This is a genomic window from Azovibrio sp. (genome assembly GCF_049658005.1).
GTDB lineage: Bacteria > Pseudomonadota > Gammaproteobacteria > Burkholderiales > Rhodocyclaceae > Azovibrio.
This window is the reverse complement of the sequence record NZ_JBASOH010000038.1, coordinates 1-52372: the sequence shown is the minus strand read 5'-3', so window position 1 is coordinate 52372 and position 52372 is coordinate 1. Positions and strand designations below refer to the sequence as shown.

The 52372-nt window shown below is 62.4% G+C and carries 45 protein-coding genes and 2 tRNA genes; 38 read left to right on the top strand and 9 right to left on the bottom strand.

Features of this window, described 5'->3' with window-relative positions; translation table 11 throughout:
* Positions 1-200: 200 nt before the first annotated feature.
* Positions 201-276: transfer RNA gene (locus tag WBH99_RS04030), tRNA-Gly, on the top strand.
* Between the two features lie 336 nt (positions 277-612).
* On the opposite strand, the gene WBH99_RS04025 is transcribed toward WBH99_RS04030, so the two are convergent.
* Positions 613-697 (bottom strand) — tRNA-Leu (locus WBH99_RS04025).
* 113 nt (positions 698-810) lie between these two features.
* Here WBH99_RS04025 and WBH99_RS04020 point away from each other — a divergent pair.
* Positions 811-2421, top strand: a complete 1611-nt coding sequence (locus WBH99_RS04020; RefSeq protein ID WP_424218830.1) for a beta-1,6-glucan synthase — start codon at positions 811-813, stop codon at positions 2419-2421.
* On the opposite strand, the gene WBH99_RS04015 is transcribed toward WBH99_RS04020, so the two are convergent.
* The gene (locus WBH99_RS04015) at positions 2322-2702 is read right to left on the bottom strand and encodes a hypothetical protein (protein WP_424218829.1); all 381 of its coding nucleotides are present in this window, start codon (positions 2700-2702) and stop codon (positions 2322-2324) included. The two genes, WBH99_RS04020 and WBH99_RS04015, sit on opposite strands and share 100 nt — an antisense overlap.
* 240 nt (positions 2703-2942) lie before the next feature.
* Between WBH99_RS04015 and rpsA the strand changes: the two genes are divergently transcribed.
* From rpsA to WBH99_RS03945, 14 genes are all read left to right on the top strand, one after another.
* Entirely contained in the window at positions 2943-4634 is a 1692-nt protein-coding gene (gene rpsA / locus WBH99_RS04010; RefSeq protein WP_424218828.1) for a 30S ribosomal protein S1, read from the top strand.
* Between the two features lie 12 nt (positions 4635-4646).
* Positions 4647-4934, top strand: coding sequence for an integration host factor subunit beta (locus tag WBH99_RS04005; RefSeq protein WP_424218827.1), 288 nt, complete (start codon positions 4647-4649; stop codon positions 4932-4934).
* 142 nt (positions 4935-5076) lie between these two features.
* Entirely contained in the window at positions 5077-5358 is a 282-nt protein-coding gene (locus WBH99_RS04000; RefSeq protein WP_424218826.1) for a LapA family protein, read from the top strand.
* Positions 5358-6524 (top strand): lipopolysaccharide assembly protein LapB, encoded by a 1167-nt coding sequence (gene lapB, locus WBH99_RS03995; RefSeq protein ID WP_424218825.1) that lies wholly within the window; start codon positions 5358-5360, stop codon positions 6522-6524. Before WBH99_RS04000 ends, lapB begins: the two co-directional genes overlap by 1 nt.
* Positions 6525-6532: 8 nt before the next feature.
* A complete protein-coding gene (locus WBH99_RS03990; RefSeq protein WP_424218824.1) occupies positions 6533-7858 on the top strand; it encodes a UDP-glucose dehydrogenase family protein in 1326 nt (441 codons plus the stop codon).
* Complete coding sequence (gene rfaE1 / locus WBH99_RS03985) at positions 7858-8790, top strand: D-glycero-beta-D-manno-heptose-7-phosphate kinase (RefSeq protein ID WP_424218831.1); 933 nt, start codon at positions 7858-7860, stop codon at positions 8788-8790. The genes WBH99_RS03990 and rfaE1 overlap by 1 nt, the downstream gene beginning before the upstream one ends.
* Positions 8791-8802: 12 nt before the next feature.
* A complete protein-coding gene (rfaD, locus tag WBH99_RS03980; protein ID WP_424218823.1) occupies positions 8803-9795 on the top strand; it encodes an ADP-glyceromanno-heptose 6-epimerase in 993 nt (330 codons plus the stop codon).
* Complete coding sequence (gene cysM, locus WBH99_RS03975) at positions 9792-10700, top strand: cysteine synthase CysM (RefSeq protein WP_424218822.1); 909 nt, start codon at positions 9792-9794, stop codon at positions 10698-10700. The genes rfaD and cysM overlap by 4 nt, the downstream gene beginning before the upstream one ends.
* 23 nt (positions 10701-10723) lie before the next feature.
* Complete coding sequence (locus WBH99_RS03970) at positions 10724-12682, top strand: hypothetical protein (protein WP_424218821.1); 1959 nt, start codon at positions 10724-10726, stop codon at positions 12680-12682.
* Positions 12683-12690: 8 nt separating this feature from the next.
* The gene (locus tag WBH99_RS03965; RefSeq protein WP_424218820.1) at positions 12691-12900 is read left to right on the top strand and encodes a hypothetical protein; all 210 of its coding nucleotides are present in this window, start codon (positions 12691-12693) and stop codon (positions 12898-12900) included.
* Complete coding sequence (locus WBH99_RS03960) at positions 12897-13304, top strand: YdbL family protein (protein ID WP_424218819.1); 408 nt, start codon at positions 12897-12899, stop codon at positions 13302-13304. Before WBH99_RS03965 ends, WBH99_RS03960 begins: the two co-directional genes overlap by 4 nt.
* Positions 13301-14098 carry a 3'-5' exonuclease gene (locus WBH99_RS03955; protein WP_424218818.1) on the top strand — a complete coding sequence of 266 codons (798 nt, stop codon included), beginning with the start codon at positions 13301-13303 and terminating at the stop codon, positions 14096-14098. Before WBH99_RS03960 ends, WBH99_RS03955 begins: the two co-directional genes overlap by 4 nt.
* A 22-nt stretch (positions 14099-14120) precedes the next feature.
* The gene (locus tag WBH99_RS03950; RefSeq protein ID WP_424218817.1) at positions 14121-14540 is read left to right on the top strand and encodes an NfeD family protein; all 420 of its coding nucleotides are present in this window, start codon (positions 14121-14123) and stop codon (positions 14538-14540) included.
* A 12-nt stretch (positions 14541-14552) separates the two neighbouring features.
* Positions 14553-15497, top strand: coding sequence for an SPFH domain-containing protein (locus tag WBH99_RS03945; protein ID WP_424218816.1), 945 nt, complete (start codon positions 14553-14555; stop codon positions 15495-15497).
* A gap of 54 nt (positions 15498-15551) precedes the next feature.
* Here the strand turns inward: WBH99_RS03945 and fnr are convergent, their stop codons facing one another.
* Complete coding sequence (gene fnr, locus WBH99_RS03940) at positions 15552-16295, bottom strand: fumarate/nitrate reduction transcriptional regulator Fnr (protein WP_424218815.1); 744 nt, start codon at positions 16293-16295, stop codon at positions 15552-15554.
* A gap of 101 nt (positions 16296-16396) precedes the next feature.
* Here fnr and hemN point away from each other — a divergent pair, with 101 nt between their 5' ends.
* The 5 genes from hemN (at position 16397) to selD (ending at position 22260) form a co-directional block, all read left to right on the top strand.
* Positions 16397-17791, top strand: coding sequence for an oxygen-independent coproporphyrinogen III oxidase (gene hemN / locus WBH99_RS03935; RefSeq protein WP_424218814.1), 1395 nt, complete (start codon positions 16397-16399; stop codon positions 17789-17791).
* A 75-nt stretch (positions 17792-17866) separates the two neighbouring features.
* Positions 17867-18538 (top strand): sulfite exporter TauE/SafE family protein, encoded by a 672-nt coding sequence (locus WBH99_RS03930; RefSeq protein ID WP_424218813.1) that lies wholly within the window; start codon positions 17867-17869, stop codon positions 18536-18538.
* Positions 18539-18571: 33 nt separating this feature from the next.
* Positions 18572-21022 (top strand): heavy metal translocating P-type ATPase, encoded by a 2451-nt coding sequence (locus tag WBH99_RS03925; protein WP_424218812.1) that lies wholly within the window; start codon positions 18572-18574, stop codon positions 21020-21022.
* A gap of 94 nt (positions 21023-21116) precedes the next feature.
* The gene (locus tag WBH99_RS03920; RefSeq protein WP_424218811.1) at positions 21117-21323 is read left to right on the top strand and encodes a heavy-metal-associated domain-containing protein; all 207 of its coding nucleotides are present in this window, start codon (positions 21117-21119) and stop codon (positions 21321-21323) included.
* Complete coding sequence (gene selD, locus WBH99_RS03915) at positions 21310-22260, top strand: selenide, water dikinase SelD (RefSeq protein ID WP_424218810.1); 951 nt, start codon at positions 21310-21312, stop codon at positions 22258-22260. The genes WBH99_RS03920 and selD overlap by 14 nt, the downstream gene beginning before the upstream one ends.
* Before the next feature lie 133 nt (positions 22261-22393).
* On the opposite strand, the gene WBH99_RS03910 is transcribed toward selD, so the two are convergent.
* Together WBH99_RS03910 and WBH99_RS03905 are read right to left on the bottom strand one after the other, a co-directional pair.
* Complete coding sequence (locus tag WBH99_RS03910; protein WP_424218809.1) at positions 22394-23137, bottom strand: response regulator transcription factor; 744 nt, start codon at positions 23135-23137, stop codon at positions 22394-22396.
* Positions 23138-23144: 7 nt separating this feature from the next.
* The gene (locus tag WBH99_RS03905; RefSeq protein WP_424218808.1) at positions 23145-24770 is read right to left on the bottom strand and encodes an ATP-binding protein; all 1626 of its coding nucleotides are present in this window, start codon (positions 24768-24770) and stop codon (positions 23145-23147) included.
* Between the two features lie 263 nt (positions 24771-25033).
* On the opposite strand from WBH99_RS03905, the gene WBH99_RS03900 reads away from it, so the two are divergent.
* Together WBH99_RS03900 and WBH99_RS03895 are read left to right on the top strand one after the other, a co-directional pair.
* Complete coding sequence (locus WBH99_RS03900; RefSeq protein ID WP_424218807.1) at positions 25034-26179, top strand: DNA polymerase Y family protein; 1146 nt, start codon at positions 25034-25036, stop codon at positions 26177-26179.
* 246 nt (positions 26180-26425) lie between these two features.
* Complete coding sequence (locus WBH99_RS03895) at positions 26426-27577, top strand: methyltransferase (RefSeq protein ID WP_424218806.1); 1152 nt, start codon at positions 26426-26428, stop codon at positions 27575-27577.
* 67 nt (positions 27578-27644) lie between these two features.
* Here WBH99_RS03895 and WBH99_RS03890 read toward each other — a convergent pair whose 3' ends face one another.
* Positions 27645-28376, bottom strand: a complete 732-nt coding sequence (locus WBH99_RS03890; RefSeq protein WP_424218805.1) for a hypothetical protein — start codon at positions 28374-28376, stop codon at positions 27645-27647.
* Positions 28377-28385: 9 nt separating this feature from the next.
* Between WBH99_RS03890 and can the strand changes: the two genes are divergently transcribed.
* The 15 genes from can to WBH99_RS03815 all read left to right on the top strand — a co-directional run bounded on the left by can (position 28386) and on the right by WBH99_RS03815 (position 49926).
* Positions 28386-29729 (top strand): carbonate dehydratase, encoded by a 1344-nt coding sequence (gene can, locus WBH99_RS03885; RefSeq protein ID WP_424218804.1) that lies wholly within the window; start codon positions 28386-28388, stop codon positions 29727-29729.
* A 368-nt stretch (positions 29730-30097) separates the two neighbouring features.
* Positions 30098-30598 (top strand): BrxE family protein, encoded by a 501-nt coding sequence (locus WBH99_RS03880; protein ID WP_424218803.1) that lies wholly within the window; start codon positions 30098-30100, stop codon positions 30596-30598.
* 2 nt (positions 30599-30600) lie between these two features.
* On the top strand, positions 30601-31389 hold the full coding sequence (locus WBH99_RS03875) for a DUF1819 family protein (RefSeq protein WP_424218802.1): 789 nt from the start codon (positions 30601-30603) through the stop codon (positions 31387-31389).
* Positions 31370-31945, top strand: a complete 576-nt coding sequence (locus WBH99_RS03870) for a BREX protein BrxB domain-containing protein (protein WP_424218801.1) — start codon at positions 31370-31372, stop codon at positions 31943-31945. Before WBH99_RS03875 ends, WBH99_RS03870 begins: the two co-directional genes overlap by 20 nt.
* Before the next feature lie 28 nt (positions 31946-31973).
* Positions 31974-35615: a BREX system P-loop protein BrxC gene (gene brxC, locus WBH99_RS03865; protein ID WP_424218800.1), complete on the top strand. Its 3642-nt coding sequence runs from the start codon at positions 31974-31976 to the stop codon at positions 35613-35615.
* Between the two features lie 2 nt (positions 35616-35617).
* Positions 35618-38338 carry an ATP-binding domain-containing protein gene (locus tag WBH99_RS03860; RefSeq protein WP_424218799.1) on the top strand — a complete coding sequence of 907 codons (2721 nt, stop codon included), beginning with the start codon at positions 35618-35620 and terminating at the stop codon, positions 38336-38338.
* Between the two features lie 70 nt (positions 38339-38408).
* A complete protein-coding gene (locus WBH99_RS03855; RefSeq protein ID WP_424218798.1) occupies positions 38409-40358 on the top strand; it encodes an Eco57I restriction-modification methylase domain-containing protein in 1950 nt (649 codons plus the stop codon).
* Positions 40359-40363: 5 nt separating this feature from the next.
* Positions 40364-40630, top strand: coding sequence for a hypothetical protein (locus tag WBH99_RS03850; protein WP_424218797.1), 267 nt, complete (start codon positions 40364-40366; stop codon positions 40628-40630).
* On the top strand, positions 40617-41027 hold the full coding sequence (locus WBH99_RS03845; protein ID WP_424218796.1) for a PIN domain-containing protein: 411 nt from the start codon (positions 40617-40619) through the stop codon (positions 41025-41027). The genes WBH99_RS03850 and WBH99_RS03845 overlap by 14 nt, the downstream gene beginning before the upstream one ends.
* Entirely contained in the window at positions 41024-43009 is a 1986-nt protein-coding gene (locus WBH99_RS03840) for a hypothetical protein (RefSeq protein ID WP_424218795.1), read from the top strand. The genes WBH99_RS03845 and WBH99_RS03840 overlap by 4 nt, the downstream gene beginning before the upstream one ends.
* Complete coding sequence (locus tag WBH99_RS03835) at positions 43009-44256, top strand: AAA family ATPase (RefSeq protein WP_424218794.1); 1248 nt, start codon at positions 43009-43011, stop codon at positions 44254-44256. Before WBH99_RS03840 ends, WBH99_RS03835 begins: the two co-directional genes overlap by 1 nt.
* Positions 44256-44870 (top strand): DUF4276 family protein, encoded by a 615-nt coding sequence (locus tag WBH99_RS03830; protein ID WP_424218792.1) that lies wholly within the window; start codon positions 44256-44258, stop codon positions 44868-44870. The genes WBH99_RS03835 and WBH99_RS03830 overlap by 1 nt, the downstream gene beginning before the upstream one ends.
* Before the next feature lie 9 nt (positions 44871-44879).
* Positions 44880-47423 (top strand): PglZ domain-containing protein, encoded by a 2544-nt coding sequence (locus WBH99_RS03825; protein ID WP_424218791.1) that lies wholly within the window; start codon positions 44880-44882, stop codon positions 47421-47423.
* 4 nt (positions 47424-47427) lie between these two features.
* Entirely contained in the window at positions 47428-49518 is a 2091-nt protein-coding gene (gene brxL, locus WBH99_RS03820) for a BREX system Lon protease-like protein BrxL (protein ID WP_424218790.1), read from the top strand.
* Between the two features lie 270 nt (positions 49519-49788).
* A complete protein-coding gene (locus WBH99_RS03815) occupies positions 49789-49926 on the top strand; it encodes a hypothetical protein (RefSeq protein ID WP_424218789.1) in 138 nt (45 codons plus the stop codon).
* 132 nt (positions 49927-50058) lie between these two features.
* Here the strand turns inward: WBH99_RS03815 and WBH99_RS03810 are convergent, their stop codons facing one another.
* From WBH99_RS03810 to WBH99_RS03800, 3 genes are all read right to left on the bottom strand, one after another.
* Complete coding sequence (locus WBH99_RS03810; RefSeq protein ID WP_424218788.1) at positions 50059-51354, bottom strand: type II toxin-antitoxin system HipA family toxin; 1296 nt, start codon at positions 51352-51354, stop codon at positions 50059-50061.
* Positions 51344-51604, bottom strand: a complete 261-nt coding sequence (locus tag WBH99_RS03805) for a helix-turn-helix transcriptional regulator (RefSeq protein ID WP_424218787.1) — start codon at positions 51602-51604, stop codon at positions 51344-51346. The genes WBH99_RS03810 and WBH99_RS03805 overlap by 11 nt, the downstream gene beginning before the upstream one ends.
* 375 nt (positions 51605-51979) lie before the next feature.
* The coding region (locus tag WBH99_RS03800) for a hypothetical protein (RefSeq protein WP_424218786.1) at positions 51980-52372 on the bottom strand (393 nt) is incomplete at its 5' end.

The following is a 52372-nucleotide window of genomic DNA, read 5'->3' as shown; positions in this document are numbered from 1 at the left end:
TAGCTCAGTTGGTAGAGCGCAACCTTGCCAAGGTTGAGGTCGAGAGTTCGAGACTCTTCTGCCGCTCCAGGAATGGCAGCTCCAGGAATGGCAGTTCCAGGAATCAGGAATGGCAGCTTCATGAATACCCGCTCCAGGAATACCGCAGTGCCCGCAGTGCCCGCAGTGCCGCAGTGCCGGCCCGGCAATGCAAAAAAATTGCGGCAGTAGCTCAGTTGGTAGAGCGCAACCTTGCCAAGGTTGAGGTCGAGAGTTCGAGACTCTTCTGCCGCTCCAGAAAAAAAAGGGAAGGCCGGGAGGCTTTCCCTTTTTTCATATTCCATTCTGTTGCAGGCCTCCGCCATCCCCATTGGCAGGCCTCCGCCATCCCCATTGGCAGGAAAAACCTGAGCATCCCGGAGTCCCGGAACACCTACCTGCGCACCCATCTGCGCACCCATCCGCGCTTGCGGGGGAAAGCTCGAGGCCAGGGGGAATGCCGTGGGAAAAACGGGGAGTCAAGGCGACCCCACTTGTTCCGATACGGAAAAATCAGGGAAGCCGGGGCGACAAAAGCCACGTCGTAGCGCGGTTTCCGGATAAGAAGATAGGAGACAAGCAGGGAAAGTTCGGTGGTGCCCGGGACGGGACTTGAACCCGTAAGGCCTGCGCCGGCGGATTTTAAGTCCGCTATGTCTACCAGTTTCATCACCCGGGCGGGGAGGCCGCATTGTACCGTGGCCTTCCGGGAACCGGAAATCACGCCATCGGGCTGGCAGGGGTAGAATGCGCGCCGACAACCGCTGCCCCGGGCGGTACCCTTGTGAGCCCATGCCCAACCTTCGAGCCTCCTTGCCCCGGTTTCGCAAGCGCTTCCTGCTGCTGCATCTGCTGGCCTGCCTCGCTTTGGCGCTGCTGCTCCTGTTGCAGATCCGTCCTGTCATGTTGCCGGATCTGCAGTTGGCGGCAGGGGAAAAACTCGACTGCGTCTCCTATAGCCCTTTTCGCCGGCCTGGACAAACTCCGCTCGATCCGGCGGTATACATTCCCCGGCAGCAGATCGAGGCTGACTTGGCGAGCCTTGTGCCGCTGACACGCTGTGTGCGTATTTATGCGGTTAACCAGGGGCTGGAACAGGTGCCGGATGTGGCCAGGGCGCTTGGGTTGAAAGTTCTGCTGGGGGCCTGGGTGGGTTACCAGCCGGAATCCAACCGCCAGGAACTGGAAACCGCCATTGACCTGGCCAACCGTTACCCGGACGTGGTGCGTGGCTTGATCGTGGGTAATGAGGTCATGCTGCGCCGCGAACAATCGGAAGCCGCGCTGAAAGCCCTGCTGGATGAGGCTCGCCGCCGTGTCCAGGTGCCGGTCTCCTATGCCGATGTCTGGGAATTCTGGTTGCGTCATCCGGGCCTGGCCAAAAGTGTTGATTTCATCACCCTGCACATTCTGCCGTACTGGGAGGATGAGCCGGTGGCGGTAGAACAGGCCATTCCCCATGTTGCTGCAATTCATGACCGGATACGCGAGCATTTCGGGAAACCCGTTCTCATCGGCGAGACGGGCTGGCCAAGCCGGGGTCGGCAACGGAATGCGGCCCGTCCGGGGCGCGTGGCGCAGGCGCGCTATATTCGCAGTTTTGTCCATGAAGCCCATGTCCGGGGTTGGAACTACAACCTGATTGAAGCCATCGATCAACCCTGGAAGCGCCGGCTGGAAGGCACTGTCGGCGGCTACTGGGGCATCCTGGACGTTGATTTGCAAGCCAAATTCCCTTTTCAGGGGGCGGTCTCCGAGCGCCAGTCCCTGCAGGCGCCACTATTTTCCAGTCTTTGCGGCCTGCTGGGGGGTCTCGGGCTGGCGTGCCTGGGCGGGAGAAAGCGTCCCGTCAGCCGGCCAGCCGCCGCCATCGCTGGGGCCTGGTTGGGGGGCATGCTGTTCATGGCCTGGGAGCATGGGCGGGTCGCCTATCGTGATGCCTGGGAATGGGGGGTGTCGGGAGGCGTGGTCTGGCTGGGCATGATATGGGTGCTCGGGTACATGCTTCCCGGTTCCTGCGGCCGTTCCCGGATCTCCGTCCGGCAAACGGGAAGCTGGCGGAGCAAGGGGCTGCGGGGCGTACGCCTGGGGCTGCTGTTTGCCGCGGCGACGGTCGCTATCCTGCTGTTTGCGGATCCTCGTTATCGGGATTTCCCTTTTGCGCTTTACCTTTTACCCTTGCCCACCTTGCTGGCCATCGCGCGCTTCCAGGTCGAGGATGGGCTGGAAGAGGGCGTGCTGGCCGCCGTGCTGGTGGCTTGTGGTCTGGCTCGCTGGCTCCTGGAGCCCGGCAATCCTGAAGCTCAGGGCTGGGCCGCACTCTGTCTGCTGCTGGGCATGCCTGTCCTGGCCAATATCAGCAGGGAAAGCAGGGCTGCCGGGGCTGAAAGATCGAAGCAGTAGAGTACCAGCCCCATGAGTCCGCCGCACCAGGCCAGCCAGGCCAAAGGACGCAGCCGGGGCAGCAAGGCCAGACAGGCCGTCCCCAGGCTCAGATAACCGAGCCGGTTGTGGGTGAAAATTTCGATGACCCATTGCCGCAGGCTACAACGAATATCCTCCACCTGGGCGCAAGCCGTTCCCAACCCCTCCCGTTCCACCAGGCCATAGCGAAGCCCAAGGGCAAGTCCAAGGATGAGGACGCCGGCGCCGGCAAGTTTGACGAAAACGGGGGCGATGGTCATGAAGGCATCCGGGTAGCCAGGGGGTTGTCACATTATATTGGCCAGGCGGGCTGTCCGCTCTCCTTGCGGGGTCCCGCGGCCCCCTTCGACTGGCGCAATATTGGCGCAATAACCGTTTGATCAATAAACTTTTTTTCTGCTATCATCCCGAGCTTCCCGGGTTGTCCGGGGAAAACGGGGTGCTGGCGGGATCGTCTTTTCCTGCAGTGTTCATCAACTAACCGCTGCTTTGCAGCAAGAATGGCTTTATCCCTCATGGAATCTTTTGCTCAACTATTTGAAGAAAGCCTGGCTCGCCAGGAAATGCGTCAAGGCGAAGTCATCACCGCCGAGGTGGTGCGCGTCGACCAGAACTTTGTCGTGGTCAACGCCGGCCTGAAATCCGAGTCTTACATCCCCGTTGAAGAATTCCTCAACGATCAGGGCGAAGTGGAAGCCGCCGTCGGCGACTTCGTTCAGGTCGCCATCGAAATGCTGGAAGACGGCTATGGTGAGACCCGTCTGTCCCGCGATCGCGCCAAGCGCATCGCCTCCTGGAACTTCCTGGAGCAGGCCCTGAATGACAACTCCCTGGTCACCGGCACCATCACCGGCAAGGTCAAGGGCGGCCTGACCGTGATGACCAACGGCGTGCGCGCCTTTTTGCCCGGTTCCCTGGTGGACATGCGTCCGATCAAGGACACCACCCCCTACGAAGGCAAGACCCTCGAATTCAAGGTCATCAAGCTCGACCGCAAGCGCAACAACGTGGTGGTGTCCCGCCGTGCCGTGCTGGAGGCTTCCGCGGGTGAAGAGCGCGAAAAGCTGCTCGAAAATCTGAAGGAAGGCACCATCGTCAAGGGCATCGTCAAGAACATCACCGACTACGGCGCCTTCGTCGACCTGGGCGGTATCGACGGTCTGCTGCACATCACCGACCTGGCCTGGCGTCGTGTGCGTCACCCCAGCGAAGTGCTGGCCGTGGGCGACGAGCTGGAAGCCAAAGTGCTCAAGTTCGACGCCGAGAAGAATCGCGTTTCCCTGGGCCTCAAGCAACTGGGCGAGGATCCCTGGGTGGGCATTGCCCGCCGTTACCCCGCCGGCACCCGCCTGTTCGGCAAGGTCACCAACCTGACCGACTACGGCGCCTTCGTGGAGATCGAACAAGGCATCGAGGGTCTGGTCCACGTTTCCGAAATGGACTGGACCAACAAGAACGTCCATCCTTCCAAGGTCGTGCAGCTGGGTGACGAAGTCGAAGTCATGATCCTGGAAATCGACGAAGACCGCCGTCGTATCTCCCTGGGCATGAAGCAGTGTCAGGCCAATCCCTGGGAAGAGTTCTGCCAGAACTACAAAAAGGGCGACAAGGTTTCCGGCGCCATCAAGTCCATCACCGATTTCGGCATTTTCATCGGCCTGCCCGGCGGCATCGACGGCCTGGTGCATCTGTCCGACCTGTCCTGGAATGCCACCGGCGAAGAAGCGATCCGCAACTTCAAGAAGGGCGACGAAGTGGAAGCTCTGGTGCTGGCCATCGACGTGGAGAAGGAGCGCATCTCCCTGGGCATCAAGCAGATGGAAGGTGATCCCTACACCAACTACATCGCCACCCACGAGAAGAACACCATCGCCCGCGGCACCGTCAAGTCCGTGGATGCCAAGGGTGCCGTGATTGCACTCGACGGCGAAGTGGAAGGCTACCTGCGCGCTTCTGATTTCTCCCGTGACCGCATCGACGACCTGTCTCAGGTGCTGAAGGTGGGCGATACGGTGGAGGCCATGGTGACCAACGTGGATCGCAAGACCCGTTCCATCAATCTGTCCGTCAAGGCCAAGGATCAGGCTGAGCAGGCGGAAGCCATGCAGAAGTTCAGTGTCGATTCCGCCGCATCCGCTGGCACGACCAACCTGGGCGCCTTGCTGAAGGCCAAGCTGAACCAGCAGGGTTGAGATTTGTTCAGCATGACCAAATCCGAATTGATTGACCGGCTGACGGCTCGTTTCCCCCAGTTGGTGGCGAAGGATGCGGATTTTGCGGTCAAGATGATTCTTGATGCGATGTCCGCCGCCCTGGCGGCCGGGGATCGCATCGAAATCCGCGGATTCGGCAGCTTTGCTCTCAACTATCGCCCACCCAGAATGGGGCGTAATCCAAAATCTGGAGAGAAAGTTCAGGTTCCGGAGAAATGGGTGCCTCATTTCAAGGCGGGTAAGGAATTGCGCGAGCGGGTGGATAATCGGCCACGATAACCAGCCACGATAACCAGCCACGATAACCAAGCAACGATAACCCGCCACGCCAGACCGTGAGCTGTGGTAGATTTCGGGGCGGCAACGCAAGTTGCCGCCTTTTTTCCTGTGCCCGGGCTTTTTCCCAGTTCCCTCGTTCACCATGCGCATCCTGACCTGGCTCATTCGTCTGTCGCTGTTCATCTTCATGTTCGTCTTCGCGCTGAAGAACACAGCGGAGGTCCGTTTACAGTTTTTCTTTGGGCAGGTCTGGCAATTGCCCCTGGTACTGCTGCTGCTCGGTTTCTTTGCGGCGGGCATCTTGTTGGGGATACTTGCGGTGGTCGGGGCGCTGTTCAAGGAGCGCCGGGTTTCTGCCGCACTGCGCCGGGATCTGGAGCGGCTGTCTGCCACGGCGGCCCCCAAGCTTCCTTCGGAGACCTGATGGAACTGGAGTACTGGCAACTCCTGCTGTTGCCATTCTTTTTTGGTTTGGGCTGGATGGCTGCCCGGGTGGATATCCGCCAAGTGGTGCAGGAATCCCGGGTCTTGCCCCGCTCCTACTTTCAAGGTTTGAATTTTCTCCTCAATGAGCAGCCGGACAAGGCGATCGATGCTTTTCTGGAGGTTGCCAAGGGCGATTCCCAAACGGCGGAACTGCATTTTGCGCTGGGCGGGCTGTTCCGTCGCCGGGGTGAAACGGAGCGGGCCATCCGCATGCACCAGAGTCTCATGGAGCGGGATGACCTGGGGGAGGATGTGCGCCTGCAGGCCCTTTCCGAGTTGGGCCAGGATTATCTCAAGGCCGGTTTGCTCGACCGGGCCGAAGAGGTTTTCGTCAAGCTGCGGGACTCCACCCTGAAGGATGAGGCCCAGCACTATTTGCTGGAAATCTATCAGGTGGAAAAGGACTGGCAAAAGGCCATCGATGTGGCGGGAAGCCTGCCGGATCTTTACTCTGGCAAGGAAATCGCCCATTTTCATTGTGAGCTCGCCACCGGGGAATTGATGCGTTCCCGCTTCGAGGCGGTGGAGCAGCATCTGGGCGAAGCCCTCCAAAGACATCGCAAGTGTGTGCGGGCCAGCCTGCTGCAGGGGGATATGGCGCTACAGCAGAACCGCCCGGAGGCGGCCATCGAGGCTTGGCAGCGTATCGAACAGCAGGACCCGGCCTATCTCTCCCTGGTGGCTCAGCGCCTGCTGGAGGCCTACCGGCGTCTGGGCCAGGCCGAGCAAGGCCTGGCCTTGCTGCGCGCCTATCTGGAGCACTATCCCTCCCTGGATCTGCTCGATAGCGTGTATCAGCTTGAACTCGAAGGAGGGGGCAGCGCAGCCGCCTACAAGCTGGTGCGCACCGAGTTGCTGCGCAATCCTTCCTTGTTGGGACTGGAAAAGCTGATCGGGGCACGCTTGCCTCTGGTGGCCCCGGAAACCCGGGGTGATCTGGAGATGGCACGTTCCATCGTGCAGGGTTACACCCGTCGGCTGGCCCGCTATCGGTGCGATAATTGCGGCTTCCGCGCCCGCCAGTTCTACTGGCGTTGCCCCGCCTGTGGTGGCTGGGAAACCTACCCCCCGCGCCGGGCTGAAGAATTCGATTCATCACTTTAGGATAATCAATGAAAGTAACCGTGGTTGGGACCGGGTATGTGGGCCTGGTCAGCGGCACCTGCCTGGCGGAGGTGGGTAATGATGTGTTGTGTCTGGACGTGGATCCAGACAAGATCCGCATTCTGGAAGCGGGTGGGCTGCCCATTTTCGAACCGGGCCTGCAGGAAATGGTGCGCCGCAATGTGGCGGCTGGCCGCCTGCACTTCACCACGGACGTGGACAAGGCCGTGGATTTCGGCACCATCCAGTTCATCGCGGTCGGCACTCCCCCCGATGAGGACGGCTCCGCCGACCTGCAATATGTGCTGGCCGCCGCCCGCAACATCGGCAAGCACATGACCGACTACAAGGTGATCGTCGATAAATCCACCGTGCCCGTGGGCACCGCCGACAAGGTGAACGCCACCGTGGCCGCCGAACTGCAAAAGCGCGGAGTGGAGATTCCCTACGCCGTGGTCTCCAACCCGGAATTCCTCAAGGAAGGTGCCGCCGTCGAGGACTTCATGCGCCCCGACCGCATTGTCGTCGGTGTCGAGGATGACCGGGCCATCCACCTGATGCGCGCCCTCTATGCGCCTTTCCAGCGCAACCATGAGCGCCTGATCGTCATGGACGTGAAGAGCGCCGAACTGACCAAGTATGCCGCCAACGCCATGTTGGCCACCCGTATCAGCTTCATGAACGAGCTGGCCAATCTGGCGGAAAAGCTGGGGGCCGACATCGAGGCCGTGCGCCAGGGGATCGGGTCCGATCCCCGCATTGGCTATCACTTCCTCTATCCCGGTTGCGGCTACGGGGGCTCCTGCTTTCCCAAGGACGTCAAGGCATTGATCCAGACCGCCAAGGACGACGCCGGCATGACCCTGCAGGTGCTGACCGCCGTGGAAGCCGCCAACGAGTACCAGAAACATGTGCTCACCGCCAAGATCAAAGCCCGCTTCGGCGAAGAGCTGAAGGGCCGTCGCTTCGCCCTCTGGGGCCTGGCCTTCAAGCCCAACACCGACGACATGCGCGAGGCCCCGAGCCGGGAACTGATTGCCGACCTGTTTGCAGCCGGCGCCACGGTATGTGCCTATGACCCGGTCGCCATGCCCGAAACCCGGCGCATTTTCGGCGACGATCCCCGCATCACCTATGCCGGGAACCCCATGGATGCACTCGAAAACGTGGATGCCCTGGTGATCGTCACCGAGTGGAAGGAATTTCGCAGCCCCGATTTCGACGCCATCAAGGCCAAGCTCAAGACGCCCGTGCTCTTCGATGGCCGTAACCTCTATGATCCCGGGCTGGTGCGGGACAGCGGCCTGGAATACGAGCCCATCGGGCGGCCATGATGGAACTCGAACGGCTGGAACAGGCGCGCCTGCTGGTAGTTGGCGACGTGATGCTGGACCGTTACTGGTTTGGCGAGGTGAGCCGTATTTCTCCCGAGGCGCCGGTGCCGGTAGTCAAGGTGGAGCGCCAGGAAGAGCGGCTGGGCGGGGCAGCCAATGTCGCCCGTAATATTGTCTCCCTGGGCGCGCGCTGTTCCCTGTTGTCCGTGGTGGGTCCCGATGAGGCGGGGCGCTGCCTGCAGCGTTTGCTGGAGGAGGGGGGCATCGATTCGGGCCTGCAGGTGGACGAGGGCATCGACACCACGGTCAAGCTCAGGGTCATCGGCCGTCAGCAGCAATTGCTGCGCATCGACTTCGAAACCACGCCTTCGCACGAGGTGCTGCGCGCCAAACTGGAGGACTTCCAGCGTCGCCTGAGGGATTGCGATGTGGTGGTATTGTCCGATTATGGCAAGGGCGGGCTGACCCACATCGATGAAATGATCCGCCTGGCCCGGGCGGCCGGGAAACCGGTGCTGGTCGACCCCAAGGGCGATGATTTTTCCAAATACGCGGGAGCGACGCTGATGACCCCCAACCGGGGGGAGCTGCAGGCCGTGGTGGGGCGCTGGCGCTCCGAAGCCGAGCTCGAAAAGAAGGCCCGCGGTCTGCGCGACGAGCTAGGGCTGGAAGCCCTCCTGGTCACCCGCAGCGAGGAAGGCATGAGCCTCTTTGCCGACGGCGAGACCCTGCATGAATCCGCCGTGGCCCGGGAAGTGTTTGATGTTTCCGGTGCCGGTGACACGGTGATTGCCACCCTCGCCGTGATGCGGGCCGCCGGCGCACCTTGGGACGAGGCCATCCATGTCGCCAATGTGGCGGCGGGCATCGTCGTAGGCAAACTGGGCACCGCCGTGGTGACCCGCCAGGAACTGCAGACTGCTTTGAATTGAGGAAGGAAGACCATGTATACCATCGTCACCGGTGCGGCCGGATTTATCGGTTCCAACATCGTCAAGGCGTTGAACGAACGGGGTGTGACCCGCATCATTGCCGTCGACAACATGTCCAAGGCCAGCAAGTTTCAGAATCTGGTGGATTGCGAAATTGCCGACTACCTGGACAAGGAAGACTTCATCCAGCGCCTCCAGCACGGCCATTTCGATGGTGAGGTGGAGACTCTCTTTCATGAGGGCGCCTGCTCCGACACCATGGAGACCGACGGTCGCTACATGATGGAGAACAACTACCGTTACTCCATGATCCTGCTCGACTGGTGCCTGGAGCAGGAGGTGCCCTTCCTCTATGCGTCTTCCGCCGCCATCTACGGGGGCAGCAGCGTGTTCAAGGAGGAGCGCCCATACGAGCTGCCCCTCAACGTCTATGGCTATTCCAAGTTCCTGTTTGACCAGATCGTGCGCCAGCGCCTGCCTGAAACCTCCTCCCAGGTGGTGGGCTTGCGCTATTTCAACGTCTATGGCCCCCGGGAAAATCACAAGGGGCGCATGGCGTCCGTGGCCTGGCACCATTTCCACCAGTTCAAGAACGAAGGCAAGGTGAAGTTGTTCGAGGGCTCGCACGGCTATCCCGATGGCGGCCAGCAGCGGGATTTCGTCTATGTCGGCGATGTGGCCAAGGTCAATCTGTTCTTCCTGGACAACCCGGACAAGTCCGGCATCTTCAACCTGGGGACGGGCCGGGCCCAGAGTTTCAATGACGTGGCGCGAGCAGTGGTCAATAATTGCCGGATGCTGGAAGGTGAAGGGGTTCTGAGCCTGGAGGAAATCAAGGGCAGGGGCCTGCTCGAATACACGGCCTTCCCGGATGCCCTGAAGGGCAAGTACCAGGCCTTCACCCAGGCCGATCTGACGCGTCTCAGAGGCGCCGGTTATGTGGCTCCGTTTGCCACGGTGGAAGAGGGCGTGGCCCAGTACATAGCTTGGCTGTCGCGTTCATGAAGCCCGTGTTCAAGACCCTCGACGATTTCGTCGGCAACACGCCTCTGGTACAGCTGCAGCGTCTGCCGGGCTTGGAGAATGCCCGCCGCCACAACGTCATCCTCCTCAAGCTCGAGGGCAACAACCCGGCGGGTTCCGTGAAGGACCGGCCGGCCCTGTCCATGATCCGCCATGCCGAAGCCCGGGGAGACATCAAGCCCGGCGATACCCTGATCGAGGCGACTTCCGGCAATACCGGCATAGCGCTGGCCATGGTGGCGGCCCTGCGCGGCTACCGGATGATTCTGGTGATGCCGGAAAACCAGAGCGTCGAACGGCGCCAGTCCATGCGCGCCTATGGGGCCGAACTGGTGCTGACGCCCCGTGAAGGCGGCATGGAACTGGCTCGGGATGTGGCGGAAAAGATGCGGGCCGAAGGCAAGGGCATCATCCTCGACCAGTTTGCCAACCCGGACAATCCGCTCGCCCACATCGAAGGCACCGGGCCGGAAATCTGGCGCGACACGGCTGGCAGCATCACTCATTTCGTCTCCAGCATGGGGACGACCGGCACCCTCATGGGCACCTCCCGCTACCTCAAGGGCCAGAACCCGGCGATCCGGGTGATTGGCTGCCAGCCGGAAGAGGGCAGCCAGATCCCCGGCATCCGCAAGTGGCCCGAAGCCTATCTACCCAGAATCTATGACCGTCAGTGGGTGGATCAGCTCGAATCCATCGCCCAGACCGATGCGGAAGAAATGACCCGGCGCCTGGCGCGGGAAGAGGGTATTTTCGCCGGCATCTCCTCGGGCGGTGCCCTGGCCGTGGCCCTGCGCCTTGCCGACCGGCTCGAAAACGCCGTGATCGTCTCCATCGTCTGCGACCGGGGCGACCGTTATCTCTCCACTGGCGTGTTCCCCGCCTGAAACGCCTGGCCCATGGCATCTGGTTGTGGCTGGCCGGCGGCATTCTGCTGGCCGGGGCGGCCTATGGCGAGAATCCGGAGCCGCTCGATCTACAACTGCAACTGGCGCGGCTGGAACACCCTTTTGTCGTGATCGAGGCCCTGCAACTGCAGGTGCACGAAGGCCAGGGGGAACTGCAGATCGGAAGCCTGGCCCTGCTGGGGCAGCGCTGGAACCGGGTACGACTCCAGTGTGGCCAGCTGGATCTGACCCCGGGGCGCTGGCGCTGCCATCAGGGCCGTCTGCAACTGCCCGGGCAGGCGGCAATTGCACTGGAACTGGAGCAGCAAGGGGGCGACTGGTGGCTGCGGCTGCAACCGGGAGCGGATGAGATGTGGCGGTTCCGGTATCAGGCCAATGGCCGTACCCAGCTCAGCCTGCACAATGCCAGCCCCCGGCTGCTGACCACCTTGCTGCCGTCCTGGCGCGCCAAGGCGCTGCAGGGGCGGTTGAACGGGGAGCTGGAAGGGGATGCGCATCGATTCAAGGCACGATTGAGCCTGAGCCAGGCGGGCTATTCCAGTCCCGATGGCCGCCAGGCAGCAGAAGCCTTGCAGTTGCAATTCGAGATTCAGGGGCGGCGCCAGGCCCAGGTCTGGCAAGTGCAAGGGTCGGCCCGCTGGTCTGCCGGCCTGCTCTATCAGGAGCCCGTGTTGCTCGAGGCGGACAACCAGCGCCTGCGCTTTGCGGGCCGGGTGGATGGACGCGGCTGGAAACTCGATGAGGCTGTGCTCGACTGGCCGCGTCTGGGCGAAATCGAGGCCCAGGGCCAGGGTAGCTGGCAGGCGCTTGAAGCTGGGCAGTTACGCCTGCCCGACCTCGATCTGCAGACCTTGGGAGAAGTCCTGCTGCGGCCCTGGCTGGAGAGCCGCGGCCTGCCGCGCATGGCCCTCTCCGGTCGGGGCGGCGCCGCCCTGAAATGGCAGGGCAGTGGCCTGCAGCAGATCAGCCTGGAGCCCCGAGGGGCGGGCCTGGTCCTCGACAGTGGGCGGCTGGCCCTGGAAGGGCTCTCCGGACGGCTGGAGTGGCAGCGGGATCAGGTCCGGGAAGGGGAGTTGCGCCTGGAACGCCTGGCGCTGGGGCGGCTGGAAACGGGGGCCTTTCGCGTGCCACTGCGGCTTCAGGGGCGCGAGCTTGCCTTGCGCCAGGCGCTTCACATTCCCCTGCTCGAGACTCAGGTGGTTGTCGACCATTTCAAGTTCACCTATCTGCCCGGACCCGGAGATTGGCAGGGCCGGCTGGGGCTTTCCGTGCAGCCCCTCGCCCTGGAGGCCCTGACCCGGGCCCTGGATCTGCCGACCATGACGGGGCGTCTCTCGGCCAATCTACCGGCCATCCACTATGCCCGGGGTGAGGCCAGCCTGGAGGGAGACCTGGTGATTCAGGTCTTTGATGGCAACCTGAGCTGTACCGAGCTGCGCCTGATCGACCCCTTTGGCCCCATGCCGCGCATCCTGGCGGATGTAACCGCACGCCATCTGGACCTGGGACAGATGACCCAGACCTTCTCCTTCGGCCAGATGACGGGCTTCATCGACGCCGACCTGCGCCAGCTGGAAATCGCCCAGTGGCGGCCGCTGGCCTTTGATGCCCGGATTGTCAGCAGTCCCGGCAGTTATCCCCGGCGCATCAGCCAGAAGGCGGTGGAGAACATCACGGCGCTGGGCGGAGGCGGGGCCATGGCGGCGGTGCAGGGTAGTTTCCTGCGCTTCTTTCAGGACTTCGGCTACCGTCGCATCGGTCTTTCCTGCCGTCTGGAAAATGGCGTCTGCCACATGGGGGGGATCGCGGGCGAGGATCGCAACGGAGGGTATGCCATTGTCGAAGGGGGCGGCATCCCGGCCCTGACCGTCATCGGGTACAATCGAAACGTCGATTGGAATGAGTTGGTCAGCCGCCTCCAGGCGGCCATCCGTTCCTCCGCACCTCCCGTCATCAAATGAGGCCCTGGATGCACAAGACCCTCGCTGTCCGGATGTTCATCCTGATACTGGCCGGCCTGTTGCCGGCCTGTGTCACCATCAACATCTATTTTCCTGCGGCGGCGGCTGAAAAGGCGGCCGACCGGATCATCGACGAAGTCTGGCAACTGCAACAATCCAGCTCTCAGGCGCTGCCTGAGCCCGGATCTTCTCATCCTCAGAACAAGGTGACTCCATGAAAAAATGGCTGATGCTGGGCCTGCTGGCCCTCGGCCTGGCAGCCCAGGCCCAAGGTAATCTGGAAGTGGACACGCCTGTCATCAACAGCCTCAAATCCTCCATGCAGAGCCGCTTTGCCCAACTGGAACCCCTGTTTTCTGCCGGGGCTTTGGGCCTGACCCGGGACGGCAAGGTGGAGGTGCACGATCCAGCCGCGATTCCCCTGGCTCAGCGCCCCGTCGCCAATAATCTGGTGGGGGCGGAAAACCGTGACCGGGCGGCGCTCTACCGGGAAATCGCCCGCGCCAATCAGCATCCGGAATGGGAGGCCGATATCGCCCGGACCTTCGGTCGCCGCTGGATCGAGAAAGCCCGTCCGGGCTGGTGGGTCCAGGACGACAATGGCCAGTGGAAGAAGAAGTGAGTTTCCCCGTCCTCGTTTTCGATATCGAAACCATTCCGGATGTGGCCGGCCTGCGCCGGCTGCATGGCCTGGACCCGGTGCTTTCCGACGCCGAAGTGGCCGAACTGGCCTTTCAGCAAAAACGTGCCCAGTCGGGCCATGATTTTCTGCCCCTGCATTTGCAGCGGGTGGTCGCCATTTCCTGTGTCATGCGTGCCGGGGAGAGCTTCAAGGTCTGGTCCCTGGCGGCTCCGGCCCTGTCTGAAGCCGAAATCATTCAGCGTTTCTTTGATGGCATCGAGAAATTCACCCCCAGGATCGTTTCCTGGAATGGTGGTGGCTTCGATCTGCCGGTGCTTCACTATCGCGGCCTGATCCACCGTGTCGTAGCGCCCCGCTACTGGGATCTGGGGGATGGCGACCATGCCGACTCCCGGGATTTCAAGTGGAACAACTACATCAGCCGTTACCACACCCGGCATCTGGACCTGATGGACCTGCTGGCCATGTATCAGGCCCGGGCCAATGCCCCTCTGGACGACCTGGCCAGGTTGATGGGGTTCCCCGGCAAGCTGGGCATGGAGGGCAGCAAGGTCTGGGAGGCCTGGCAGGCCGGCCAGGCGGATGCCATACGCGACTATTGTGAAACCGATGTGGTCAATACCTACCTGGTCTATAACCGTTTCCGCCTGATGCGCGGCGAGCTGGATCGGGAAACGGCCCTGGCGGAAGAGGCTTTTGTCCGGACGGAACTGGCCCGCCTGGATCAGCCCCACTGGCGCGAATATCTCGAAAACTGGACCCGTCCGGCGTGAGGAGTCAATTGAGGAGTCAACGATGTGGCTCTGGCTGATACTGGCTGCGCTCCTGCTGTCGCTGGAAATGGTGACGGGGACTTTTGCCTTGCTATTTGCCGGTCTCGGCGCCTTGGCGGCGGCCGTGCTGGCCTATCTGGCGGCCGCTAGCCTGACGGCTCAGATTGCCATCTTCGCCCTGGCCTCGGTGGCGGGCACGGTGCTGGCCTGGCATCGCCTCAAGCATGAGCGCTCCCTGCCCATGGAGACTGAAGAGGTGGGGCAAGAGGTGCAGGTGGTGGTGCCGCCCGATGCGCTGGGGTGTTTGCGGGTTCGGTATCGGGGTAGCGAGTGGCCGGCGCGGCTGGGTCAGGATGGTTTATCGGTTCAGGAGGGCAGTTTGCTGGTAGTGTTGGCGCAGGAGGGTTCCCTGCTGGTGGTGGGGCGTCGGCTTGATTCTTGACAGGAGTTTGCAATGGGCAGCTTGTCTTTTTCCGTAGTGCTGGTGGTCGTGGCGTTGATTTTTGTATTCAGGTCGGTGCGCGTGGTGCCTCAGCAATCGGCTTTTGTGGTGGAGCGTCTGGGCCGCTATCAGGATACCCTGACGGCGGGCCTGCATTTTCTGGTGCCCTTCCTGGACCGGGTGGCCTACCGCCATTCCCTCAAGGAAATCCCTTATGACGTGGATCCCCAGGTCTGCATCACCCAGGACAACACCCAGGTGCAGATTGACGGCATCCTCTATTACCAGGTGACCGATCCCAGGCAGGCTTCCTATGGCACCTCCAATTTTGAACTGGCCATCGAGCAACTGGCCAAGACCACCCTGCGTTCCGAGGTTGGCAAGCGGGCCCTCGACCGGCTGCTGGAAGACCGGGATACCATCAATCGTTCGGTGGTGGCAGCGCTGGATGAGGCCGGAACCACCTGGGGCGTAAAGGTGCTGCGCTACGAAATCAAGGACATCGTGCCCCCGGATGCCGTATTGCGTTCCATGCAGCTCCAGATCACGGCTGAGCGTGAAAAGCGGGCCAAGATTGCCGAGTCGGAAGGGGAGCGGCAAAAGGAAATCAATCTGGCCGAGGGGGATAAGCAGGCGGCCGTGGCCATGTCGGAAGGGGCCATGACGGCCGCCATCAACAAGGCCAGGGGCGAGGCCGAGGCGGTGCGTCTGGTGGCGGAGGCGACGGCCGATGCCCTGCGCCTGGTCGCTGGGGCGATTGCCTCACCCGGGGGAATGGAAGCGGTGAATCTGAAAGTGGCCGAGCGTTATGTGGAGGCTTTCGGCAATCTCGCCAAGGCGGGCAACACCCTGATCGTGCCCGGCAATATGGCGGACATGTCTTCCCTGGTGGCCACGGCCCTGAAGGTGGTGCAGATGGGCCAGCCCCTCAAGCCGGAAGGGCAGGCCAAGGCCTGATCAAGCCGCCAGCCTGGTTTGCATGAGGGCGGGAGCAGGCGCGGTGACTGCGGTTCAGTGACTGTGATGGCTCATGATCTGCTTCAAGCCGGGGATATCGAGGATGCGGATGTGCTTTTGCTGTACGGCAACCAGTCCTTCTTCCTGGAAGCGGGAGAAGGCCCGGGACACGGTTTCGAGCTTGAGCCCCAGGTAACTGCCAATCTCTTCCCGGGTCATGCGCAGGTTGAATTCGGCGTGGGAAAAGCCCCGGGCGGTGAAGCGCTGGGAGAGATTGAGCAAGAAGGCGGCCAGGCGTTCCTCGGCGCGCATGGTGCCCAGCAGCATCATCACCCCGTGGTCGCGCACGATCTCGCGGCTCATGACCTTGTGGAAATGGTGCTGCAGGGTCTCGATTTCGCGCGACAGCTGTTCGAGGCGGGAAAAGGGAATGTGGCAGACCTCGCTGTCTTCGAGCGCCACCGCATTGCAGGAATGCTGTTCGTTGCTGATGCCATCCAGGCCCAGCAGTTCGCCCGCCATCTGGAAGCCGGTAACCTGGTCGCGGCCATCTTCGAGCAGGACATCGGTCTTGAAAAAGCCGGAGCGAATGGCAAAGATGGATTCGAAAGTCTGGCCGGTCCGGTACAGATGTTCCCCCCGTCTGACCCGCTTCCGGACATTGATGAGGTCGTCCAGACGGGCCATTTCCTCTTCGGAGAGCCCGAAGGGCAGACAAAGCTCACGCAGGTTGCAGTTGGAACAGGCGGTCTTGATGACCGGAATGGACATTTCCTTGGCTACCGGACTCAGGGACATCGATTTTCCTCGTCAAGCCGTTATCGGGGGGTTTGATCCATGTCAACCGGAAAAGGCCGGCTCGCAAACATAATCCGCTCAACTCAAGGCCCTGTGTTTCAATGAATTTCTCTACTGCCAACCTGGTTTTCGACCCGCAGATCATCCGCCGCTTTGACGTGAATGGTCCACGTTACACGTCTTACCCCACTGCAGACCGTTTTGTGGAGGCTTTTGATGCCGAGGCGGCAAAGCTCTGGCTGGGCAAACGTAATATCGGCGGCATCAGCCGACCCCTGTCATTATACTTCCACATCCCCTTTTGCAATACCATCTGCTATTACTGCGCCTGCAACAAGATCATTACCAAGGATCATGGCCGCAGTGCCAAGTATTTGAAATACATGGAAAAAGAGATAGCCCTTCAGAGCGGCTGCCTGGATGGCGAGCATGAAGTGATTCAGCTCCACTGGGGCGGCGGCACGCCCACTTTCCTGTCCCATGATGAAATGCGCCAGTTGATGGCGGCTACCCGCAAGCATTTCACGCTGGTCGACGGGGGTGAGTTCTCCATCGAGGTGGACCCGCGCAAGGTGGATGAGGCCACGGTGGCCCTCTTGGGGGAACTGGGCTTCAACCGCATGAGCGTCGGGGTGCAGGACTTCGACGAGGGGGTGCAGCAGGCCATCAACCGCCTCCAGAGCGAAGCGGAAACGGTGAACGTGATCCGCGCCGCCCGGGCCAACGGCTTCAAGTCCATCTCCGTCGACCTCATCTATGGCCTGCCCAGGCAGACGGTGATGGGCTTCAACCGCACCCTGGAGCGGGTCATCGCCATGGACCCGGACCGGCTTTCCATCTACAACTACGCCCACCTGCCCGCGCTCTTCAAGCCTCAGCGCCGCATTGCCGAGGCGGACATGCCGACCGCCGATACTCGCCTGCAGATCCTTGCCCTGGCGATCAAGAAGCTCACCGATGCCGGCTATGTCTATATCGGCATGGACCACTTTGCCAAGCCCGATGACGAACTGGCCGTGGCCCAGCGCCAGGGGCGGCTACACCGGAACTTCCAGGGCTATTCCACCCATGCCGATTGTGACATGCTGTCCTTCGGCATTTCCTCGATCAGCAAGGTGGGGCCTACCTACTACCAGAACGTCAAGACCCTGGATGAGTATTACGACCGGCTCGACGCCCAGATCCTGCCCGTCTTCCGCGGCATCGAACTCAATGCCGATGATATCCTGCGGCGGGCCATCATCCAGGCGCTCATGTGCCATTTCGAACTGTCCATCGAATCCATCGAAAGCGCCCATCTGATCGACTTCAAGAAGTACTTTGCTGCGGAACTCGATGACTTGCAGGAAATGCAGGCGGCCGGCCTGGTGCGGGTGGATGATGAATGGATCACCGTCGAGCCGCCGGGCCGGATGCTGGTGCGGGCCATTTCCATGGTGTTCGACCGCTACCTGCGGGCGGACCGGCAGCGCACCCGCTATTCCAAGGTGATCTGACCGGGTCTCTCCAGGCTGGACAGGGGTCGGGGCTCTCCGGCCCTTTTTGCTGCGGATCAACGAGGTTCATCTTTCATGCCTGAATCGGTATTTCTGGCCCTGTTCCTGGTCGGCCTGCTGGGTGGCACCCACTGCGTCGGCATGTGCGGCGGCATCGTCGGCGCCCTGTCCCTGGGCGGCCCGCCGCGTCTCTCCCTGCATCTGGCCTATAACCTTGGCCGCATCCTTTCCTACGCCCTGGCCGGGGCCATCGTGGGGGCGCTGGGGGCCGGCAGCATGGCCCTCTCGGAACAATTGCCCCTGCGCCTGGTCTTAATGCTATTCGCCAACCTGATGCTGGTGGCCCTGGGCTTCTACCTGCTCGGCGTGACCCGGGCCCTGGCATTAACCGAACAACTGGGACAACGCCTGTGGCATCGCCTGCAACCCCTAGGGAAGCGCTTTTTGCCCGCCCGGACCGTGGCCCGGGCCTTTCCCCTGGGCTTGCTGTGGGGCTGGCTGCCCTGCGGCCTGGTGTACAGCGCCCTGGCCACCGCCCTGGGCGCCGGATCGGCGGGGAAGGGCGCCCTGCTGATGCTGGCCTTTGGCCTTGGCACCCTGCCCAACCTGCTGCTGGCGGGCCTGCTGCTGGCCCGTTTCCGGAAGTGGGTGCAAAAGCCCCTGGTCCGGGCCCTCGCAGGTTTCCTGATTCTGGCTTACGGCCTCTATGGCCTTTATGGCGCGCTGGGATTGGCGCAAAACGTGTGAGCAAGCTGACTGGACCCCCCTGACAGGACCCCCATGACCGAGAAACGACTGGAACTTCCCCTTGCCGGCATGAGCTGCGCGGCCTGCGCCGCCCGGATCGAGAAGGTACTGAACAAGCTGCCCGGCGTGGAGGCGAGCGTCAATTTCGCCAGCGAGAAGGCCGGTGTCGTCTTGAAGACCGGGGAAACCGACGCCGCTCAGGTCGTGGCGGCGATCGAGAAGGCGGGTTTCCAGGTGCGGCCCCAGACCCTGGATCTGGCCATTGGCGGCATGAGCTGCGCCGCCTGCGCGACCCGGATCGAGAAGGTGCTCAACAAGTTGCCCGGGGTTCAGGCCACGGTCAATCTGGCCAGCGCACGGGCCAAGGTGCGCTGGCAGCCGGGGCTGGCCGATGAGGCGCAGGTGCTGGCCGCCATCGAGCGGGCCGGATTCACCGCCACCCGCCTCGAAGGTCAATCCTTCGAGGCGGAAAAGGCGGGCAAGGAAGCCGCCTACCGAGCCGAATTTCGGCGCTTCTGGATCGCCGCCCTGCTGACCCTGCCCCTCTTGGGCCAGATGTTCTTGATGTTCGGCGGGCAGGGGGAGCATGGCCATCCCGAATTGCCGCGCGGGCTGCAACTTTTGCTGGCGACCCCGGTGCAGTTCTGGATCGGCTGGCGCTTCTACGACGGCGCCTGGAAGGCCCTGCGGGGCGGCGGCGCCAACATGGACGTGCTGGTGGCCCTGGGCACCTCCATGGCCTGGGGCTTTTCCGCCGTGGTCACCCTGGCCGGGCTGGACCATCTTCATGTGTATTTCGAAGCCAGCGCGGCGGTCATCACCCTGGTGCTGCTCGGCAAGCTGCTCGAAGCCCGGGCCAAGGCGCGCACCTCGGAGGCGATCGAGTCCCTGATCCGCCTGCAGCCCCGCACGGCCCGCATCGAGCAAGACGGACAGCTCCTCGAAGTGCCGGTAGAGCGCCTGATGCCCGGGGATGTGTTCGTGGTGCGCTCCGGCGAGGCGGTGCCGGTGGATGGCCGGGTGCTCGAAGGCGCGTCGGCGGTGGATGAAGCCATGCTCACCGGCGAGAGCATGCCGGTGAACAAGAAAGCCGGCGACCCGGTGTATGCCGCCACCCACAACGGTGCCGGCAGGTTGCGCTGCCAGGCGACCGGGGTGGGGGAGCAGACCCTGCTGGCCGGCATCATCCGCCTGGTGGCCGAGGCGCAGGGCTCGAAGGCCCCGGTGCAGCGCCTCGCCGACCGGGTGGCCGCCATCTTCGTGCCGGTGGTGTGCGGCATCGCCCTTCTCACCTTCCTGGCCTGGTGGGGCTTGGGCGGCGACCTGGCCACGGCCCTGGTGAATGCGGTGGCGGTGCTGGTGATCGCCTGTCCCTGCGCCCTGGGTCTCGCCACCCCCACGGCGATCATGGTGGGCACGGGCGAGGGCGCCCGGGCCGGCATCCTGATCCGTAATGCACAGGCTCTGGAGCGGGCGGAGCGGGTTCAGGTCCTGGCCCTCGACAAGACCGGCACCCTGACCCTGGGGCAGCCCCGGGTAACGGATGTGCTGCCGCTCGCGGCCGAGCGGGCGGAGATCCTGGCGCTCGCCGCCGCCCTGGAGCAGGGCTCCGAACATCCTCTGGCCCGGGCCATCCTGACCGAGCCGGAAGCCGCGGGGGTGAGCGCGGCCAGCGATTTCGAGGCCCACCCCGGCTGCGGCGTGAGCGGGCGGGTCGGGGAACGTGTCTTGCGCCTGGGCGCCCCGGCCTGGGTCCTGGGGAATGCCGAAGAAACCCACCCTGGGCACTCTGTGCAGCACCCCGAGCAGCACCCTGAGCAGTACCCTGAACAGCACTCTGAGCAGTACCTTGAGATCACCCGGCTGCAAGAAGAGGGCAAGACCGTGGTGGCACTGGCCGAGGCAGGGGAGACGCCCCGGCTCCTGGGTTTGATCGCCATCGCCGATCCCTTGCGGCCCAGCACCCCGGCCGCCATCGCGCGCCTGATCGAGAAGGGGGTGCGCCCGGTGATGCTGACCGGGGACAACCCGCGCACCGCCCGGGCCATTGCCCGGCAGGCGGGCATCGAGGAATTCCAGGCCGGCATCCTGCCCGAAGGCAAGGTCCGGGCCGTGCTGGAATTGAAGCAAAAAGGCGTGCAGGTGGGCATGGTGGGGGACGGCATCAATGACGCCCCGGCCCTGGCGGCGGCGGATGTGAGTTTTGCCATGGGCGCGGGTTCCGATGCCGCCATCAAGACCGCCGACGTGACCTTGATGCGCAACGACCTGCAGGCCCTGGCCGATGCCCTGGATCTTTCCCATGCCACCTTGAACAAGATCCGTCAGAACCTTTTCTTTGCCTTTATCTACAATGTCCTGGGGATTCCCCTGGCCGCCCTGGGCTTTCTCAATCCGGTGCTGGCCGGGGCGGCGATGGCCCTGTCTTCCGTCTCCGTGGTCAGCAATTCCCTGCGCCTCAAGTCCTGGCGGCCGCGTCGATGAAGGGCCTCGGGAAAGGTCCGGGAAAGGTCCGGAAAAGGTCCGGAAAAAACTGCCGGCAGCCGGAAAACAAATTTTTTTGCAACAGGAGCCCTGAGTGGAAAACACGATCATCAAGGTAGGTGGCATGAGTTGCCAAGGTTGCGTCAAGACGATCACCGGCCTGCTCACGGCCCTGGAGGGCGTCGGACAGGTGCAGGTTTCCCTGGAGGCCGGCGAGGCCCGGGTCAGCTTTGATAGCCAGAAACTGAGCCGGGCTCACCTTTGTTCGGTCATTGAAGAGGCCGGCTTTGACGCGGCCTGATCCCGCGCCGCTCCTGAGCCAGGAGGATTTGCTGGCGCTGCTGTCCCGGCTGGGGCCTGAATGGGCGCCTCCCGATTTTCTCGATGCGGTGGCCCGTGATCCCCAAGCCGGCGTTTATACCCGGCCTGAAAACCTGGCCCTGAAATTCACGCTGCGTTCCTGTCAGCCTCCCTTTTCGGAGCCTTTTGCTTTTGGGCGCATCGCGGCAGCCCAGGCTCTGGGCGGGCTCTATGCCGCCGGAGCCAGACCCGTGGCGGCCCTGGCGCTGCTCGATCTGCCCGAGCCCGATATTCCCAGCCACATGCTGCTGGCGCTGAAAGCGGGTATTTCCCATTGTTGCCAGGACACCGGGGTGGCGCTTGCCGGCATCCACGTCCAGGTGACCCCCACCTTGTCCTGCGGTCTGCTGGCCCTGGGGCAGATCAATCCACGCAATCTGGCCCATGGCAGCCTGCCGCGGCTGGGGGACCGGCTGATCCTGGGTAAACCCCTGGGGCAGGGCCTCTATCAGGCTGCCCGGGCCCGGGGCGAACTCCATCCCCAGGATTTGCAGGAGTGGATGGCGCTGGCGGCCCAGCCCAACAGCCCGGGGCCTGCCCTGGATTGTCTGGATGGGGTGCATCAGATCCTGGAAGTGGGGCGGCAGGGCTTGCTGGGCGCCTTGCAGGAATTGGAGCAGGCCGGAACTTCCCTGCGCCTGGAGGTGGCGGCCATTCCCACGATGACCCGGGTCCGGGACCTGCTGAACGGGCTGGAACTGCGGCAGCAGGCTCAATCCCTGTTGAGGGACCCGCAGTTTAACGGCGGCCTGGCCGTGATCTGCTCCGGAGAAACCGTGACGGAAGTCCTGTCCATCTTCCTGCAGCAAGGCTTCATCCATGCGTCGGTGATCGGTCAGGTAGTGCCCGCGGGGCCGGAAAGGTTGCTGCTGGCCTGAAATGAAAAAGGCCGGGGCTTGAAACCGGCCCGTCGAAGGGAGCGGGACCCGTAAATGGGAGATCCGTCTTCCTTGCGAATCCGGGCTGCCGGTCCGGTGGGGACTGCGTAACGACAATCGTCAGGACTTGGGGTCAGGACTTGGGGTCAGGCTCCGTGCCGGTTTGCCAGAGGACGCTGGAGAGGAACAGGTAGCCGGCACCATAGACCGTCTTGATGATTTCCTTGTTCTGTCCTTCGCAATCGAGTTTGCGCCGCAGGCGGGAAACCCGGGCGTCGATGCTGCGGTCGGTGGGGGCCTGCTCGCGGTTGCCCAGCAGCTGTTCCCGCTGCAAGATGCGGTTGGGATTGGCCAGGAAGATGCGCAGCAGGTCCGCCTCGGCGGTGCTGAGCACCTGCTCCATCCCGTCCGGCGCCTTCAGGGTGTTGTTGGCCGGATTGAAGTGCCAGCCGGAAAACTCCGCCACCGGGGGTTTGGGCTGGCGGCTGGACAGGTCCGGGATCTGGCGCCGGCGCAGGATGCTGCGGATGCGGGCCACCAGTTCCCGGGCCTCGAAGGGCTTGACCATGTAGTCGTCGGCGCCCAGTTCCAGGCCCATGACCCGGTCGCTGACATGTGTGCGTCCGCTCACGATCAAGATGCCGCAGTCACTGATGCTGCGCACATGCTGCATGACGTTCATGCCGTCCATGTCGGGCAGGCCCAGGTCGATGATGCACAGATCCGGAGTCTGGGTGCGCAGGCGGCGCATCAGCTCCGCCCCGTTGCGGCAGCACTGGGTGGTGAAGGAAAAGCTTTGCAGGGCCAGTTCCATGGTCCGTGCAACATCCCGGTCGTCCTCGACGATGAAAATGAGGGAGGAGGGCATCGGTTTCATGGGCTTCTCAGGATTGCAGGGCGCGGGCCAGTTCCCGCTTTGAAAAGGGTTTGCCGAGCAGGCGCAGGTGGGAGGGATCGGCCTGGCTCAGGGCCGCCTGTTCCTCATAGCCGCTCATCAGGACCACATGCAGTTCGGGCCGTTCCTGCTGGGCCAGACGGGCCAGCTCCCTGCCATTCATGCCACCGGGCATGATGATATCGGTGAGCAGTACGGTGATGTCCTGGACCTGGGAGAGGATTTCTGCGGCCTGGTTGCCGTTTTCCGCCTCCAGCACCGGGTAGCCCAGGTCCAGAAGCAGGTTGCGCACGACCCGGCGCACATCCGGCTCATCCTCCACCAGCAGGACCAGGGCACCCGGGGCGGCGGTTGCCGGGGCCTGTTCTTCAGGCAAGGCTTCCTCCAGGCTGCCCGGTGGGGCAGGGGGCAGCAGCAGGGTGAAGGTGCTGCCTTTTCCGGGTTTGCTGCTGACGCTGACGCAACCACCGGACTGGCGGGCGAAACCGTAAACCATGGAGAGCCCCAGGCCGCTGCCCTGGCCAAAGCCCTTGGTGGTGAAGAAGGGTTCGAACACCTTGCTGCGGGTGGCTTCGTCCATGCCGCAGCCTGTGTCCGAGACTTCGATCAGCACATAGGGGCCGGCGGGGAGTTGGTGCTCTTCGGCCCGGGTCTCGTCCAGGACGCCGGGGCGGACCCGCATGACCAGTCGTCCCCCTTCGGGCATGGCATCCCGGGCATTGAGGGCAAAGTTGAGCAGGGCGCTTTCCAGCTGGCCCGGGTCCACCCGGGAGTACAGGGGATGAGCGGGCAGGCGGGTGCTGAACTGGATGGAGGCAGGCAGGGAGCGGCGGATCAGGGTCTCCAGATCCGCCACCAGTTCGCCCACATTGACGGCGACCGGCTTCAGGGGCTGCTGGCGCGAGAACGAGAGCAGGCTGCGGACCAGCTGGGCGCCACGGCGGGCGGCCTGGAGTGCGGGTTCGGCCAGTTCCGCGGTTTCGTTCCGGCCCGGGTTTCTCTCCTTCAAGGTGGAGAGGTTGCCGATGATGATGGTGAGCAGATTGTTGAAGTCGTGGGCTACGCCTCCGGTGAGCTGGCCGATGGCTTCCATCTTCTGGGCCTGGGCCAGGGCCGCCTGCATCCGTTTTACCTCGGTGATGTCGAAGGAGAACACGAAGCAACCCACGGGTACCCCGTCCGGCCCCATTTCCGGGACCATGGTGCTGCGGGCATTCACCCGCTTGCCTTTCTGGCGCATGCTGTATTCGTGGGTAATGGTTTCTCCGGACAGGGCCCGGGCAATGTAGTGTTTGACCGAGTTGTAGCCCTTTTCCCCGATCACCTTGGCAATCGGGGAGCCGATCACTTCCGATTCCGGCAGCCCGAACCAGTCGGAATAGCCCCGGTTGGCATAGCGGTAGATCTGGTTCTTGTCGAAATAGCTGATCTGGGCCGGGATGGTGTCGGTGATCAGGCGTAGCCGTTCCTCGCTGCGCGAGAGGGCGGCGGTGATGCTGTCGTTGGCACCTCGGGCCTCCTGCAATTGAGCGCGGGTGTGTTCCAGTTCCTGGTTCAGACGCGCCACGCTGGCGAGCAGTTCGGCTTCCCGGAGGGATGTGGGGGTTGCAGACATGGAATCGCAATTCTAGCAGCCCCTGGAGGGTCGCCCCCGGTTTGCCAAGCCCCGATCGATGACAAAGAGGAAGGTGGACAGAACAGGAAGGTGGACAGAATATGCACCTCCCGGCGGATGCAAGGAGGTGGAACGGTGGAACTTTGGCAGCGACGGCGCTTTTGTTCAGGCTCGAAGCGACGGAAGAAGGGCTGATGGCGAATGCAGGGCGGGCAGGGCGGGCCTGCTTTCCCCGCTATGCCAAGCTGCCATATACTGTACATATGAACAGCAATCGCCGCATCGCTCACCTGGACATGGACGCCTTTTTTGCTTCCGTGGAGTTGCGTTTTTATCCCGAGCTGAAGGGGCAGGCGGTGGTGGTGGGCGGGGCCCGGGTGCCTGCGCCGGAGACCCTGGCCGATGTGAGCCGGCGCTTTGCCCGCCTGAAGGATTACGCCGGGCGGGGGGTGGTGACCACCTCCACCTACGAGGCCCGGGCCTTGGGGGTGTTTTCCGGCATGGGGTTGATGAAGTCGGCCCAACTGGCACCGGAGGCGATTCTGCTGCCGGCCCAGTTCGATGCCTACCGGGCTTATTCATACCGTTTCAAGGCGGCCGTGGCGGCCATCGCTCCCATCATCGAGGACCGGGGCATCGACGAGATTTATATCGACCTCACCGACCACGCGGAGGCCACCTTGCCCCTGGTGCAACGGCTCAAGGCAGCGGTGCTGGAAGCCACGGGGCTGAGCTGTTCGGTGGGCGTGGCCCCCAACAAGCTGCTGGCCAAGATCTGCTCCGACCTGGACAAACCCGACGGCATCACCTTGCTCGAGGCGGCGGATATTCCCGGCCGCATCTGGCCCCTGGCGCCCAAGAAGATCAACGGCATCGGCCCCAAGGCGGCGGCCCGGCTGGAGCGGCTGGGCATCGGCAGCATTGGCGCCCTGGCGGCCACGCCGGAGGATTTCCTGGTGCGCCACTTCGGCGCCGGCACCGGGGCCTGGCTGCGCCGGGCGGCCAACGGGGTGGACGATAGCCCGGTGGTGACGAGCCGGGAACCCAAATCCATCAGCCGGGAAACCACCTTCGAGCGGGATCTGCACGTGCGTCAGGATCGCCCCGAACTGTCGCGCCAGTTCACGGCCCTGTGCGAGCGGGTGGCGGCGGACTTGGCCAGGAAGGGCTATCTGAGCCGCACCATCGGCATCAAGCTGCGCTACGGTGATTTCCAGGCAGTGACCCGGGACGTGACCCTGCCCGTGGCGGTAGGGGATGCGGCGGTGATACGGCGGGCGGCAGGGGAGTGCCTGAAGCGGGTGCCCCTGGAGAAGCGGATTCGCCTGCTGGGCGTGCGTTGCGGGGCCCTGGTGCCGGTGACGGCCGAGGCCGCCCAGGATGAGCCCCAGGGCAAGCTGCCGTTCTAGCCGCCACATTGCAACGCGAGGAAATATGCAGGCAAATGCAGGCAAATGCAGGCGAGCTTGCGTCGGGCAGCTTGGAAGAGCGAATCTCCATTGGACCGGAGTGGCCTTGGCATTGCGTTTGCGCATGTTGGCTTCTCCCTGTTGGCGCAGCGCATCTTCCTCGGGTATGCGCTGCGCTGGACCGCCCTGTCCGCAAGTTGCGGCCAACAGGGTTTTTGCCAGGGATGACCGAAGAGGAATTGCCCCATGAATGATGCCCCCCTGATTTTCTGGCTTGAAGCCGGCCAGACCCTGAGCGCCCCCTGGCAGTCCGAAGCCGGCCTGCCGCCGCCAAAGAACGTGCGGCCGGCAGACGACACGCTGAGCGCCGACGCCGCCTACCGGCTCGTCACCCAAGGCACGGCCCTCCTTTGGCGCGGGGATTTCCACAACGCCCGGCAACTGCTCCAGGCCCTGGGCCGGCGGGTGGACAGGAAACCCGGTAAGGCTGGCAAAGCGGGCGGCAAGGCCGAGGCCGAGCTGGCGTCCCGGGAGGTCTTCCACCGGCATCGCCTGGCCCAGTCGCAGCGCGCCCGGCTTTTGGGCCAGCTGCTGATTCAGGTCGAGGCCGGCTACCGGATTCCGCTACGCCGGGCGCCGGAGGTGGGCGAAGCCTGCGCTGCCGTGTTGGGTCCGGAGCGGGGCGCCTTCGTGATCTCCCTGCGCGAGCTGCTGGGCCTCATCAGCGCACACGAGTGGCGCAAGAAAGGGGTGGAAATTGCTGCCCTGGGCGGCGCCCGCATTCATCCCCACTACGGCGTCTATTCACCTCTGCGGGGCGAGTATCTCGATCTGGTGGCGGCGGCGCCGCTGCCGGAATGCCAGGTGGCGTTCGACATCGGCACCGGCACCGGGGTGCTGGCCGCCCTGCTGGCCAGACGAGGCGTGGCGAAAGTAGTGGCCACGGACACGAGCCCGCGGGCCCTGGCCTGCGCGCACGAGAATCTGGAGCGGCTGGGGGTGGCAGAACGGGTGGAACTGCTTGCAGCCGACCTGTTTCCTCCGGGGCGGGCGGGGCTGATCGTCTCTAACCCGCCTTGGCTCCCGGCCCGGCCCAGTTCTCCCCTCGAAGCCGCGGTCTATGACCCGGACAGCCGCATGCTGAAGGGTTTTCTTGCCGGCCTGGCCGAGCATCTCGAGCCGGGCGGGGAGGGCTGGCTGATCATTTCCGACCTGGCCGAACACCTGGGCCTGCGCCGGCGGGAGGAACTGCTGGGCTGGATCGCCGCCGCCGGGCTCGAGGTGCGAGGCAAGCACGACATCCGCCCCCGCCATCCCAAGGCGAGCGACCCGGACGATCCCCTGCACCGGGCGCGGGCGGCGGAGCTGACCTCTCTTTGGCGGCTGGCGACTCTTTAGCCGGTCCTTTATTTAGCCGTTTTTTTATTTGGCCGGTTCTTTATTTGGCCGGTTCTTTGGCCGGTTCTTAATTGGCCGGTTTTCTGGCCGTTTCCTCAGCCTCTTTGGCGGCCGCGTCGGCTACCGCTTTGGCCTGGGCCGCCCGCAGCGGGGCGCGGATGCGGGTCTCGAAATCGCGCGGCGCCACATACTGCAGCAATTCCTTGCCTTTGCGGTCGAGCACCACGTCCAGGCCCAGGCGGGGGTAGAGGAAATGGGTCAGGTTGGCGCCCACGGCAATCCGCTCCACCGGCTGGCCAAAGCGCTGGATGATCGTGGCTTCATCCAGATTCACGTTGGGAATCAGGCTGAAAGCCCGGATCGGGGTATTTTCCACTGCGGCCAGATCGTCCGGGTGCAGGGTGATCTTCCGGGTGCTGCTTTCCATGCGTTCGGCCTTGAGGGCCCGTTCGCGCATGGCGGTGATGGCATCCGGGCTCAGGTCGGCCGTGAGGATCAGGCGGGCCAGCACAAAACCCAGGGGAACCTGGGTGTAATAAGCCTCCAGATCGCCCACTTCACCGGGGCCGGCGACGATGGCGATGTCCATATCGTTACCCAGGCGCTGGCGTACTTGGGCCAGGGTGCTGCGCCCGGGGGTCAAACCGAAGACGCGGCTGTTGCCCTGGTCATCTAGCTGGATCTGCCAGGGCAGGTTGCTGTCCGGGTCCCCCTTGCCGTCGGAGGCCGGCGAGGGCAGGAAAAAGGGGAGGATCAAGGCCAGCAGCACCAGGCCGATGACGAGGAGGACGGTTTTCATGGCGGCGGGATGCGGAAAAGCCTTGCATTTTGCCACAGGAAGGGGCGCGACCCCGGAAAATCCCGGCATGGGACGGGCGAGCCCGGGCGGCCGTCGGGCCAGGACTGGCCGAGGGCCCCGGCTTCAACGTATCCTTGCGGGCGCAAAAAAGGAATCACGGCAACCGGCCCGGTCCGGCATCTTTGCCCGGCCGGCCAAAACAAAGGGAAACGCATGGGCATCCAGCTGCAAATCATCCGTTCCAAAGAAGATCCCGCCATCGAGCATGTGCGCCAGTTCTTTCGCAATTACGCGGCCTGGCTGGGGGTGGATCTTTCCTACCAGAACTTCGACCAGGAGATGGCCTCCCTGCCCGGTGCCTACGGCGCCCCCCAGGGCCGCCTGTTCTTTGCCCAGGTAGACGGCCGGCCGGCCGGCTGTGTCGGCATCCGCCCCTTCTCCGACGGCATGTGCGAAATGAAGCGCCTCTATGTGAGCCCCGAGGAGCGGGGCCTGGGAATCGGCACCCAACTGGCCCTGGCCGCCATCCGCGCCGCCAGGGAACTAGGCTACCGGCGCATCATGCTCGATACCCTGCCTGCCATGCGCATGGCGGTGAAACTCTACCGGGAACTGGGGTTCCAGGAAGCCCCGGCCTATTACCATTCCCCGGTCGAGGGCACCATGTTCCTCTCCCTCGATCTGGAAAACTGGTCCGAGGAAGAGGTGCGCAACGAGAATCTGTTTCACCTGTTCGACTTCAACCGGGCCTGGTCGCGCCAGATGCAGGCCATCGACCCGGGCTATTTCGACAAGCTCTCCCGGCTGCAGAGCCCGGAATACCTGTGGATCGGCTGTTCCGATTCGCGCGTGCCTGCCAACCAGATCGTCGGTCTGTTGCCCGGCGAAGTGTTCGTGCACCGTAACGTCGCCAACGTCGTGGTGCATACCGACCTCAACTGCCTGTCGGTGATCCAGTTTGCCGTGGATGTGCTCAAGGTCAAGCACATCATGGTGGTGGGCCACTACGGCTGCGGCGGCGTCAAGGCGGCGCTCAACAAGGAGCGGGCCGGGCTGGTGGATATCTGGTTGCGGCACGTCCAGGACGTGCACCAGAAGCACCTGGACGAGGTGGACAGCCTGCCCGAGGCGCGGCGCCACGACCGGCTCTGCGAACTCAACGCCCTGGAACAGGCCACCAATGTCTGCCAGACCTATGTGGTCCAGGATGCCTGGAAGCGGGGCCAGCCCCTCACCGTGCATAGCTGGATCTACGGTCTCAAGGACGGCCTGGTGCGCGACCTGGGCATGACCGTAAAGGGTCCGGAAGACCTGCTGCCCCGTTACACCGCCGCCCTCGGCGCCCTGTCCTGATGAAGATCCGGAGCGGCGGCCAGGTGTCTTCCCCCGATCAGGGCCGGGTGTGCCCTGAATTTGTTGTGCATACGGTTACCTTGCTGGATGTGCTGGCCCCGGTCTGCCGGGCGATCCACGCCAGGCGGCCAGTCGCCATCCGCCACCACTCGATGAGTAGTGCTGCGTCCGGACGGACCATCGTGCCCTCTGCACGGGTGGATACCGGCGTGTGCTGGCATGTCCGGGCCTTTGGTCCCCGATCGACCGCGCCCCGGGGTAGGTGCCGCTTGGATGCGGCCCGGACAGGCGCGGAATGTGATTGAACGATGGCCACCCCTGCCGGAGCCGGAGGCATCGGTAGAACAAAACGAATGACGAGAATCGAGATGAAAGAATCCTACCTACCCACCTTACTGCAAATGAGGCTCCTCATCGGCTTCCTCGGCGAACGGGCGCAGTGCGCCTGGTGGCCAACGGCATTCCATGAGGCAGCCAGCAAGCCCTTTTTGGAGCCGGTCTTCTCGAAAACATCTCGCCTTGCTCAGTACCACGGTGTGCTGGAAGCAGCCAGGCGATTGCACGACGAGCATCTGAGCGTGGGTAGCTACCACCTGTTCCGGTTGCCCGAAGAAGTCGAGCAAAACCTGCATGCGATCGTGCAAAGCAGCGTAGGGGAGGAGCTCGCCAGCCTGACGCCACCAGGCAAAGAGGCGGCGCTGGATGCGTTGCAGCGATTGGCCGCTACAGGCGGCGCGTCCAGCGTGGGTCCAACGGCGGTCGGAAGCATCAAGGATATTGATTCCACCGACACCCTGAACGCCATCGCGGCAGCCTATCTATCGGCGTTCACGCAGGACGCCAAAACATATCCATATCTGGTGGGTTGATCGTGGCCGACAACAAGCCCTACACGACACAGTTACAAGCAGGCCTTGGACTCGTCAACGAGACCAAGACGTTGCTCGAGCTGTGGTCGCCCGGCATGTCGGCGAACCAGTTGCATCAGGTCGCGCTGGAGTCGGGTCGATTCCCCACCGTCACGGCACGCCGGCTCCGCAACATCGTCGTTGAATGCTTTGCCCCGCGCTATCTGGTCAATGGCGGTACACCGGCTGCTCACCTCAAGCGCCTGTCGGCAACAATTTCCACTGTTGATCTGACGCAGCTCATGCTGGTTTTCACGAGCCGCGCCAATCCCATTCTTGGTGACTTCGTGCGCCACGTTTACTGGGCTCGATACGCCGGTGGATACACACAGATCACCAATGAAGACGCCCGTGCCTTTGTCGAGCGAGGCATCGATGACGGCAAGACAGTTAAACGCTGGTCTGAGACGACAGTGCGGCGCGTCTCCGCCTACCTGACCGGGTGCTGCGCCGACTACGGAATGCTTGAGCGCGGTTTGCGTTCGAGCCGCCGCATCCTGCCATTCCGTATTTCACCAGCCGTAGCCGCCTACTTGGCCTACGATCTGCATTTTTCCGGCGTCGGTGACAACGCTTTGCTGATCCACGCAGACTGGCAGCTCTTCGGCCTGGCGCGCGAAGACGTGCTGGAGGAAATCAAACGACTCGCGCTGAAGGGGTTGCTCATCGTCCAGGCGGCTGGCGACGTGATCCGCATCAGCTGGAAACAACAAGACATGGAGGCGCTTTGCGATGTCCTCACTCAAAGCTGATTTCGACGAATTGCGCGAGCGCATCCGGCACGGGCGTGAGCTCGGTCATGCGAGCTTCGAGCCGATCTACTACCTCGTCTTTCCGCCGGAGCAGATCCTCGAGGTCAAGCGGCAAACGCCTGCCTGGGTGGCCAAACTCCACCAGGAAGGCTGGGACGTGCACACCTTCTCCATCACCGAGCAGGTCTGGGCGCTGCTCAAGGAGGACCCCTTGTGGCCGCTCTGCGTGATGGAAGACAAGGCCGCGCCCCTGGATTGGCCGCGCACCAACCAGGCGCTGGCGGATATCCTGACGGCGGATGACGGCCTGTTGAAGCGGCTGGAGGCGGCCTTGCAGCCGCTCGAAGGCCGGCAGAGCGCGCTACTCTTGGTCACCGACCTCGAGGCACTGCATCCTTTCATGCGCATCGGCGCCATCGAAAGCCAGCTCCAGGGCAAGTTTCATGTGCCGACGATTTTTCTGTACCCCGGCGTGCGAACCGGCAAGACGCGCCTGAAGTTTCTCGGCTTTTATCCAGAAGACGGCAATTACCGCTCCGTCCACGTCGGCGGCTGAATAGACAAAAGAACCCTGGGATAAACCTATGACCATCCGCTCACTCTTCGACCCCAGCAAGGACATCTACCGGACTATCGAGAAGGTCATCACCTATGGCGCCTCGACTGATGTCCGCCTCAAGGCTGAGATCTCCGAATACGTGGTCACCGAGAGCATCGAGGAGCAGTTCCGCAAGCTCCTCGATCGCATGCAGCTCGCGATGGAGTCCGGCGGCGAAAACGAGGTGGGCGTCTGGGTCTCAGGCTTCTACGGCTCCGGTAAGAGCTCGTTCACCAAATACCTCGGCCTGGCCTTCGACGACCAACGCACCATCGACGGCACGCCGTTCATCAATTACCTGCAGGACCGCCTGCACAAGCCACAAACCAAGGCCCTCCTCAGCACTGTGGCGAAGCGCTTCCCGGCTGCCGTGGTCATGCTGGACCTTGCCAGTGAAATGCTCGCCGGCGCGACGATGGAAGATGTTTCCACAGTCCTTTATTTCAAAGTGCTGCAGTGGGCCGGCTACTCGCGCAACCTCAAGGTCGCGGCCTTCGAGCGCATGGTCGAAAAGGATGGCCGCACGCCTGAGCTCCATGAACGGATCGCCCAGGCACTGCCGGGCGCAACCTGGGCCCGCGTGCAAAACAACCCCCTGGCCATCGACGGACTGATCCCCAAGATCGCCCATGAGATGTACCCGGCACTCTTCCCGGAGGCCAAGTCCTTCTCGTCCAGCACCGAGGGCTTCTTCCAGTTCGAAGACCAGCGCGTGCAGGAGATGATCGACATCGTCCGCGAAAAAAGCGGCAAGCAGAACTTCATTTTCATCGTCGACGAAGTCGGGCAGTACGTCGCCTCGCGCGACAACCTGATCCTCAACCTCGATGGCCTGGCCAAGAACCTCAAGCGGCTCGGCGATGGCAGGGCCTGGATCATCTCTACCGCGCAGCAGACCCTCACTGAGGACGACCCACGCGCCGCACTCAACTCCGACAAGCTGTACAAGCTCAAGGACCGCTTCCCGATCCAGATCGACCTCGAATCGAGCGACATCAAGGAGATCTGCTACCGCCGCCTGCTTGGCAAATCACCGGCGGGTGAGGCGGAGCTTGGCAAGCTGTTCGATGCCCACGGCCAGGCGCTGCGACACAACACCAAGCTGCAGGACGCCAAGTATTACGACGCCGACTTCAGCAAAGAGAGCTTCACCAATCTCTACCCGTTCCTGCCGGCACACTTCGACATCCTGCTGCACCTGTTGGGTGCGCTCGCCAAGTCCACCGGCGGTATCGGCCTGCGTTCGGCGATCAAGGTGATCCAGGACGTTCTCAAGGGTGAAGGTGGCACCAAGGCCATGGCCGATCAGCCGGTGGGCTGGCTGGCCACCACGGTAACGCTGTACGACGAACTGGAAAAGGATATCCGTCGCGCCTTTCCCTCCCTCCACCAGGCGGTCGGCAAGGTCCAGATCCGCTTTCCGGATTCGCCGCTCCACCAGGACATCGCCAAATCGGTGGCCGTGCTGCAGATCCTCGGCAACCTGCCGGTCACGCTGCAGAACGTCGCCAGCCTGATGCACCCCTCCGTCACCGCCCCTTCGCAGCTCGACCCCGTCAGAAAGGCCGTGGAAGAAATGCTGGGCGATGTGTACGTGCCCCTGGGTGAGAAAGACGGCAGCCTCATCTTTCTCAGCGAAAAGCTGCGCGACATCGAACAGGAGCGCGGCGCCATTGCGCTACGCACCATGGACGTGAAGCGCATCTTCAACGATGCGCTGCGCGAGTCCTTCGATCCGCTACCCCGCGTCAGCCTCCACGGCACGATGGCCGTCGCCACGGGCCTGAAAGTCCAGGCCGGCGGCGCCATCACCAGCTTGGCCGGTGATCAGAACACCATCCAGACCGTTGTCGAGTTGGTGCCCGCCAGCGACTACGACACCGCCAAGAACCGGATGCTGGATGATTCCCGTGGCCGCGTGGGCCAGAACGTCATCGGGCTCCTGGCGCGCGCCAACTCCGAACTCGACGACCTGGCCAACGAAATCTATCGCTGCCAGCGCATCGCCGAACTGCATCGCAACGAGCCTGACCAAGAGGTCAAGGACTACTGCACCGGCCAGCTCGACCGTGCAGCCAAGCTCGCGACGCAACTGCAAAGCAAGATCAAGCAGACCCTGCAGGCCGGCTCGTTTGTCTTTCGCGGCCAGGCCACCGCCGTGTCGGCGCTCGATGCCGACCTGCTCGAAGCCGCCAGGAAGCTGCTTTCGGACGTGGCCGGGCAGGTGTTTGATCGCTATGTCGAAGCCCCCGTTCGGGTCGCCACCGACAGCGCCGAAAAATTCCTGAAAGTTGCCAACCCCGCAGCCATCAGCAGCGCGCTCGACCCGCTCGGCCTGGTGCAAACCGTGGCCGGTCGCGCCTCCTTCAAGACCGACCACAAGGCGATGATCAGCATCCGCGACTACATCGACAAGCGCGGCACGGTCGATGGCAAGCGTCTGCTTGACGACTTCGCCAGCGCCCCGTTCGGCTGGTCACCGGATACCACGCGCTACCTCATCGCCGCCATGCTCATGGCCGGCGAGATCAAGCTCAAGGTCTCCGGGCGTGAAGTCACGACCGCAGGGCAGCAGGCCATCGACGCGCTCAAGACCAACAACTCCTTCAAGCAGATCGGCGTCGCATTGCGCGACGAGCGCCCGTCCATCGAAACGCTCGGACGTGCCGCTGAAAGGCTCACCGAACTGGTGGGCGACATGGTGATCCCGCTTGAGCAAGAGATCAGCAAGGCGGCGGCCAAGCACTTCCCGCGCTTCCAGCACGACTACGGCTCCTTGGCTGAAAAGCTCAGTGGCCTTGGGCTGGCGGGTAGCGAACGCATCCGCACCTTGAACCAGGACATTGCCGACGTCCTGTTCACCGATGCTTCCGACGCACCGCAGCGGTTGGGTGCAGAAACATCCGCCATTTACGACAACCTCAAGTGGGCGCAGGAAGTAAAGCGCGTGCTCGACAATGGGCTCGACGCCACCCTGCGCGACTTGCAAGCCCATCGCCGCGACATCGAGGCCTTGCCGGACACCGGCGTGCCAGGGGAGCTGCGCCGCGAACTTGCCGAAGACCTGGGAACCCTGTCAGAGCGCCTGGGCAAAGAGGACTTCTACAGACACACCGCCGACTTCAATTCACAGCTCACCCATCTCAAGGGCCGCGTGCGCGATGCGGTGATCACGCTCTCCGACCAGCAGAAGCTGCGCCTGAAAGAAGGTGTCGAGGACCTGCAGCGCATCCCCGAATGGGAAGAGCTCACCCAGGAAGAACGCGGCAACGCCGTCAACCGCCTGGATGGCCTCGCCCTGGCCGCGACCCAGGACCTGGCCGGACTCAAGAAACTGCTGGCGCGTGACTACGACATCAACAGTACCCTCGAAGAGCTCAAGCGCTCCATCCAGCGCCAGGGCCAGGAACGCCTGCGCCAGCGCATGGAAGAAGAGCGCGCCAAGGCGGGTGATAAAGGCCCGGCCAAGCTCACCAAGTCGATCGCAGTGCCCATGAAGATGACATCGGCCGCAGATATCGATTCGTTGATTCAGCAGCTCCACGAAATCAAGGCTCAGCTCGCGCTGTATGCCGAGATCGAAGTGTCTCTTGTCCTGGGTGAACAGCCTGGAACAGGTGGGAGCTAAGCATGGAGCTGACCACCGAATCCAGGCAACACATCGAGCAGGTCGCCGGCGAGGCGCTCACCCAGCTCGACAGCATCGCTACAGCTGCAAAACGCAATCTGCACGATGGGCGAACGCTGGGCTCCGATTCCTTGGCGAGCGTCAATACGATGACGTCTAGTGCGGCCATCCAGAAACTGGATCAGATCAGCCAGGCCAACCGAGAGAGCTACCAGATTTTGGCGGCTGAGCCTGCGATCGCCCGTGTCGTTGTCGTGGATGAGGAAGGCGACGAGCGAACCTATTACATCTGTCGAACCACGCCGGTTTCGGGTTTTCAGAATCTGGCCAGTTATCGCGCCCCAGTTGGTCGTCTGGCCTCTTTGGCGATCGGGGCTGAATTCACCCTGCCCAATGGCACCGTTGTCGAGGTCTTGGAGCGCGCCCAACTCCGCCCCGCCGCGCTGGCCGATGGCTGGGATTCGCGCGACACCGTGGTGGAAGCCGAGCATTTCGGCCCACTCACTATCGAGTCGTTGCGAGCGCTACTGACTGAGGTTGCCGGAGAAGAAGTCACTGAAGACCTCCTGGGTCAACTGCTGGCCGAAGAAACCGTTAAGGCCAACATCATCGACGGCGTACGCCGCAGCGTCATCACCAAGATGGGGCTGCGCGATCAGCCCGTTCTGGATCAGTACCAGGATGAGATTTTTCGCCTTCCCCTCGACAAGCGCTTGCTGATTCTTGGTCCGCCCGGCACGGGTAAGACGACAACCTTGATCCGTCGTCTCGGCCAGAAGTTCGACACTGCCTTTCTGGAAGAAGGCGAACAACGTCTGGTTGAGACGGTGGCCACCACCCAGGGCGTCTCGCACGCCAACAGCTGGCTGATGTTCACGCCCACCGAACTGCTCAAGCAGTACCTAAAGGAGGCTTTTGCGCGAGAAGGCGTTCCCGCCTCCGATCTGCGCATCAGAACCTGGCAGGACTACCGGCGCGAGCTGGCCAGAAACGCTTTCGGCGTCCTCAGAACCGCATCGGGTGGCGGTACATTTGTCCTGAAAGACAGCCTGCCAAGCCTGAGCGCAGAGGCGCTGGATCGCCCGATTCAGTGGTTCGACGATTTCAACACATGGCAGCGCAACGCCTACGTGCAAGAGCTGCATGAAGCGGCCAACATGCTCCGCGAAGCCAAGGCGCCAGAAGTCCAGAGCTTGGGCGAGCGGCTACACAGCATCCTGACGCAAGCCGGCGACGGCGCGTTGGCATCCACATTCGGGTCGCTGGCTGCCGAGCTCCCCAAAGTGCAGGCGCTCGTCGCCAGCCTGAAAGAAGCCTCTGACGGCAAGATCAAAGCCGCGCTCAACCTCCAGCTCAACCGCAATCGGGCGTTCCTTGATGAGTTGGCGCGCTTCATCGATGGTCTGCAGCAGGCCCAAACCACCGATACTGATGAGCAAGATGACCTCGATGCCGAAGAGGAAGAAGACACCACAGCACCGCGCACCGGTCGTGCCGCCGCTCTCAACGCTTACATGCAAGCGGTGCGAGCCCAAGCCCGATCTGCAGCCTCAAAGCGTGCGGTCAGCAAGACGTCGCGTAACGGCAAAATCATCGAGTGGCTGGCCGATCGCGGCCTGACGGAATCCGATCGCGCTGAGGTGGGTGCGAGCCTACTGGTGCAGACCAACGCGCGCCGCTTCGTGAGCCCGGTCAAGCGCTATCTCGACGGCATTCCCAAGCGCTACCGCGCGTTCCGGCGCGAACGCCAGCAAGCCGGGAGCTGGTATCGCAACGAAGGCTTCGAAGCCCGCGATATCCATCCGCTCGAACTGGACATTGTGCTGCTCGCCATCCTGCGCGCCGCAGGCGACTTGATCAGCCGGCCCAACGTGCAGCGCGATATCGACAGCCCCGCTTGGTCGGCACTCCAGCCCATCCTGGGGCACTACCGCAACCAGGTTTTGGTGGATGAAGCGACCGACTTTTCTCCTATCCAGCTTGCCTGCATGGCCGCCCTGGCGCATCCACGGCTGCGCTCGTTCTTTGCTTGCGGCGATTTCAACCAGCGCCTGACCACCTGGGGTGCCCGCTCCGCCGATGAAATGAAGTGGGTCTTTGCCGACTTCGACATCAAGGAGATCACCGTCTCCTACCGGCAGAGCAAGCAACTGAACGATCTGGCTCGCGCCATGATTCGCGCTGTCGGCGGCACCGAGCAGAACGTCAGCTTGCCAGTGCATGTGGACAGTGGTGGCGTAGCGCCCGCGCTCCTGGAGCACGCAACGGACACAGCAATCGTTGTCAGTTGGCTGGCAGATCGCATCCGAGAGATTGAGCGTTTCGTCGGCCAGCTGCCGTCCACCGCCATCTTTGTGAATGCCGAAGACGATGTGGCGCCAGTGGCTGAGGCGCTGAACGAAGCCCTGTCCGAACACAACATCCAGGTCATTGCCTGCCGCGAGGGTCAGGCGGTGGGCCAGGAAAGCAACGTGCGCGTGTTCGACATCCAACACATCAAAGGCCTGGAGTTCGAAGCGGTGTTCTTCGTGGGCATTGACCAACTCGCCGCACTGCATCCAGCGCTCTTCGACAAATACCTGTACGTGGGCACCACGCGTGCGGCCACCTACCTGGGCGTGACCTGCGACGGCGGTTTGCCGCCCGCCATCGAGAGCCTGCGCGCTCACTTTGGCCAGGATTGGCAAGCGCCCGGTTCACTGCAAGCAGGCACAGAACAATAGGAATCGATTGATGGCCTTCGACCAAACAACAAGAAACCGCCTCCAGCGCTTCGTCAACGATGCGCGCCGGGTGCTGGAAGATGAATTCACCCGCCAGCTGCAGAACGACTATGGCATGGACCCGAACGCGGGCACGGTGGCGGAGCTGGGCAGCCTGCGGCATATCAACGACGCCCAGCGCGAAACCGCCCGCATCCTGCGCGATACCCTGGCGCACTACACCGCCAGTGGCGACATGAATGCCACCCAGGGGCTGGACCGTATCGTCCGCGAGCAGGCCTTTACCGTGCTGAACCGCCTGGCGGCGCTGCGCATGGCTGAGGCGCGCGGCTTGTTGGTCGAATCAGTGGGCAACGGTTTCCAGGCCAAGGGCTTTCAGCTCTATGCGCGACTGGCTGGCACCGGCCTGGTCGAAACCGGCGATGCCTACCGCGTGTACCTGTTCAGCGTGTTCGATGAACTCGCCCAAGACCTGCCGGGCCTGTTTGACCGCTACTCACCGCAGGGCCGCCTGTTCCCGCGAGAGGCCGCGCTGCTGCAAGTGCTGAACCTGATTAACGATGCCGACATCGCCCCGCTGTGGAGCGAGGACGAAACCATTGGCTGGATCTACCAGTACTTCAACTCCAAAGAAGAGCGCAAGGCCATGCGCGATGCCTCGCAGGCGCCACGCAACAGCCGCGAGCTCGCGGTGCGTAATCAGTTCTTCACCCCGCGTTACGTGGTGGAGTTTTTGGTGGACAACACCCTGGGGCGGCTCTGGTTCAACGCCACCGGCGGGGCAACGGGCTTGCGCGAGCGCTGCCAGTACCTGCTGGTCAAGCCGGATGAAGTAGCCAGGGATCAGTGGCCGGTGGCTGGTGGGGAGAAAGTCGATCGGGATCATAGGGCGGTAATCAGAGAAAAAAGCGGCGAGGTGCATCCGCTTACGGCTTCTCTGACCACTGACCACCGATCACCGACCACTGCTCTCAGAGATCCGCGCACGCTGAAGCTGCTCGACCCGGCCTGCGGCTCCATGCACTTCGGCCTCTATGCCTTCGATCTGTTCGCCGAAATCTACCGCGAAGCCTGGGCCTGGGAGCAGCAGCACGGCCCCGGTTCGCTCGATGTCTCGCCCCAGCCCCAGGCGGCCCTGAAACCGCTGTGCCAGACCTATCAGGACGAAGCGGCCTTCTTGCGCGACGTGCCGCGGCTCATCATCGAACACAACCTCTACGGCGTGGACATCGACCCGCGTGCCGTGCAGATCGCTTCGCTGGCACTGTGGCTGCGAGCGCAGCGTGCCTGGCACGAGGCCGGCGTCAAGGCCAAAGACCGCCCACTGATTGGGCGGGGCCATGTGGTCGCCGCCATTGCGCCGCCAGCAGAACGGGAGTTGCGTCAGCAGTTTGCGGCCAACCTCGATCAGCGCGACGGCGAGCTGTTCGAGAAGACCCTGCAACTGCTCAAGGGCCTGCCCGAGCTAGGCGTGCTGCTCCAGGCCGAGCGCGAGCTGCCGCACTTGATCCGCCAGGTCTATGTCGGCACCGGCACCGGCCTGTTTGCGGAGCAGGAGCTGGACAACTGGCAGCAGGCCGAGGCGCGGTTGCGTGAGGCGCTGACTGAATTTGCCCAGGCAGCGAAATCCACGTACCAAGGGCGACTATTTGCACAGGATGCACTGCAGGGATTGCGGCTCATCGACCTGTGCCGTGAAGTGTTTGATGTGGTGGTGATGAATCCACCGTTCGGCGCGCTGGCTGCCAACACCAAGGATCAGCTCGCCAAAGCCTATCCGCGCAGCAAGAATGACTTGTTGGCCATCATGGTGGAGCGTGGCCTGGAACTGCTGCGCGCTGGTGGCCGCCTTGGCGCCATCACCTCGCGCACCTGTTTTTTTCTCTCCAGCTTTCAGAAGTGGCGGGAAGATGTGGTGCTGGGAATTGCCAAACCAGAGGTTATGGCCGACCTGGGCTTCGGTGTGATGGACGATGCGATGGTCGAAGCGGCAGCCTACGTTTTGCAGAAATCGGAATAGGAGACATGACCATGCAACAGGCGATACAAATTCAGACGGTGATCAATGAGGCGATGGTGAAAGACGCCCCTGGCCTGTTGCCCTTGCTGGGGCACCGGGTACAGATGATTGCCATCGATCTGGAACCTGAGGCGCCTGCGAAGGCTCGACCAAAGATCACCTTGGAACAATTCCTGGCGACTCGCCTGAAACGGCCGAAGGGCGTTGCACCGGTAACGCTGGAGGATATGGAAAAGGCGATTGTTCGAGGCGCTGTAGATGGAAACCTTTGACACCAATGTGGTCGTGCGAATCTTGGTGGAGGACGATCCGCAGCAATCGTTTGCAGCGTTGAGCCGCTGGCGGCAGGCGCTGGAAGCGGGCGGAGCGTTCTTGCCCAGATTGGTGTTGGTCGAGGCCGTTTGGGTCTTGCGAATATCCTATGGGTTTAATCGACAAGCGATTCATGGGGTACTCGACGCTTTGCTGCGCACCGAAGGCGTTATTGTCGAGGATCAACCCTCGGTGCTCGCGGCTTTGGCGTCTTACGCCACGGGGAGCGCCGATTTTTCGGATTATTTGATCCTGGAGTCGGCGCGTGCTGCCCGAGCACTTCCAGTGCACACGTTCGACCAGCGCTTTGCCCGCCATGCGGACGTCTCGCTCATCGTCACCGAGGCGTCGCCATGACTCAATTCCTGCGCCTTTTGGCCGAGCCCGACAAGGCCGCTGCGTTGTTGGAAGTATGCGGAAAACAGCGGGCAGCAGGCTGCGGGCAGAATGCAGAAGGCCATGATCCGAGAATTTTCGAGGTCGCGCCGGAATCCTTCGCTGCCGTGCCGGGCAAGCCGTTTGCGTATTGGGTGAGCGAAGCCGTCCGGCAGGTTTTCAAGCGACTTCCTTCTTTTGAATGTGACAAGCGCACTGCGCGCCAAGGGTTGGCCACAGCAGAAGATTTCCGTTTTGTTAGAACTTGGTGGGAAGAGCCTGGAGACGGGTGGCATGGCTTTGCCAAAGGCGGCACTTTTTCACCTTTTTACGCAGATGTTTATCTCATGACGAACTGGGATAAAGACGGTGCAGAGGTAAAGGCGGGAATTTGCAGACGGTATCCGTACCTGAATGGGAATGCTGAGTTCGTAGCGAAGAATCCACAGTTCTATCTCCGCCCCGGCCTCACCTGGCCGCGGCGCACCAACGGACTTAGCTTTCGCGCCATGCCTCGTGGCTGCATATTTGCTGACAAAGGACCTGCCGCCTTCGTTGCCGATGACTCGCCCGATGCCTTGCTCGCACTGTGCGCCCTGGTTAACAGCCTGGCCTTTGGCCAGCTGGTTTCAGTCCAATTGGCACGTGTCGAGTTGGCGCAGTCCTTCGAGGTAGGGCTAATCCAGCAAACCCCTATTCCTGACCTCGGCGCCGAACAGCAAGCCAGACTTGCCACCCTGGCCCGTCGCGCCTGGTCCTTGAAGCGCACCCTGGACACGATAAACGAGACTTCCCACGCCTTTCTGCTCCCCGCCGCCCTGCGTTCTCGCCTGGGCGATTACGACCCGGCCGTGATCGAAGCGGAGCTGGCGCGCATCCAGACTGAGATCGACGCCATCGCTTTCGACCTCTACGGCTTCAGCGAGGCCGACCGCCAGGCAGCAACCGGTGGTCAGGGAGCGGTGGTCAGCGAAGGGGACGCCACCTCGGCAGCTGAGGATGACGACGATGCGCAAACCGACCACGGACCACAGACCACCGACCACTTGCTCGCCTGGGCCGTCGGCGTGGCGTTTGGCCGCTTCGACTGGCGCCTTGCCACCGGCGAGCGCGAAGCCCCGCCCGAACCGGAACCCTTCGACCCACTCCCCGCCAAGAGTCCCGGCATGTTGCCGGACGGCGCCGAGCCCTTCCATGCGCACGCGAGCATCCTGGTCGACGACCCAGGGCATCCGCATGACCTTGCACGTTTGATCGAGGAAGTGCTCGATGAAGTGTTCAGTGATCGGTGGTCGGTGGTCGGCAAAACTCCACTGGCCACTGACCACTGGCCACTGAGTACTGACATCCGCCGCTGGCTGCAGCGCGAATTCTTCGCCTTCCATCTGCAGCGCTACTCCAAGAGCCGCCGAAAAGCCCCCATCTACTGGCCGCTGGCTACCGCGTCCGGCAGCTATACGCTGTGGGTTTATTACCCCAGCCTCACCAACCAGACGCTGTACACCGCCATCAACGACTTCGTGGAACCCAAGCTCAAACAAGTCGGCGCTGATGTGGCGACGCTGCGCAACAAGGGCTCGGCCCGGACCCGCGACGACGAGAAACAGTTCGAGGCGCTGCAAGCCTTCGAGTTAGAACTGACCGAGCTGCGCGACACCCTGCTCAAGCTCGCGCCGACCTACAAGCCTAACCACGACGACGGCGTGCAGATCAGCGCCGCACCGCTGTGGCCGCTGTTCCGACACAAGCCCTGGCAGAAGGTGCTCAAGGACACCTGGGAGAAGCTCAAGAAAGGCGACTACGACTGGGCGCATCTGGCCATGAACTACTGGCCCGAGCGCGTGCGTGAGAAGTGCAAGACTGACAAGAGCCTCGCCATCGCGCATGGGCTGGAGGATTTATACATCGAGCCCGAGGCAGCACCGAAGAAGACTCGCGGCAGACAGCAAACGAAGGAGATGTGATGATCCAAGAGGCCAAGACAACGAAGAGACAGGGCATCCCGCGTATCAAGTCTTTGCGGGTCGAGAATTATCGCGCCCTACGCAAGGTTGAACTGGATAAGCTGACGCCGATGACGGTTCTGCTAGGCCCCAACGGCAGCGGCAAGTCTACCGTTTTTGATGTGTTCAATTTCCTTTCCGAGTGCTTTCAATTTGGCTTACGGCACGCCTGGGATCGGCGTGGCCGAGGCAAGGAACTGAAGACACGGGGTGCAACCGGCCCTATCGTTTTCGAGCTGAAATATCGTGAGCAGCCCAAGAGCCCCGTCATCACCTACTACCTGTCAATTGATGAGGGAGCCAAAGGACCAGAAGTGGTCGAGGAATGGTTGCAGTGGCGGCGCGGCACCCGAGGCCAGCCGTTTCGATTTCTGGAATTTCGTCGTGGCAGCGGCAGGGCGGCGAGTGGTGAAGCGCCGGATGAAGACGATAAACGTGTCGAGACCAACCTGCGTTCCCCGGATCTGATCGCGGTGAATACCTTGGGACAATTCACCGAGCATCCTCGTGTTGCGGCTCTGCGCGAGTTCATTACCGACTGGTACGTGTCTTACCTGTCCATCGATCAGACGCGCAACCAGCCGGAAGCCGGCCCGCAAGAACGCCTGAGCAAGGGCGGGGAGAACTTGCCCAATGTCATCCAGTATCTGAAAGAGCAGCACCCAGAACGCCTGGAACAGATTTTTGCGGTCCTGCGCCAACGCATTCCACGTCTGGAACGAGTGGAGGCCGAGCCCATGCCGGATGGCCGTCTGTTGTTGCAGATCAAGGATGCACCCTTCGAGCAGCCGGTGCTGTCCAAGTTTGCCTCCGACGGCACCATGAAGATGCTGGCTTACCTGACCGTACTCTATGACCCGGACCCTCCGCGCTTCATCGGCATTGAAGAGCCCGAGAATTTCCTGCATCCGCGTTTGCTGCCCGAACTGGCTGAAGAGTGCCGCGCCGCGTCCGAACGCTCCCAGTTGTTGATTACCAGCCACTCGCCCTTCTTGCTCAATGCCATGCGCGCCGAGGAGGTGCGTGTGCTTTACCGAAATGACCTGGGGTTCACCCAGGCCATCAGGGCTTGCGATATTCAGGGCATACCCGAGTTTGTGAAAGCGGGCGCGACCTTGGGGTACCTGTGGATGGAGGGGCATTTTGGCCTGGGTGACCCATTGGTGAATCAGGGCGCGCCTCGTGCTGCAAAAAAGGGGCGTGGCTGATGCTGGAAAGACTGATTGTGTTTGTCGAGGAATACTCGATGGAGGCAGCGCTGGAGCAACTGCTGCCCAAACTGCTCGGAGATATCGAGTTTCAGATCATCCGCTTTCAGTGCAAGGATGACCTGCTCAAGCATGCACCCGATCGCCTGAAAGGCTATGCGGCTTGGCTGCCGCATAGTTGGCGGATTCTTGTGTTGGTGGATCGCGATGACGACGACTGCAACAAGCTGAAAAAGCGTCTGGAGCAGATGGCAGCCGCTGCAGGCTTGGTGACCAAGACGAATGCTGGGCATGGGCAGCGCTTCCAGGTCGTCAATCGCATAGCGATCGAGGAGTTGGAGGCCTGGTTTTTTGGTGACTGGGCGGCTGTGCAGGCCGCCTACCCACGGGTAGCTGCCACGGTTCCGCAGAAGGCGGGGTTTCGTGACCCCGATGCCATCAAAGGTGGGACTTGGGAATCAATCGAGCGATTACTCAAGAAAGCGGGCTACTTCAGTACAGGCTTACGCAAGTTGGAGTTGGCTCGGTCGGTGGCTGTGCACATGGATATTCAGCGTAACCGCTCCCGTAGCTTCCATGCGTTTGCTGAAGCTGTGACTGCGGCCATGGCGTAAGGACTGTTGATGAACATTGCCGAATTCATTCGAGATAACGTGCTGCGGCCGCGTCTGCTGCAGGCGGGGGCGCTGGTGGTGTACGACGCTGATCAGCGCTACCGAGAACTGTGCTTTGACCTGGCGGGCGAGAAGGTGCGGGTGGTGGATGCGTCCGAGAGCAGCATCGAAAGCCGCGAGGCGGCGCTGCGGGCATTGCGCGAGCTGGGGCAAGCCCCCGGCAACGGCAAAGGGGCGCCGCTGGAAGGCGTGCTGATCTGCGTGCCAGCCCAGCGACCTGAGACCGACGAGCAGAAGCAAGCTGATCCATTCGCCCTGTACGCAGAATGCGGCGCGGTATTTCCGCAGGACGATGGCGACGAGTACCTGAACCTGTGCCTGCGCGCCAGGCCGGATCACGCCACCGAGATCCGGCAGGTGTTTGCCACGTCTCCCTCTGGGCCGACCTTTGCCGTGATCGATGCCATTGGCGGTGGAGTGAGTTGGCCCCAGTTGCGAGCCACGCTGCGGGTGGAGTCCGGCCGCGAGATTCTGGCTGCACTACTGGCCCCAAGTGCCAGCCAATCCGAAGCGCTCAAGGGGCAGGAAGGCTGGGTACAAGAGGCACGTGATTTCCTCCGCGCTACCTTGGGCCTGAGCGTGAAGACGCGCGGCAAGACCTGGTCTGCCCTGGCGGATGAACTGTGGCGTTACGTGCTGTTCAGTGAGTTTGTATTTGATCTGCCCGTGGCGCTGCCGGACACTCTGAAGGGGGTGCCGCATGCACCGATGGAAGCCAGACCCATCGTCGAGGATGTGTGCGACCGTCTGCGCAGCGATCCGAAGTCGCGCGCGATATACATTGAGCGCGCCGAGACCACCGAGGCGGAACTCAACCTGCCCGATCTTTGTGGCGCGATTGAAGACCTGGGCGAGCGCGATACCTTCCCCTTCGAGGAGCGGACTTTCCTGCGCCTGGGCGTCATGGGCATCGTCAGCGGCGACACCGATGCCACGCGCCGCGTGCTCGGCCGCCACAAGAATTCGGTATGGCTCGGCAAGGGCGAAAGCCAGGCCCAGTGGGAGTTGGTGCGGTCTGGCTTGAGCCTGGTTGAGGCCTGCGACGATTTTGAGCGCCAGTTACCGGATCACGCCCGCTCGCAAGCGGAGCTGATCGACTTCTACTTGGGTAGCCTACGCGAAGCGGATCGCTTGCAGCGCGAATTTGAGCAAGCGGCGGGCGACTTCCTTGACCCACATGGCTTGATGCAGGAGGTGATGAGCCAGGCCCGAGCGCGCTATCGGCGCCTGGCGGAAAAGGTCCAGGGCGTGTTCGTGAAGCACATCGAGACGGCGGGTTGGCCGCCCGCCGGGCGTCTGGCCAATGCCGATGTCTTTGATCGCCTGGTGGCGGATCGCCTCAAGGAAAGCGGGCGCAAGGTGGCCTACCTGATGGTGGACGCCCTGCGCTATGAGCTGGGGGTGGCGCTCGAAAAACTGCTGGCGGAAGACGGCCCGATAGAGCTGCAAGCGGCCTATGCACAGCTGCCGAGCATCACCCCGGTGGGCATGGCGAGCTTGTTGCCTGGTGCCCGCACGGGCCTGACCCTGGCGCTGGAGAACGAATCACTCCTGCCTGAACTAGCGGGAGCGCCGGTGGGCAACGTCCCGCAGCGCATGAATGTGTTGGCCAACCGATATGGAGATCGCTTCGCGGAAATGCCGCTCAACGATTTTGTGCGTGGCAATCCGCAGATCGCGGAGACCGTCGACCTGCTGGTGCTGCGCTCCACGGAAATCGACAGCCAACTGGAAAGTAACCCCGAGACGACCCTGGGCTTGATCCCTGGCATGCTGAAGCTGATTCGGGTGGCACTGCACAAGCTGCGCGGCCTGGGCTTCAAGGAGGCCGTCATCGTCACAGACCATGGCTTCTTCCTGAACGCACAGGCGCAGGCCGGTGATGTGTGCGTCAAGCCGCAAGGGCAGTGGCCGGTGAATGCGCATGACCGGATGCTGCTGGGCGATGGCACGGCAGATGGGCACAGCCTGGTGCTTGGCGCCGAGAAACTCGGCATTCGCGGTGACTTCCGCCAGGTGGCGCTACCGCGCAGCATGGCCCCCTATCGCGCGGGGCAATTGTATTTCCACGGCGGGGCATCGCTGGCCGAGGCCGTTGTGCCGGTGCTGGTCGCGCGGCTCGATAGCGCCACCCAGGCCGACTTGCGCAAGGTGGTGGTGGAGCTGAGCTACAAGAATGGCGCCAAACGAATCACTACGCGATTGCCGGTCATCGAAGTGATACTGGTGGCCGACGATATATTCTCGCAAGACATGAGCGTGGAGATATTGCTGGAAGCGCAGGACGGCAAGGGCAGGGTAGTGGGCGAGCCGCGCCCGGGCGGCGAGGTGAACCCGGCAACCCGGACCGTGACTCTGATGCCAGGCCAGCGCAAGCAGATCGCGCTGAGGATGGAGGATGAGTTCAGAGGCAAGTTCAAGGTTGTGGCGCTGAACCCCACCACCCTGGCGGCCTACAGCAATCTGGCGCTTGAAACCGACTATACGGAATGAGTCCATGGATGAACTCGACCAAAAACTGAACGCCACCTTCGATGGCAAGGTGCTGCGCAAAGACTTGCTGCACCGGATCAAGAAAGGTACCAACGTCCCGACCTTCGTGCTCGAGTTCCTGCTTGCCAAGTATTGCGCCAGCAATGACCAGGCCGAGATGGATGCTGGCATGGAGGCGGTGCTCGCAGCGCTACAGGAGAACTACGTGCGGCCAGACGAGGCCAATGCGGCGCAATCCAAGGTCGCCACCAAGGGCAAGCATCGCTTCATCGACAAGGTCCATGTCCGTTACGTCGAAAAAGAAAAGCGCCACTGGGCAGCGCTGGAGAACTTCAATTCGCAACGCATCGCGATTGGTGAAAAGTTCTACCGCGACAACGACAGGTTGCTGGAAGGTGGCATTTGGGCGGAAGTGACCCTGGCGCACAACGACATCGAGGAGGACGACTACGCGTTTTCCATCGAGGATCTGCGCCCGATCCAACTGACCCGTTTCGACTTTGGCCGCTACGCAGAAGGCCGCGCCGCTTTCACGCGCGATGAGTGGATCGCAGTGGTGCTGCGCTCCGTCGGTCTGGAACCCGGCAAGCTCGCAAAACGCGTGCAGATGCACTTCATCGCCAGGTTGGCTGCGCTGGTTGAGCCCAACTACAACTACATCGAGCTGGGACCACGCGGCACCGGCAAGTCCTATTTCTTCAGTGAATTCTCGCCCTACGCCACCTTGATTTCGGGCGGTCAGGCGACCAAGGCTACCCTGTTCTACAACAACGCGCGCCGCAAGGTGGGCCTGGTGGGCTTCTGGGACACGGTCGCCTTCGATGAGGTCGGGGGCATCAAGATTCGCGATCCGGACACCATCCAGATCATGAAGGACTTCATGGCCAACGGGCGCTTTTCGCGCGGGGCTGAGGTTATTGCTGATGCCAGTTTGAGCTTCGTTGGCAACATCGACGTGTCCGTGCAGCAGGTGGTCAATTCGAACGAGCACGACCTGTTTCAGCCCTTGCCGCCAGAGCTCGACCTGGCCGTGATGGACCGTTTCGCTGCCTATATCCCGGGCTGGGAGATGCCGAAGAACAGTAGCGAGTTCCTGACGAGCAACTACGGATTCATCACCGACTACCTGGCGGAGGCTTTTCACTACCAGTTCAAGCACACGAATCGGTATGAGGAAGTGAGCAAACGCATTCGGCTCGGCAAGGCGATCGAAGGGCGCGACGAAAAAGGCATCAAGAAAACCGTCTGTGCGTTCTTGAAGGTCCTGCATCCAAATGGGCCACCCACGGACGAGGAGTTTGAGGAATACGTGGCCTATGCCACCGAGTGCCGCCGCCGCGTCAAGGAGCAGATGAACAAGCGCAAACCGGATGACGAGTTTGCTCGCATCAATCTGTCTTACTTCAAGGCCAGTGGCGAGGAAGTGGTGGTTTTCTGCCCTGAGTCCAAGGATGCATCGGCAACGCAAGAGCCTGCGCGCCGTCGCTTGAATCAGGCGGATGGGCAGCCTGCAGAGGTGGTTGCGGTGCAACCCGCTGCGCAACCGGCGCCTGCTGCTGCGGAATCTCCAGCAGAACCGACGCCGGTATCACCGGACCTTGTTGCAATTTCGCTGCCACTGGTCGAACTCAAGGAACAGCACTTCACCATTCTCTATGGCGATACCGGTTACAGCTATGAGTCGATCATGGGGCCGTATCTGCAAGGAGCGAAGGCTGTGCTCATCGAGGACCCCTACATCCGGCTACCGCACCAGATTCAGAACTTCGTGCGCTTCTGCGAGACGGTGCTAAAGGCTGGAACCGTGAAGAAGATCAGCCTGATCACTGGCTACGACGACAAGACCCAGTTGGCCGACATCGCCGAGAAGCTTGATGAACTGAAGCAAAGCCTGCTGGAGTTGGATGTCGAGCTGGAGGTAAAGCTCAACCCGAACATGCACGATCGGGAGATTCGTATCGACAACGGCTGGGTGATCAAGATTGGCCGGGGGTTGGACTTCTTCCAGAAACCTGGCAGCTGGTTCGAGGTGGGCGCGAATGATCTGAGCTTGCGCAAGTGCCTTGAAACGAAGGTGGATATCTTTCGAAAATGAAACCGGAAGCGCAGGGTCGGCTTGCCCGCAAAACATCGTTCCAGCTTGAGCGCTGTCGCAGGAGTCGCCACGAAGGTGCCGCAGGCAGTGTTCTGTCTGCTGACCGCGCCACCACCACGGTCCATCGGCGTCGAGACTGGTTACCAGTCCTTACCCTTTTCCAACAGGGACCAAAGCGTCCCATGTACAGCCCAGGCCTCCCCCCGCAGGACTTGCTACCTTCCCGAAACAGAGCGTTCATGGGTTCCTACCCACCACAAGGAGTTAACCATGACTACCACCACCCACTTTGACCAACTGCAACTCGCCGAGCGTTGGGGGCTGTTACCCAAGACGCTGGCGCGCTGGCGCGTCATTGGCACCGGACCAAAGTACATCCGGCTGCCTGGCAAGGTCATCTACCTCTGAGCGACATCGAAGCTTACGAAAACGAGTGCCTGGTGTCATCGACCGCCGAGTTCCGCAAACACACGAAGCCGTCCGACCAGCCAGTGACCACCGGACAGAGCTGATAGCCCGTATTCGTAAATTCCTCGAGGCTCATGCGGATGGCTCAGGCTCTTCCTCCATGTCGGCGGCAGGTGCACTGAGTCTTCGTACTGTCAGGGCAGAGCGTTGCTCGATCAAGGTCACGATTTGTTCAACTATGCCATGGCTACCGAAGCCACGCGAGGGGCCTGACTGCAGTTTACGCGCGGTGGTCGGCATCGACTTTGCCAAGGCCAGAATCCGCTTTCTGGCCTGAGCCCTGCTGAGGCCAACGGCTTCCAGGAACTGGTCCCAGTGCCGTGCCTGCACTTCGCTGAACTTGTACTTGCTGCCAATCTTCATCGCCATCTTGGGCGTCAAGGTTGGATAGGCCGCCGTCGAGAGCACGTCATAGAGCGGCGCCAGGACAGCGGACTTGCCCGCGTAGAGCAGCGAGAAGTTTTTTGCGTGCGCGTCGTGATTGCCGATCAACGCGTTGAAGATCACGTAGTCGAGCATGTGCAGGATGTGCGGTGCGCTGGGGCGCGTAGCGCGTCGAACCAGATCAAAACATTGCACCAGATCCGGGCCGCCTTCGTTCTGGTATTTCATTTCCGGTACCACGCCCAGCGCCTGGCAAAAGTCCTCTTGATGCAGGCGCTGCCGTAGGCCTTGTGCATCGGCCACCCGGTCGTAGCGCTCGACCAGCAAGAACTGTCGCCCCAGCACGGAACGTACCTGCGACTTGGCCGGCTTGAGCTGCATGGCATCTGCCAGCGCCAGGCAAAAGCCTTCGTTGCTAACTGTGTCCGCTAAAGTACGGATGGCAGGCTTCAGGATATGTGAGCTGGGCGTTCCATTTCTTGGCAGACCGATCCGGTCGCCATCGAAGACCACGGGCAGTTTGTCTTGAGCGCCCGCCAGTGAGAGCCGCAGTCCGTCCTTGCCGGCCAACATCGGCCGATGCGGCAGTTCATCGAGAATGGCCACGATCTCTTCGTCGCTCAGCCACTGAACGTCGTGGCCATGCTCGGGACTGGACAGCGGCTGCCCTGGCTCCAGTAAGGTCACGGCCCCTGCACACTCACCACCGATGTGATCGAGCAGCGCAAAATCGTTCAGGCTCGATACCTGAAATTGCTGGGCAATGAGACGCCGGAGTTGTCCCTCAGGTAACAGCCCTGCAAAGAAGGGGCGCGCGTGGTGATCGTCGAACGGTTCTGCTTGTAGAGGCAGCGAGCTGGACAGGGTCACTGCGTCGGTGCGTGAAAGCCAATCCGGGGCATAACGGAAATTCAGCCGGCCGTCGATTAGAGCCAGAGAGCCAACCCGCTCGGCGAAGAGCCAGACTTCAAGCTCACGCGCCATGTGGGTTGCCTTCAAGGTGATTTTCAGGGGCGGATGATGGCAGGCCGATGAGCTGGAGCGTTCCACCCAAGGCATCGATAACACGTAGCACGTTTTCCAGACGTAGAGTGGCCTTGCCTGCTTCCAGGTCGACGATGAAGCGCACACCAACGCCTGCAGCCAAAGCCAGCTGAGGCTGTGTCAGGCCCAGCTGCTTGCGTGCAGCACGCAGCGCGTCACCGAGTTGTTCTGTGGTCTGTATGGAGCTCATCACTGGACTTGTTTCCCGTTCGGGAAATTATCGACCGGTTCAAAGAAGGAAGCAAGCCATATTTCCCGTTCGGGAATTTTCCGTACAACAGCGCACTACCAAAGCCAAAAAATCCCGATCGGGAAATTCCGGCAGATGCAAACCGCTGGTTGACTCGTCAAAAGTCAGCAAGCGGGTCTGTCGTCACGGGCTTCCCTGCGATTATGAATCAGCAGGTTAGAAACGACCGTGAGGAGCGATGAGGGCAAATGAGGAAAGATGCGTACAGGTTGGGGCTAATACGGAACGAAGGTGGGTCACTCGCCCGCCACCGACAGTAGCATGAACGTACGCAAAACAGGACGCGCCTACCCTTGCGTACCGATGCGAAAGGTTTCACCGCGACGAATCGTACCTCAAAACCGACTTTGCGCCGGCCCCGGTTTTTCTGGACACGAATTTGAGGTTGAATCGTGTCTGGAAAAGGAGCGGAGTCATGCTGAAGGGATCGCAGGTTGAAGAGGTTGCGCCGGGGTCGGCGGAAGGAGCGCGTAGCGCGACTGGAGGCGAGCCCGGCGCGGCCGCCGAGGTGAAGCGCGGGTCGGCGGGGCGGAAGAAGGAGGTTGTCTTGCGACTGTTACGTGGCGAGCCGGTCGACGCCCTCTCAAGGGAGGTGTCGGTGCCGATATACAAACTCGAAACGTGGCGCGACCGGGCCTGGCGGGCATTGACGCCGGTCTCAAGGAACGCGAGAACGATCCGGTGGAGCGGCAACTCGACGACGCCAAC

Bases quoted from the DNA above. Each gene is read 5' to 3' on its own strand.
- WBH99_RS04015 (WP_424218829.1), bottom strand. From the start codon at position 2,702: ATGACCATCGCCCCCGTTTTCGTCAAACTTGCCGGCGCCGGCGTCCTC.
- fnr (WP_424218815.1), bottom strand. From the start codon at position 16,295: ATGTCCCTGAGTCCGGTAGCCAAGGAAATGTCCATTCCGGTCATCAAG.
- WBH99_RS03810 (WP_424218788.1), bottom strand. From the start codon at position 51,354: ATGGCGCGTGAGCTTGAAGTCTGGCTCTTCGCCGAGCGGGTTGGCTCT.
- WBH99_RS03840 (WP_424218795.1), top strand. From the start codon at position 41,024: ATGACTCAATTCCTGCGCCTTTTGGCCGAGCCCGACAAGGCCGCTGCG.
- WBH99_RS03895 (WP_424218806.1), top strand. From the start codon at position 26,426: ATGAATGATGCCCCCCTGATTTTCTGGCTTGAAGCCGGCCAGACCCTG.
- WBH99_RS04020 (WP_424218830.1), top strand. From the start codon at position 811: ATGCCCAACCTTCGAGCCTCCTTGCCCCGGTTTCGCAAGCGCTTCCTG.
- WBH99_RS03805 (WP_424218787.1), bottom strand. From the start codon at position 51,604: ATGAGCTCCATACAGACCACAGAACAACTCGGTGACGCGCTGCGTGCT.
- WBH99_RS03825 (WP_424218791.1), top strand. From the start codon at position 44,880: ATGAACATTGCCGAATTCATTCGAGATAACGTGCTGCGGCCGCGTCTG.
- WBH99_RS03890 (WP_424218805.1), bottom strand. From the start codon at position 28,376: ATGAAAACCGTCCTCCTCGTCATCGGCCTGGTGCTGCTGGCCTTGATC.
- WBH99_RS03850 (WP_424218797.1), top strand. From the start codon at position 40,364: ATGACCATGCAACAGGCGATACAAATTCAGACGGTGATCAATGAGGCG.
- WBH99_RS03930 (WP_424218813.1), top strand. From the start codon at position 17,867: ATGCCTGAATCGGTATTTCTGGCCCTGTTCCTGGTCGGCCTGCTGGGT.
- rpsA (WP_424218828.1), top strand. From the start codon at position 2,943: ATGGCTTTATCCCTCATGGAATCTTTTGCTCAACTATTTGAAGAAAGC.
- cysM (WP_424218822.1), top strand. From the start codon at position 9,792: ATGAAGCCCGTGTTCAAGACCCTCGACGATTTCGTCGGCAACACGCCT.
- WBH99_RS03945 (WP_424218816.1), top strand. From the start codon at position 14,553: ATGGGCAGCTTGTCTTTTTCCGTAGTGCTGGTGGTCGTGGCGTTGATT.
- WBH99_RS03830 (WP_424218792.1), top strand. From the start codon at position 44,256: ATGCTGGAAAGACTGATTGTGTTTGTCGAGGAATACTCGATGGAGGCA.
- rfaE1 (WP_424218831.1), top strand. From the start codon at position 7,858: ATGGAACTCGAACGGCTGGAACAGGCGCGCCTGCTGGTAGTTGGCGAC.
- WBH99_RS03860 (WP_424218799.1), top strand. From the start codon at position 35,618: ATGGAGCTGACCACCGAATCCAGGCAACACATCGAGCAGGTCGCCGGC.
- brxL (WP_424218790.1), top strand. From the start codon at position 47,428: ATGGATGAACTCGACCAAAAACTGAACGCCACCTTCGATGGCAAGGTG.
- WBH99_RS03905 (WP_424218808.1), bottom strand. From the start codon at position 24,770: ATGTCTGCAACCCCCACATCCCTCCGGGAAGCCGAACTGCTCGCCAGC.
- rfaD (WP_424218823.1), top strand. From the start codon at position 8,803: ATGTATACCATCGTCACCGGTGCGGCCGGATTTATCGGTTCCAACATC.
- WBH99_RS03990 (WP_424218824.1), top strand. From the start codon at position 6,533: ATGAAAGTAACCGTGGTTGGGACCGGGTATGTGGGCCTGGTCAGCGGC.
- lapB (WP_424218825.1), top strand. From the start codon at position 5,358: ATGGAACTGGAGTACTGGCAACTCCTGCTGTTGCCATTCTTTTTTGGT.
- WBH99_RS03950 (WP_424218817.1), top strand. From the start codon at position 14,121: ATGTGGCTCTGGCTGATACTGGCTGCGCTCCTGCTGTCGCTGGAAATG.
- hemN (WP_424218814.1), top strand. From the start codon at position 16,397: ATGAATTTCTCTACTGCCAACCTGGTTTTCGACCCGCAGATCATCCGC.
- WBH99_RS03815 (WP_424218789.1), top strand. From the start codon at position 49,789: ATGACTACCACCACCCACTTTGACCAACTGCAACTCGCCGAGCGTTGG.
- WBH99_RS04005 (WP_424218827.1), top strand. From the start codon at position 4,647: ATGACCAAATCCGAATTGATTGACCGGCTGACGGCTCGTTTCCCCCAG.
- WBH99_RS03845 (WP_424218796.1), top strand. From the start codon at position 40,617: ATGGAAACCTTTGACACCAATGTGGTCGTGCGAATCTTGGTGGAGGAC.
- WBH99_RS03900 (WP_424218807.1), top strand. From the start codon at position 25,034: ATGAACAGCAATCGCCGCATCGCTCACCTGGACATGGACGCCTTTTTT.
- WBH99_RS03925 (WP_424218812.1), top strand. From the start codon at position 18,572: ATGACCGAGAAACGACTGGAACTTCCCCTTGCCGGCATGAGCTGCGCG.
- can (WP_424218804.1), top strand. From the start codon at position 28,386: ATGCGGAAAAGCCTTGCATTTTGCCACAGGAAGGGGCGCGACCCCGGA.
- brxC (WP_424218800.1), top strand. From the start codon at position 31,974: ATGACCATCCGCTCACTCTTCGACCCCAGCAAGGACATCTACCGGACT.
- WBH99_RS03965 (WP_424218820.1), top strand. From the start codon at position 12,691: ATGCACAAGACCCTCGCTGTCCGGATGTTCATCCTGATACTGGCCGGC.
- WBH99_RS03880 (WP_424218803.1), top strand. From the start codon at position 30,098: ATGAAAGAATCCTACCTACCCACCTTACTGCAAATGAGGCTCCTCATC.
- WBH99_RS04000 (WP_424218826.1), top strand. From the start codon at position 5,077: ATGCGCATCCTGACCTGGCTCATTCGTCTGTCGCTGTTCATCTTCATG.
- WBH99_RS03870 (WP_424218801.1), top strand. From the start codon at position 31,370: ATGTCCTCACTCAAAGCTGATTTCGACGAATTGCGCGAGCGCATCCGG.
- WBH99_RS03910 (WP_424218809.1), bottom strand. From the start codon at position 23,137: ATGAAACCGATGCCCTCCTCCCTCATTTTCATCGTCGAGGACGACCGG.
- WBH99_RS03835 (WP_424218794.1), top strand. From the start codon at position 43,009: ATGATCCAAGAGGCCAAGACAACGAAGAGACAGGGCATCCCGCGTATC.
- WBH99_RS03960 (WP_424218819.1), top strand. From the start codon at position 12,897: ATGAAAAAATGGCTGATGCTGGGCCTGCTGGCCCTCGGCCTGGCAGCC.